44 protein-coding genes (1 of these 44 running past the window's edge) are annotated in these 41,611 nt (G+C 62.3%); 24 read left to right on the top strand and 20 right to left on the bottom strand.

What is annotated here, in order from left to right; translation table 11 throughout:
• Nucleotides 1-267: 267 nt before the first annotated feature.
• The gene (locus tag KHO49_RS15690) at nucleotides 268-1,941 is read left to right on the top strand and encodes a putative bifunctional diguanylate cyclase/phosphodiesterase (protein ID WP_213665239.1); all 1,674 of its coding nucleotides are present in this window, start codon (nucleotides 268-270) and stop codon (nucleotides 1,939-1,941) included.
• Nucleotides 1,942-1,995: 54 nt separating this feature from the next.
• Here KHO49_RS15690 and KHO49_RS15685 read toward each other — a convergent pair whose 3' ends face one another.
• Nucleotides 1,996-3,396, bottom strand: coding sequence for a NorM family multidrug efflux MATE transporter (locus KHO49_RS15685; protein WP_180988447.1), 1,401 nt, complete (start codon nucleotides 3,394-3,396; stop codon nucleotides 1,996-1,998).
• Between the two features lie 157 nt (nucleotides 3,397-3,553).
• Between KHO49_RS15685 and KHO49_RS15680 the strand changes: the two genes are divergently transcribed.
• Together KHO49_RS15680 and KHO49_RS15675 are read left to right on the top strand one after the other, a co-directional pair.
• Nucleotides 3,554-4,474 carry a LysR substrate-binding domain-containing protein gene (locus tag KHO49_RS15680; RefSeq protein WP_102862242.1) on the top strand — a complete coding sequence of 307 codons (921 nt, stop codon included), beginning with the start codon at nucleotides 3,554-3,556 and terminating at the stop codon, nucleotides 4,472-4,474.
• Between the two features lie 193 nt (nucleotides 4,475-4,667).
• A complete protein-coding gene (locus tag KHO49_RS15675) occupies nucleotides 4,668-6,644 on the top strand; it encodes a methyl-accepting chemotaxis protein (RefSeq protein WP_213665238.1) in 1,977 nt (658 codons plus the stop codon).
• Nucleotides 6,645-6,730: 86 nt separating this feature from the next.
• Here KHO49_RS15675 and KHO49_RS15670 read toward each other — a convergent pair whose 3' ends face one another.
• Nucleotides 6,731-7,657: an ABC transporter six-transmembrane domain-containing protein gene (locus KHO49_RS15670; RefSeq protein ID WP_185021125.1), complete on the bottom strand. Its 927-nt coding sequence runs from the start codon at nucleotides 7,655-7,657 to the stop codon at nucleotides 6,731-6,733.
• 113 nt (nucleotides 7,658-7,770) lie between these two features.
• Between KHO49_RS15670 and KHO49_RS15665 the strand changes: the two genes are divergently transcribed.
• Both KHO49_RS15665 and KHO49_RS15660 read left to right on the top strand, forming a co-directional pair.
• The gene (locus KHO49_RS15665) at nucleotides 7,771-8,349 is read left to right on the top strand and encodes a TetR/AcrR family transcriptional regulator (protein WP_102881272.1); all 579 of its coding nucleotides are present in this window, start codon (nucleotides 7,771-7,773) and stop codon (nucleotides 8,347-8,349) included.
• A 113-nt stretch (nucleotides 8,350-8,462) separates the two neighbouring features.
• Nucleotides 8,463-9,677 carry an aldose 1-epimerase family protein gene (locus KHO49_RS15660; RefSeq protein WP_123390039.1) on the top strand — a complete coding sequence of 405 codons (1,215 nt, stop codon included), beginning with the start codon at nucleotides 8,463-8,465 and terminating at the stop codon, nucleotides 9,675-9,677.
• Between the two features lie 4 nt (nucleotides 9,678-9,681).
• On the opposite strand, the gene KHO49_RS15655 is transcribed toward KHO49_RS15660, so the two are convergent.
• Nucleotides 9,682-11,175, bottom strand: coding sequence for a YifB family Mg chelatase-like AAA ATPase (locus tag KHO49_RS15655; protein WP_123390036.1), 1,494 nt, complete (start codon nucleotides 11,173-11,175; stop codon nucleotides 9,682-9,684).
• A 178-nt stretch (nucleotides 11,176-11,353) separates the two neighbouring features.
• The gene (locus KHO49_RS15650) at nucleotides 11,354-11,614 is read right to left on the bottom strand and encodes an accessory factor UbiK family protein (RefSeq protein WP_072451854.1); all 261 of its coding nucleotides are present in this window, start codon (nucleotides 11,612-11,614) and stop codon (nucleotides 11,354-11,356) included.
• A gap of 416 nt (nucleotides 11,615-12,030) precedes the next feature.
• Here KHO49_RS15650 and glnK point away from each other — a divergent pair, with 416 nt between their 5' ends.
• The 4 genes from glnK to sutA all read left to right on the top strand — a co-directional run bounded on the left by glnK (nucleotide 12,031) and on the right by sutA (nucleotide 14,801).
• A complete protein-coding gene (gene glnK / locus KHO49_RS15645) occupies nucleotides 12,031-12,369 on the top strand; it encodes a P-II family nitrogen regulator (protein WP_002555808.1) in 339 nt (112 codons plus the stop codon).
• A gap of 33 nt (nucleotides 12,370-12,402) precedes the next feature.
• Nucleotides 12,403-13,740: an ammonium transporter gene (locus KHO49_RS15640; protein WP_102881269.1), complete on the top strand. Its 1,338-nt coding sequence runs from the start codon at nucleotides 12,403-12,405 to the stop codon at nucleotides 13,738-13,740.
• A gap of 209 nt (nucleotides 13,741-13,949) precedes the next feature.
• Nucleotides 13,950-14,375, top strand: coding sequence for a secondary thiamine-phosphate synthase enzyme YjbQ (locus tag KHO49_RS15635; protein WP_102862235.1), 426 nt, complete (start codon nucleotides 13,950-13,952; stop codon nucleotides 14,373-14,375).
• 102 nt (nucleotides 14,376-14,477) lie between these two features.
• Nucleotides 14,478-14,801 (top strand): dormancy-specific transcriptional regulator SutA, encoded by a 324-nt coding sequence (sutA, locus tag KHO49_RS15630; protein WP_007926654.1) that lies wholly within the window; start codon nucleotides 14,478-14,480, stop codon nucleotides 14,799-14,801.
• A gap of 124 nt (nucleotides 14,802-14,925) precedes the next feature.
• Here the strand turns inward: sutA and KHO49_RS15625 are convergent, their stop codons facing one another.
• The 6 genes from KHO49_RS15625 to lptM are packed head-to-tail and all read right to left on the bottom strand — an operon-like array spanning nucleotide 14,926 to nucleotide 19,518.
• On the bottom strand, nucleotides 14,926-15,630 hold the full coding sequence (locus KHO49_RS15625; protein ID WP_110652915.1) for an HAD family hydrolase: 705 nt from the start codon (nucleotides 15,628-15,630) through the stop codon (nucleotides 14,926-14,928).
• Nucleotides 15,630-16,526 (bottom strand): tyrosine recombinase XerC, encoded by an 897-nt coding sequence (gene xerC, locus KHO49_RS15620; RefSeq protein WP_102881266.1) that lies wholly within the window; start codon nucleotides 16,524-16,526, stop codon nucleotides 15,630-15,632. Before xerC ends, KHO49_RS15625 begins: the two co-directional genes overlap by 1 nt.
• 2 nt (nucleotides 16,527-16,528) lie before the next feature.
• Nucleotides 16,529-17,254, bottom strand: a complete 726-nt coding sequence (locus KHO49_RS15615; RefSeq protein WP_102881265.1) for a DUF484 family protein — start codon at nucleotides 17,252-17,254, stop codon at nucleotides 16,529-16,531.
• A 13-nt stretch (nucleotides 17,255-17,267) separates the two neighbouring features.
• Nucleotides 17,268-18,098 carry a diaminopimelate epimerase gene (dapF, locus tag KHO49_RS15610; protein ID WP_102862231.1) on the bottom strand — a complete coding sequence of 277 codons (831 nt, stop codon included), beginning with the start codon at nucleotides 18,096-18,098 and terminating at the stop codon, nucleotides 17,268-17,270.
• A gap of 4 nt (nucleotides 18,099-18,102) precedes the next feature.
• Complete coding sequence (gene lysA / locus KHO49_RS15605) at nucleotides 18,103-19,350, bottom strand: diaminopimelate decarboxylase (protein ID WP_102862230.1); 1,248 nt, start codon at nucleotides 19,348-19,350, stop codon at nucleotides 18,103-18,105.
• Nucleotides 19,351-19,359: 9 nt separating this feature from the next.
• Nucleotides 19,360-19,518, bottom strand: a complete 159-nt coding sequence (gene lptM, locus KHO49_RS15600) for an LPS translocon maturation chaperone LptM (RefSeq protein WP_082729310.1) — start codon at nucleotides 19,516-19,518, stop codon at nucleotides 19,360-19,362.
• A 239-nt stretch (nucleotides 19,519-19,757) separates the two neighbouring features.
• Here lptM and cyaY point away from each other — a divergent pair, with 239 nt between their 5' ends.
• From cyaY to rnk, 3 genes are all read left to right on the top strand, one after another.
• Nucleotides 19,758-20,090: an iron donor protein CyaY gene (cyaY, locus tag KHO49_RS15595; RefSeq protein WP_102862229.1), complete on the top strand. Its 333-nt coding sequence runs from the start codon at nucleotides 19,758-19,760 to the stop codon at nucleotides 20,088-20,090.
• A 4-nt stretch (nucleotides 20,091-20,094) separates the two neighbouring features.
• Nucleotides 20,095-20,328 (top strand): DUF1289 domain-containing protein, encoded by a 234-nt coding sequence (locus tag KHO49_RS15590; protein ID WP_102862228.1) that lies wholly within the window; start codon nucleotides 20,095-20,097, stop codon nucleotides 20,326-20,328.
• Between the two features lie 142 nt (nucleotides 20,329-20,470).
• Entirely contained in the window at nucleotides 20,471-20,884 is a 414-nt protein-coding gene (rnk, locus tag KHO49_RS15585; protein WP_011064182.1) for a nucleoside diphosphate kinase regulator, read from the top strand.
• Between the two features lie 7 nt (nucleotides 20,885-20,891).
• Here the strand turns inward: rnk and KHO49_RS15580 are convergent, their stop codons facing one another.
• From KHO49_RS15580 to KHO49_RS15570, 3 genes are all read right to left on the bottom strand, one after another.
• Nucleotides 20,892-23,738 carry a class I adenylate cyclase gene (locus KHO49_RS15580; protein ID WP_213665237.1) on the bottom strand — a complete coding sequence of 949 codons (2,847 nt, stop codon included), beginning with the start codon at nucleotides 23,736-23,738 and terminating at the stop codon, nucleotides 20,892-20,894.
• A 167-nt stretch (nucleotides 23,739-23,905) separates the two neighbouring features.
• A complete protein-coding gene (locus KHO49_RS15575; protein WP_025130885.1) occupies nucleotides 23,906-24,151 on the bottom strand; it encodes a TIGR02647 family protein in 246 nt (81 codons plus the stop codon).
• 193 nt (nucleotides 24,152-24,344) lie between these two features.
• Nucleotides 24,345-24,629 carry a hypothetical protein gene (locus KHO49_RS15570; protein ID WP_102862226.1) on the bottom strand — a complete coding sequence of 95 codons (285 nt, stop codon included), beginning with the start codon at nucleotides 24,627-24,629 and terminating at the stop codon, nucleotides 24,345-24,347.
• A 125-nt stretch (nucleotides 24,630-24,754) separates the two neighbouring features.
• On the opposite strand from KHO49_RS15570, the gene KHO49_RS15565 reads away from it, so the two are divergent.
• The gene (locus KHO49_RS15565) at nucleotides 24,755-25,402 is read left to right on the top strand and encodes a glutathione S-transferase family protein (RefSeq protein ID WP_102862225.1); all 648 of its coding nucleotides are present in this window, start codon (nucleotides 24,755-24,757) and stop codon (nucleotides 25,400-25,402) included.
• A 60-nt stretch (nucleotides 25,403-25,462) separates the two neighbouring features.
• On the opposite strand, the gene argH is transcribed toward KHO49_RS15565, so the two are convergent.
• Nucleotides 25,463-26,857 (bottom strand): argininosuccinate lyase, encoded by a 1,395-nt coding sequence (argH, locus tag KHO49_RS15560; RefSeq protein WP_110652918.1) that lies wholly within the window; start codon nucleotides 26,855-26,857, stop codon nucleotides 25,463-25,465.
• Nucleotides 26,858-27,481: 624 nt separating this feature from the next.
• Here argH and KHO49_RS15555 point away from each other — a divergent pair.
• The 7 genes from KHO49_RS15555 (at nucleotide 27,482) to KHO49_RS15525 (ending at nucleotide 33,801) form a co-directional block, all read left to right on the top strand.
• A complete protein-coding gene (locus KHO49_RS15555) occupies nucleotides 27,482-28,228 on the top strand; it encodes a LytR/AlgR family response regulator transcription factor (RefSeq protein WP_102862223.1) in 747 nt (248 codons plus the stop codon).
• A 126-nt stretch (nucleotides 28,229-28,354) separates the two neighbouring features.
• Entirely contained in the window at nucleotides 28,355-29,296 is a 942-nt protein-coding gene (gene hemC / locus KHO49_RS15550) for a hydroxymethylbilane synthase (protein ID WP_102881262.1), read from the top strand.
• Nucleotides 29,293-30,060 (top strand): uroporphyrinogen-III synthase, encoded by a 768-nt coding sequence (locus KHO49_RS15545; protein WP_123390031.1) that lies wholly within the window; start codon nucleotides 29,293-29,295, stop codon nucleotides 30,058-30,060. Before hemC ends, KHO49_RS15545 begins: the two co-directional genes overlap by 4 nt.
• Nucleotides 30,061-30,077: 17 nt before the next feature.
• Complete coding sequence (locus KHO49_RS15540) at nucleotides 30,078-31,217, top strand: uroporphyrinogen-III C-methyltransferase (RefSeq protein ID WP_102881260.1); 1,140 nt, start codon at nucleotides 30,078-30,080, stop codon at nucleotides 31,215-31,217.
• Complete coding sequence (locus KHO49_RS15535; protein WP_110652920.1) at nucleotides 31,214-32,452, top strand: heme biosynthesis protein HemY; 1,239 nt, start codon at nucleotides 31,214-31,216, stop codon at nucleotides 32,450-32,452. Before KHO49_RS15540 ends, KHO49_RS15535 begins: the two co-directional genes overlap by 4 nt.
• A 159-nt stretch (nucleotides 32,453-32,611) precedes the next feature.
• On the top strand, nucleotides 32,612-33,133 hold the full coding sequence (locus tag KHO49_RS15530; protein WP_102881258.1) for a disulfide bond formation protein B: 522 nt from the start codon (nucleotides 32,612-32,614) through the stop codon (nucleotides 33,131-33,133).
• Between the two features lie 209 nt (nucleotides 33,134-33,342).
• Nucleotides 33,343-33,801 (top strand): Rsd/AlgQ family anti-sigma factor, encoded by a 459-nt coding sequence (locus KHO49_RS15525; RefSeq protein ID WP_060841672.1) that lies wholly within the window; start codon nucleotides 33,343-33,345, stop codon nucleotides 33,799-33,801.
• Between the two features lie 61 nt (nucleotides 33,802-33,862).
• Here the strand turns inward: KHO49_RS15525 and KHO49_RS15520 are convergent, their stop codons facing one another.
• A complete protein-coding gene (locus KHO49_RS15520) occupies nucleotides 33,863-34,528 on the bottom strand; it encodes an FKBP-type peptidyl-prolyl cis-trans isomerase (protein ID WP_213665236.1) in 666 nt (221 codons plus the stop codon).
• A 193-nt stretch (nucleotides 34,529-34,721) separates the two neighbouring features.
• Here KHO49_RS15520 and KHO49_RS15515 point away from each other — a divergent pair, with 193 nt between their 5' ends.
• Complete coding sequence (locus KHO49_RS15515; protein WP_213665235.1) at nucleotides 34,722-35,837, top strand: AlgP family protein; 1,116 nt, start codon at nucleotides 34,722-34,724, stop codon at nucleotides 35,835-35,837.
• Here KHO49_RS15515 and KHO49_RS15510 read toward each other — a convergent pair.
• A complete protein-coding gene (locus KHO49_RS15510) occupies nucleotides 35,834-36,298 on the bottom strand; it encodes a TIGR02444 family protein (protein ID WP_102881255.1) in 465 nt (154 codons plus the stop codon). The two genes, KHO49_RS15515 and KHO49_RS15510, sit on opposite strands and share 4 nt — an antisense overlap.
• Before the next feature lie 50 nt (nucleotides 36,299-36,348).
• On the opposite strand from KHO49_RS15510, the gene KHO49_RS15505 reads away from it, so the two are divergent.
• The 3 genes from KHO49_RS15505 (at nucleotide 36,349) to KHO49_RS15495 (ending at nucleotide 39,654) form a co-directional block, all read left to right on the top strand.
• A complete protein-coding gene (locus KHO49_RS15505) occupies nucleotides 36,349-38,259 on the top strand; it encodes an ATP-binding cassette domain-containing protein (RefSeq protein ID WP_110594248.1) in 1,911 nt (636 codons plus the stop codon).
• Complete coding sequence (locus KHO49_RS15500) at nucleotides 38,259-38,840, top strand: mechanosensitive ion channel family protein (protein ID WP_102881254.1); 582 nt, start codon at nucleotides 38,259-38,261, stop codon at nucleotides 38,838-38,840. The genes KHO49_RS15505 and KHO49_RS15500 overlap by 1 nt, the downstream gene beginning before the upstream one ends.
• A gap of 181 nt (nucleotides 38,841-39,021) precedes the next feature.
• On the top strand, nucleotides 39,022-39,654 hold the full coding sequence (locus KHO49_RS15495; RefSeq protein WP_102881253.1) for a LysE family transporter: 633 nt from the start codon (nucleotides 39,022-39,024) through the stop codon (nucleotides 39,652-39,654).
• A 58-nt stretch (nucleotides 39,655-39,712) separates the two neighbouring features.
• On the opposite strand, the gene KHO49_RS15490 is transcribed toward KHO49_RS15495, so the two are convergent.
• The 4 genes in view from KHO49_RS15490 to KHO49_RS15475 are tightly spaced (at most 33 nt apart) and all read right to left on the bottom strand, a layout consistent with a single transcriptional unit that may run on beyond the window.
• The gene (locus KHO49_RS15490) at nucleotides 39,713-40,456 is read right to left on the bottom strand and encodes a penicillin-binding protein activator LpoB (RefSeq protein WP_102881252.1); all 744 of its coding nucleotides are present in this window, start codon (nucleotides 40,454-40,456) and stop codon (nucleotides 39,713-39,715) included.
• A gap of 3 nt (nucleotides 40,457-40,459) precedes the next feature.
• Nucleotides 40,460-41,047 carry a penicillin-binding protein activator LpoB gene (gene lpoB / locus KHO49_RS15485; protein WP_060841666.1) on the bottom strand — a complete coding sequence of 196 codons (588 nt, stop codon included), beginning with the start codon at nucleotides 41,045-41,047 and terminating at the stop codon, nucleotides 40,460-40,462.
• Nucleotides 41,048-41,080: 33 nt separating this feature from the next.
• Complete coding sequence (locus KHO49_RS15480; protein ID WP_060841665.1) at nucleotides 41,081-41,452, bottom strand: YcfL family putative periplasmic lipoprotein; 372 nt, start codon at nucleotides 41,450-41,452, stop codon at nucleotides 41,081-41,083.
• Between the two features lie 12 nt (nucleotides 41,453-41,464).
• Nucleotides 41,465-41,611, bottom strand: the 3' end of a protein-coding gene (locus KHO49_RS15475; RefSeq protein ID WP_213665234.1) for a COG3014 family protein. 1,347 nt of this gene lie beyond the right edge of the window; the window shows 147 of its 1,494 coding nt (coding positions 1,348-1,494); the start codon falls outside the window, past its right edge; it ends in the stop codon at nucleotides 41,465-41,467.

The raw sequence follows: 41,611 nt of genomic DNA, 5'->3' as shown, positions 1-41,611 counted from the left end.
GACGGTAAAAAGGGATCGGTTACGAAAAGGGCGGGCATTTTAACAGGCTGGACAGATTCTGCTGCTCTCTCCGACTTGTGACGCACAACGCTATCTAAATTTGCCGGTTTTGATACTTTCCCTCAGGATGCGCGCTGAATATGCGTCTAATGTTCGAGTTAGAGCGGTACAAGAAATTGCGTATGATAATCAATATCAATTGTTATTGCTTATTTGCGCGCCATAATGCCCGCCGCCAACTCATTTTGCAGAGTCTAGGGAGCTAGCTTGTCTAAGCCTGTCGAACCCTTGCGTTTGCTGCTACTGGCCGAAGAGCCGGTGTGGACAGCGTTGTTGCGCGAGTGTGTCGCTCCATTGGGAGACTCGGTGGTATTGATCAGTGCTCCCACCTGGGAGTCGGTCAGTCGTTTGTTCGAAGACGATCGCAATGCGGTCCTGCTGACCATTCCAAGCCTGCAGCCCGGTCCCGGGCGTTGCAGTTTGCCCACCATTCTATTGCTGGACCATGAGCCCTCAGTAGCCCCGGTAGGTGTCAGCGACTGGCTGGTGGGTTCTTGCCTGAGTACCGACGCCCTGCGCCGCTGCCTGCGTCATGTACGCGAGCGCGGTGTGCTGGAAAACACCCTGCAACGCCTGGCCGAGCAGGACCCCCTGACCGGCATCGCCAACCGCCAGGGCTTCCAGACCCTGCTGGCCGCGCGGCTGGCGGAAAACGACGGTCGCGGCCTGGCCCTGGGGCACCTGGACCTGGATAACTTCCGCCACGCCAACGACGCCCTCGGCCACCAGGCCGGCGACCGCTTGATCCTGCAGGTGGTGTCGCGGCTCAAGAGCCAACTGGAGGCTGGTGACCAACTGGCCCGCCTGGGCAGCGACGAGTTTGCCTTGCTGATCGACACCCGCCGCGCGCCGCAGCGCGCCGAATGGATGGCCGAACGCATCACCGAAGCCATGGCCGAACCCTATTGGGTCGATGGCGAAAGCCTGTTGATCGGCTGCAGCCTGGGGATTGCCCATGCCCGGGCCAATGCCGGCGCCGACCCGTTGATGTGGCATGCACATATCGCCATGCAGCAGGCCAAGAGCACCCAAGGCTGCACCTTTCATATCTTCAATGAGCGGATCAACCGCAACGCCCGCAGCCTCGCCGATCTGGAAAGCGAACTGCGCCGAGCCTTGCGCCGTGATGAGCTGGAGCTGCATTACCAACCCCGGCTGAACCTGCATGACGGCAAGATTGTCGGCCTCGAAGCCCTGGTGCGTTGGCGCCACGGCGAGCGCGGCTTGCTGCCTCCCAGCGAGTTTGTGCCCCTGGCGGAACAGAGCGGGCTGATCGTGCCCTTGGGCTACTGGGTGATTTCCCGTGCTCTGCGAGACATGCAGGCCCTGCGCGAGCGCGGGCTGCCTTCGCTACATATGGCGGTCAACCTGTCGTTCCGCCAGTTTCAGGACAGCCAGTTGCTCTCGACCCTGAGCCGGCTGATCGCCGAGCGCGGGGTTGAGGCCCAGTGGCTGGAGTTCGAGCTGACGGAAACCGCAGTGATGCGCCGCAGCGATCTGGTGAAGCAGACCATGGATGCCCTGGGGCGCCTTGGAGTGCGTTTTTCCCTGGACGACTTCGGTACCGGTTTCTCTTCCTTCGTCCACCTCAACAGCCTGCCGATCACCCTGCTCAAGGTCGACAAGAGCTTTGTCGGGGGCATGGAGCAGCGTGAAGAGAACCGCAAACTGGTACACGCCATGATCAACCTGGCCCACAACCTCAATCTGGATGTGGTGGCCGAAGGAGTGGAAACCGCGGAGCAACTGGCGTTGCTACGAGGCTTTGGCTGCGATCAGGTCCAGGGCTACCTGATCAGCAAGCCGTTGCCCCTGGCGGACCTGATGGAGTACCTGACGTTCGGCAGCAGCCAGCAGTCGCTGCAGGAGGGGATGCTTTAAGCGACGGATACCGGTGCTGATCCACCGCTTTGGGCGGCGAGGACCCGCTCCCCGTCAATCCGCGCTGCTGGCTTGAACGTTCATCGCCGCAACCTCGGGCTCGCGCTTGATCATGCGGCGCATCCGCCACTCGAACGCCAGAGTCAGGCTGATGGCCGCGCAGGCCAGGCCCAGGGCCAGTCCCCACCAGACACCGGTCGGTCCCCAGCCCAGGGTAAAGGCCATCAGCCATGCCGAAGGTGCACCGATCAGCCAGTAGCAGCCCAGGCCCACCAGGAAGGTGGTCTTGGCATCCTTGAGACCGCGGATCGCGCCCATGGCGATGGTCTGGGTGCCATCGAACAGCTCGAACCAGGCCGCTACCGCCAACAGGCTCACCGCCAGTTGAATCACCTCGGCGAAGGCCGGGTCGTTGTGGTCGAGGAACAGCCCGATCAACTGGTTGGGCAGCAGCCAGAAAATCATCGCGAACCCCAGCATCGCCACCGCGCCGAAGGCGATCCCGACCCGTCCGGCCAACCGTGCATCCAGCAATTGTCCGGCGCCGTAGTGCTGGCCGATGCGCATGGTGATGGCGTAGGAGATGCCCGCCGGCACCATGAACGCCACCGACACGATCTGCAGGGCGATCTGGTGCGCCGCCAATTGAGTGCTGCCCATGGTGCCCATGCACAGCGCGGCGAAGGCGAACAACCCGACTTCCACCGCATAGGTGCCGCCAATGGGCAGGCCCAGGCGCCACAGTTCCCGCAGGTAATGGGTGTTCAGCCGGGCCAGGCCCTGGCGCAATGGGTACGCGGCGTAGGCCGGATGGCGCTTGATGTGCCAGGCCAGTGCCAGCGCCATGCAGTTGGCGACGATGGCGGTCACCAGGCCGATGCCCATCAGGCCGAGTTTCGGCAGGCCGAACATGCCGGTGATCAATGCATAGTTGAGCAGGAAGTTGGCCACAGTCCCTGCCAGGCTGATGACCATCACCGGCGTCGCCCGGCCGATGGCGCTGGTGAAGCCGCGCAAGGCCATGAAGCTCAAGTAGCCGGGCAGGGCGAACGGCAGGATCAGCAAGAACTGGCCGGCAGCCTGGACGTTGCTTTCAGTCTGGCCAAAAAGCAGCAACAGCGGTTTGAGGTTCCACAGCAGCAGGCCGGCGACCAGGGCCATGATCCAGGCCAGCCACAGGCCGGCCTGGGTCAGGCGGGCGGCGCCCTGGATGTCTCCGGCGCCCTGACGAATCGCCACCAGGGTGCCGACCGCGGCAATCACGCCGATGCAGAAAATCGAGACAAAGGAATAGCTGGCGGCGCCCAGGCCACCGCCGGCCAGGGCTTGCGGGCTGAGGCGGGCCATCATCAGGGTGTCGGTGAGAACCATCAGCATGTGCGCCAGCTGGGAGGCGATCAGCGGCCCCGCCAGCCGCAGGATGGCCCAGAGTTCGGTACGTGCTGGATGCTGCATGGTCATCAGGCTCGATCAGGGTAAAGTCGGGGAGAGCGCTGATTCTCGGCGCTTCCGGGCCATAGCACAAAGGGATAAAAATACTTGCTGGCATGATAAAAACTCATGCGAATAACTTTCTGGTAGCGTTGCGTCATTCCGCTGCTGGAGCGCGTCCATGTCCCGTCGTCTTCCTCCTCTTTATGCCCTGCGCGCCTTTGAAGCGGCGGCGCGGCACAGCTCGTTCACCCGCGCGGCCGAGGAGCTGTCCATTACCCAGAGCGCTGTCAGCCGGCATATCCGCACCCTGGAGGAGCACTTCGCCTGCCGGCTGTTCCAGCGCAGCGGGCGTAATCTGCAACTGACCGAAGCGGCGCGCTTGCTGCTGCCGGGTATCCGCGAGGGTTTCGGTGCCCTGGAGCGGGCCTGCAATACCCTGCGGGCCGAAGACGACATCCTGCGCATGAAGGCGCCGTCGACCCTGACCATGCGCTGGTTGCTGGCCCGCCTCAGCCGCTTCCGCCATCTGCAGCCGGGCAACGAAGTGCAGCTCACCAGTGCCTGGATGGACGTGGACTCCGTGGACTTCAACCAGGAGCCCTTCGACTGCGCGGTACTGCTGAGCAACGGACACTTTCCACCGGACTGGGAAGCCAGCTACCTGTTCCCGGAGTTGCTGATCCCGGTGGGTGCTCCGAACTTGCTCGAAGACCCGCCCTGGGATGTGGCGCGGCTGGCGGCCACGGAGTTGTTGCACCCGACTCCGGACCGGCGGGACTGGCGCAGTTGGCTGGAGCAGATGGGGCTTACGGATCAGGTTTCCCTCAAGGGCGGGCAGGTGTTCGACACCCTGGAACTGGGGATGATTGCGGCGGCTCGGGGTTACGGCGTGTCCATGGGGGATCTGCTGATGGTGGCCGAAGATGTGGCTCAGGGTCGCTTGAGCCTGCCCTGGCCGACCGCCGTCGCCAGTGGCTTGAACTATTACCTGGTGTGGCCCAAGACCCGGCCGGGAGGCGAACGTTTGCGTCGCCTCAGCGACTTTCTCCAGGGCGAGGTCCAGGCCATGCAACTGCCCGAGGTAGAGCGCCTCGGCTGAAACGATGCAGTGCCCGGCCGACGGGGGCGCGGAGATATCCTTGCTAGGCGCTCAAGTATTCGTGGGCGCCGCCGAATCCATGGGTTATGGAACCAGCGTTCAGGAAGGTCCTAAATTACTAAAAATCCTAGAATAATTACTGCCGAGTGTGCTGATCGATCAGGATGATCCGCCTTCTCGGTAAGGAGCCATCATGTCTCAACCCCGTGCCCGGATAGCCTCCCAGCTAGGGCTTGCCCTTGCCCTGATACTCGCCCTGGTGATCAGCGGCAGTACCCTGTTTGCCCTGCGTTCTCTGGATTCGGCGAATCTCGACACTAGAGAAGAGCACCTGGCCAGCGAAGCGCGCCTGCTGGCGGATCAGCTCAACACCTTTCACAGCAGCCTGCGCGAAAGCACCCAGCGCCTCAGTGGCTTGTTTGAAAACCGCTTCCGCAGCGGCCTGAGCCTGCATCCCGAACAACCGGTGAGTGTGGCCGGGGTTCAGACCCCGGGCCTGCACCTGGGGGACGTGGTGCTGAACAACAACTTCGAGGAAGTGGACGAGTTCAAGCAGATGACCGCCGGGGTGGCGACCCTGTTCGTGCGCAGCGGCGACGACTTCATCCGGGTCAGTACTTCCTTGAGCAAGCAGGACGGCAGCCGGGCCATTGGCACCTTGCTCGACCACGCCCACCCGGCCTATCAGAAACTCATGGCGGGGCAGGGTTATGTCGGCCGCGCGCTGTTGTTCGAGCGTTTCTACATGACCCAGTACACCCCGGTGCTGGATCGTGCCGGCAAGGTGATTGCCGTGTTGTTCGTTGGTTTTGACTACACCGATGCGCAGAACGCCCAGTTCGACAATCTCCAGCGCTTCCGCATCGGACACAGCGGCTCCCTGGCCTTGCTGGACGAACAGCACAAATGGCTGGTGCCACCGGCGGGCGTGCAAGGACTGGATCAGGCCGCGCAGGTCATGACCGATGCAGCGCAGCAGCCGGGCAAGGGCCGCTTCTGGAGCGACCAGGGCGAAGACTTCTACAGCCTGGCGGTGCCTTTTGCCGGTGGGCCCTGGTCGGTGGTGGCGAGCATGCCCAAAGCCGAGATTCGGGCGGTGACCTGGAGCGTCGGCATCCGTCTGGTGATCGGCAGCCTGTTGGCGATGTTGTTGGCGGTGGGCGCCACGGTCTGGCTGCTGCGCAGCAAGCTGGCGCCCTTGAGTGATCTGGTGCGTCAGGCCCAGGCCTTGGGCGGCGGCGACCTGAGTGCGCGGTTGAATGTGTCCAGCCACGATGAGATTGGCCAACTGGCTCGCAGTTTCAACCAGATGTGTGAAGCCTTGTCGACCATGGTCGAGCACATCCGCCGTTCTGCCGCTGAGGTCAATGGTCGGGCCCAGGCCTTGTCTGGTCTGTCCAGCGGTGCCTATGAAGGCATGGAGCAGCAGTCGGGCGAGATCACCAGCATGGCGGGGGCGGTTGAGGAGTTCAGCGCCACGTCGCTGAACATCGCCGACAACATGGGCAGCACCCAGCGCCTGGCCGAGGAAAACGCTCAGCAGACCCATATCGGCCGCGAGTCCATGGAGCAGGCGTCATCGTCTCTGGAGCAGATTGCCGGGGCGCTCAACAGCACGGCTACGGTAATCAATACCCTTGGCCAACGCTCCCAGGAGATCGGCGGAATTGTCGGGGTGATCACCGCGATTGCCGACCAGACCAACCTGCTTGCTCTCAACGCCGCCATCGAGGCGGCCCGTGCCGGCGAGCAGGGTCGCGGCTTCGCCGTGGTGGCCGATGAGGTGCGCAACCTGGCGTCGCGTACTCGCGAGGCCACCGACGAAATCTCGCAGATGATCAACAGCATCCAGCAGGAAACCGGCCATGCCATCGAGACCATGGAACAGGGCAACCGGCTGATGCAGGAAGGCTTGTCGCGCAACGCCGATGTGGCTTCGGCCCTGGCCCTGATCGACGAGCAGAGCCGCAGCGCCGGCGAGCAGTTCGCTGCCATCACCACGGCCACCCAGGAGCAGAGCAGCACCGCCACGGTGCTCAGCAGCAACCTGCAGAGCATTGCCCAGGCCAATAGCGAGCAACGGGAAGTGGTGTCCAACCTGGCGGTCACTGCCCGTGAGCTGGAAACACTGGCCGCCGACCTGCGTCAGGAAGTCGACCGCTTCCGCTGACAGTGGCCCTTTCGCCCCGCAACCCTGGGTTGCGGGGCAAGGTCCTGCTGCACGCCGGCGGCTATCGCATCCGGTGGTTCTGAGGTTTAGCGGGGTTCGGTCGGTTCACCCAGCCCCGGGTCAACGCGCTTGCCGATGTCCCGCAGGCGCGCCAGTTGATCGACCATGGTCGGGGCCTCGTCGACGCTGCTGACGAACGTCCACAGATAAGTCATTACCGCATACACATGCCCGGCCTTGACCTCGGGTGACAGCGCCAGCTGACTGATGGCAATGACGAACAGAATCGCCGCCACGGCGCCCAGAAACAGATAGGCCGCCGCCTCCCGGTCCGAGAGCCAGATGCGCAGCCGCGACAGCAGCCGATAGTGGCGTTGCAGCGAGGCCGCGCCGACCTTGGCCACCAGGCCGATCTCCTTTTCCAGCCGATCGTTCAGGCGTTCGTGCAACTGCTGATTGCGCCGTGCAAAGCGCGGTAGCAGGGTGACGCACAGCAGCAGGGCTCCCAGGCAGGCCAGGCCGATCCAGGGTTCGATCACCAGCAGCATGACCGCGGCACCGACAATCGATACCAGGGCGGTGGCGATGGTCGGCACATGCTTTTCGAAGAAGTCGACGAACTCCCTGGCCAGCACCACCCGCGCCGCTGCCGTGGAAGTGTTTTGCTGCTGCAGGCGCTGATTGAGGATCACCGGCACCGCCAGGTCGGCGTAGATGCGGGTGAAGGTGCGGGTGTCCACCGCTCGCCGCGCGGCCCCCACGACCCAGAAGCCCAGCACCACCAGGGCGTAGATCAGCGCGTGGGTGGTGTCACCCCGCAGGATCGAGTCTACGGCGAACCCGGCAAACAGCGGGTAGGCCAGCAGCAGGGCGTTCTCTAGCGCCACCAGGGACAACGTGACAAACAGCTTGCCCGGGTACGCCCGGGCAATGGCCTTGAGCGTCTGGCCGGCCGATTGCTGGCCGATCTTTTGTGTGGGGTCGACGACGGCGGATGGGGTGACGACAGACATGAGTGCACCACAGGTGTGATAACGGTTAATATTGAGCGACTGCTCAATTATCTTTGAGCGATCGCTCAAAATGCAAGCGCCGTCCATCTCGGCGTCAAGAGGTCCGATTGCCCATGTCCCGTAACGACCGTAAAGACCAGATCATCGGCGCGGCCCTGGAGTTGTTCCGCAGCAAGGGGTTCGCCGATGTCTCCACTCGCGACCTGGCCGAACATGCCGGGTTGTCCCGCAGTCATGTCTATCACTACTTCAGCGATTGGAAGGAGCTGCGCCGCGAGGCCTTCATACGTTTTGCCAATGAGCAACTGGAGGCGGTGGGCGAACCGCTGCAAGGCGTCGCGCCCTTGGAGGCGCTGCAGGGTTTTCTCCGCGATTGCCTGCCCGATTCCGCCGAGGACGGCTGGGCGCTATGGCTCGATGCCTGGGACGAGGCCATGTATGACCAGGAGCTGGCCGAGGCCTACCTGAAGATCAACGGTCAGTGGCAGCAGATGTTGGCGCAGATCGTCCACCGTGGGGTCCAGGCCGGAGTGTTCCGCTGCTCCAGCCCCGAACGCGTGGCACGACAGTTGTTCGCGCAAACCATGGGCTACGCCGATGACCTGTTGCTGCGGGCCTCGCCCGAGGCTGCCGCGGCTGCCTTGGCAGAAGTCCTGGAAGTGGCGGGCTTGCTGTTGGGGTTCGAGGACTGAGGGCCTCAGTGCAGATGATGGGATCTTGTGGTGGTTAGCGCGATTTATTGGCTTGCTGAAACGATTCTTCAGCGCTATAAAAATCGTACAACTCCAATAAAGGCAATCCCTCGATGAAGTCCCTCAAACTGCTTGTCTCCCTCGCTGCGCTGAGCGCCGCTTCCCATGCCATGGCCTGGGACTATGTATTGCTCGACAGCGACAAGGCCGCCGACAACCTGCACCTCACCAGCCAGCAACTGGGGGTAAAGACCGAGCGGCCTTTTTCCGTGACCTTGCGCACCTTGCATGGCGGTCGCCAGGAAGGGGTGAGCATCATCGACATCGACAATGGCGTGATGAAGCTCTCGGTGGTGCCGACCCGGGGCATGAATGTGTTGCAGGCCTCGGTGGGCGATGTGCGCCTGGGTTGGGATTCACCGGTCAAGGAAGTGGTCAATCCGGCGTTCATCGAACTCAATGGCCGTGGTGGCCTGGGCTGGCTGGAAGGCTTCAATGAGCTGGTGACGCGCTGCGGCTACGAGTGGGTCGGGCACCCTGGCCTGGACAATGGCGAGTTGCTGACACTGCATGGCCGCGCGGCGAACATTCCCGCCAGCAAGGTCACCCTGCATATCGACGAGAAACCGCCTTACGCCATTCACTTGCGGGGTGAGCTCAAGGAGCAGGCGTTCAAGAAGGTCGATTTCAGTGTCGCCACCGAACTGGTTACCGAGCCCGGCAGCACCAGTTTCACCCTCAATGACCGGTTGACCAACAACGGTGATTATCCGAAGGAATACCAGGCGCTGTACCACAGCAACTTCAGCACACCGTTCCTTGAGCAGGGGGCCAAGTTTGCGGCACCGGTGAAACAGGTCTCGCCCTTCAACGACAAAGCCAAGGCCGATCTGGCGGACTGGCAGACCTATCGCGGACCGACCCGCGACTATGACGAGACCGTCTACAACGTCGTGCCTTATGCCGACGCCAAGGGCGAGACCCTGGCGGTGCTGCATAACAAGGCGGGCAGTCTTGGCGTATCGCTGGGCTTCAATACCCAGCAGTTGCCGGTGTTCTCGCTATGGAAGAACACCGACACCCAGGGCCAGGGTTATGTGACGGGACTGGAGCCGGGCACCAGTTTCTCTTACAACCGCCGCTATCAGCGTCCGCTGAATCTGGTGCCGACCATCGGCGCCAAGGAGCAACGGCAATTCCAGATCCGCTACAACCTGCTGGCGGACAAGGCCGCGGTGGATGATGCGCTGAGTCTTGTCAGCAAGATTCAGGATGGACGCCAGACCGAAGTGCGCCCCACGCCGCTGGTGGATCTGTCCAAGGAGTGACCCTTCAACCTGTGCTCGGCCGGTAATGCAGGGCTTCTGCCAGATGCTCGCGGTTGATCCGTGCCGCCTGCTCCAGGTCGGCCAGGGTCCGGGCCACCTTCAGCAGGCGGTGGGCGGCTCGTAGCGACAGGTCCAGGCGTTCGCAGGCCGCTTCCAGCCAGCGTTCGTCTGCCGTGGATAGCCGGCAATGGCGCCTCAGACCGGGGAGGTCGAGATGGGCATTGGCGCAACCCTGGCGTTGCCGTTGCAGCTCGCGAGCTTGAGCCACCCGGGCGGCGGCGCAGGCACTGTCGTCCCCCGGTTGCGGCTCGGGGTTCAGGGCGGTGGCTTCGCGGGCTACGGTCAGGTGCAGGTCGATGCGATCGAGCAAGGGGCCGGACAGCTTGTTGCGATAGCGCTGGATCTGTTCCGGTGTGCAGCGGCACCGTCCGTTAGGGTCGCCAAGGTAGCCACAGGGGCAGGGGTTCATGGCGGCTACCAGTTGGAAGCGCGCCGGAAACTGTAGCCGGTCGCGGGCGCGCGCGATGACGATCTGGCCCGACTCCATGGGCTCGCGCAGAACCTCCAGGACCTTGCGGTCGAACTCCGGCAGTTCATCGAGAAACAACACACCGTGATGGGCCAGGGTGATTTCTCCCGGACGAGGTTTCGAACCGCCACCCACCAGTGCAGGGCCTGATGCCGAATGATGGGGCTGGCGGAAGGGGCGCTGCGGCCAGTGGTGCAGCGGCTTGTGGCTGCTCACCGATTGAATGGCTGCGACTTCCAGGGCTTCGTCTTCCTGCAAGGGTGGCAGCAGGCCGGGCAAGCGACTGGCCAGCAAGGTCTTGCCGGTGCCGGGCGGGCCGCTGAACAGCAGGTTATGGGCACCGGCGGCAGCGACCAGCAGGGCACGCTTGGCAGCCAGTTGGCCCTGGACTTCCCGCAGGTCGGGGTAGGGCGTGTGATTCTCCTGCAAGCCGTCGCTGACGTAAGGCGGAAGGGGGGCGTGACCATTGAAGTGGGCGACGGCCTCCAGCAGATGGTCTACGGCGATCACCTCCAGGCCCGAGGCCAGGCAGGCTTCCTCGGCATTGGCCCGGGGCACCAGCAGGGTGCGTCCCGCCTTGCGTGCCGCCAGAGCGGCCGGGAGCACACCGCGCACCGCTCGCACCTCGCCGGACAAGGCCAGCTCACCCAGGCATTCGATGTTGTCCAGCGCCAGGGCCGGCACCTGCACGCTGGCGGCGAGGATGCCCAGGGCGATGGCCAGGTCGAATCGTCCACCGTCCTTGGGCAAGTCCGCGGGTGCCAGGTTGAGGGTGATGCGTCGCGGCGGGAAGTTGAATCCGGCGTTGAGGATGGCGCTGCGCACCCGGTCCTTGCTTTCCTTGACTGCCGCTTCCGGCAGCCCGACCAGGGTCAGGCTCGGCAGGCCGTTGGCCAGGTGCACTTCAACGCTGACAGCCGGAGCCTGTACGCCCACTTGGGCACGGCTGTGGATGATTGCCAGGGACATGGGGAGATCTTCCTTGAGACAGCGGGAACCGCGTCCTGCGGTGCTGCAAGGATAGATGAGGGCTTTGGCGGGAGGAGCTTTGAATGCGCACAGGATATGTCGCCGGCGCTAGGGCTTTCGATGGCAAACCGGCTCCAGGTTTGTAGGAGCCGGCTTGTCGGCGAATCGCGGGTTCAGCTCATTGCGCTGCCGGATTGAGCCGGGCTTCCAGCTCCGCCACTTTGGCCTCCAGGCTTTCCAGGCGTGCCCGGGTGCGGGCCAGGACCACCATCTGGCTGTCGAATTCTTCCCGGCTGACCAGGTCCAGCTTGCTGAAGCCGCTTTGCAGCAGGGCCTTGAACTGGCTTTCGATTTCATTGCGAGGCAGAGGTGTTTCACCGCTGAGCAAACGCGAGGCGTGGCCGCTCAGGGCATCGAGAAGGTCTTTGGGCGCGAGCATGGGAGTGTCCTGAATAGCAGATGGGCCGCAGTGTATCACGCACGGCTCAAGGGCTTGGTGGTGCCCGCTCTGCACGTTTTTCGCGCATCCGGGCGGGCGCTCGCGCACCGTTATTGTGCGTATCCGCGGTGCCGATTTGTGGCAAGCCCGGACGGCCGTGGGCAAGGGACTGAAATCACTGATTTTTCCCGAGCTGGCAAGCTTTCTGCTTAGACCTTGGTGACCCATGCACTGATGCAGTCGCTGTGACGAATGCAGTGCGGCAGGCGGAGCGGGGAGTGTTTCGTCAGAAGCGGTTAGCTGGCGTCGGTCTGGCTGAGGAAGGTCGACGATGCGTTACAAAGCCAGGCACTGCGCTTAGACTTGAGTCGGGTTTGTTTTCCTGGGGCAAGTCCACCAATTCGGGAGAGAGTTTCATGAAGCTAGTCACTGCCATCATCAAGCCGTTCAAGTTGGACGACGTGCGCGAGTCGCTGTCCGAGATCGGCGTGCAGGGCATTACCGTCACTGAGGTCAAAGGCTTCGGCCGGCAGAAGGGTCACACCGAGCTGTATCGCGGTGCGGAGTATGTGGTGGATTTCCTGCCCAAGGTGAAGATCGATGTCGCCATTGACGACAAGGATCTTGACCGGGTTATCGAGGCGATAACCAAGGCCGCCAACACCGGCAAGATCGGTGACGGCAAGATCTTCGTGGTCAATCTGGAACAGGCTATTCGCATCCGTACCGGCGAAACCGATACCGACGCAATCTAAGCCGCCAAACCCAACGCCCCAGGAGAAAACAATATGACTCTGCGTAAATTCGCAGGGCTAGGAGCCCTTTTGTCCCTCGTAATGCCTGGCCTGGCCATGGCGGCAGACGAAGTGGCAGCTCCAGTCCTCAACTCCGGCGACACCGCCTGGATGCTGACTTCCACAGCCTTGGTGCTGTTCATGACCATTCCTGGCCTGGCGCTGTTCTACGGCGGCATGGTGCGGTCGAAAAACATTCTTTCAGTGCTGATGCAGTGCTTTGCCATTACCGGCCTGATCAGCATTCTGTGGGTCATCTATGGCTACAGCATTGCGTTCGACACGACGGGCATGGAACAGGGCGTCGTCAACTTCAACTCCTTCTTCGGTGGCCTGGGCAAGGCTTTCCTGGCGGGCGTGACCCCAGCCAGCGTAACCGGCCCGGCGGCGCTGTTCCCTGAAGCGGTGTTCATCACCTTCCAGATGACTTTCGCCATCATCACTCCGGCGTTGATTGTCGGTGCCTTCGCCGAGCGGATGAAGTTCTCCGCCATGCTGATCTTCATGGGCGTCTGGTTCACCCTGGTGTATGCACCGATCGCGCACATGGTCTGGTCCGGCAATGGCGGCCTGATGTGGGACTGGGGCGTGCTGGATTTCGCCGGCGGCACCGTGGTCCACATCAATGCCGGTATCGCAGGCCTGGTGGCGTGCCTGGTACTGGGCAAGCGCAAAGGCTTCCCTACCACGCCGATGGCTCCCCACAACCTGGGCTATACCCTGATGGGCGCGGCCATGCTGTGGGTCGGTTGGTTTGGCTTTAACGCTGGTTCCGCTGCTGCGGCCAACGGTACTGCCGGCATGGCCATGCTGGTGACTCAGATCGCTACTGCCGCCGCGGCCCTGGGCTGGATGTTTGCCGAGTGGATCACCCACGGCAAGCCAAGCGCGCTGGGTATCGCTTCGGGCGTGGTCGCCGGCCTGGTAGCCATCACTCCGGCCGCGGGCACCGTTGGCCCGATGGGCGCCCTGATCATCGGCCTGGCCGCTGGCGTGGTGTGCTTCTTCTGTGCCACCAGCCTCAAGCGCAAGCTGGGTTATGACGACTCCCTGGATGCCTTCGGCGTTCACGGCATCGGCGGTATTCTTGGCGCGATCCTCACCGGTGTGTTCGCCGCTCCATCTCTGGGCGGCTTCGGCACCGTGACCGACATCGCCGCGCAAGTCTGGATTCAGTGCAAAGGTGTGGGCTTTACCGTGATCTACACCGCGATCGTGACCTTCATCATTCTCAAGGTCCTGGATGCCATCATCGGGCTTCGGGTTACCGAGGAAGAAGAAGCGGTCGGCCTCGATCTGGCACAACACAACGAGCGGGGTTACAACCTGTAATCGCGCCTGAAAAAACGCCCGGCTCCGGCCGGGCATTTTTTTGCCTGGCGTTTGTCATTGCGAAAGGCTGAATGGATTTACTGACAAGCATTGGCGTGTATGCCGTGGCGATTTCCAGCAGGACAAATGCTTACACTAAAGCAGGATTATTCGGCGCTTTGTTTTTTCCCTGAGCGCGCTAGAATGCGCGCCGAAGCGTGGAGATCGGTATGTGGCAACAGACCCTGATTACCCTGCGGGCCAGGCCCCGGGGCTTTCATCTGGTGACGGACGAGTTGCTCGCCGGCCTGCCTGAGTTGAGGGCATGTCGGGTTGGTCTGCTGCATTTATGGCTGCAACATACCTCGGCCTCGTTGACCATCAACGAGAACGCCGATCCGGCGGTACGGCGTGACTTCGAGCGTTTCTTCAACACCCTGGTGCCTCAAGGCATGGCCGGGTACGAACATGACGACGAGGGCGCGGACGACCTTCCGGCGCACTTCAAAGCCAGTTTGCTAGGCTGTCAGCTGACTTTGCCGGTAGCGGCGGGGCGCTTGGCGCTAGGCACCTGGCAAGGTGTTTATCTGGGCGAGCATCGCGATCATGGCGGTGCTCGCAAAGTCCTTGCCACCCTGCAGGGTGATCGGGCATAAGCCGCTGAGTATCAGTGGACGTTGATTTTTTTCCGGCAGCCTTCGACAGTCGGCGCAGCTGGGCTATAACTAATCTGCTTTTCGCAAGTCATGAGGTAGAACATGAGCGACGATGATCTGGAAAACGACGACCTCGAAGTAGGTGACGAAGACGAAACCGAAGAAGGTCTTGAAGCGGCCGCCGACGATGTGGCGGAAGACGATGGCAGTGATGTTCCTGCTCCGACCGCCAAAGGCAAGGCCAAGGCCGCCGTCTCGGTAGACGAGCTGCCGAGTGTCGAAGCCAAGAACAAGGAGCGTGATGCACTGGCGCGTGCCATGGAAGAGTTCCTGGCCCGTGGCGGCAAAGTGCAGGAAGTCGAGGCCAATGTGGTCGCCGATCCGCCCAAGAAGCCTGATAACAAGTACGGCAGCCGGCCTATCTGAGCCTTGTTACTTGCTTGCTGAAAAAGCCCGCCGTCGCTGCGGGCTTTTTCATGGGCGCGTGCCGGGTAAATGGCGCCGCGTGGCGGCGATCGCGAGCAAGCTCGCTCCTACAGAACGAGCCGCATCAGGTGCCGCTGTGCCAGCGACCCAGCAGTGCTGGCAGTTCTTTGAGGCTGCGAATCTCGGCATCAGGGGCGCGCTCGGCTTCCCAGGCCTTGCCCGCAGGATTGAACCAGATGGCCCGCAGGCCCGCCTGCTGGGCGCCGGCAATGTCGTCGCCCGGGTGATCGCCGATATGCACGGCGGTTTCGGCCGTTGCGCCACCGCGCTGCAGGGCTTCATGGAACAGCCGGGCATCCGGCTTGGCGACCCCAATGTCTTCGGCGCACAGGGCGAACTTGAAGTAGTCCGCCAGACCCAGGCGACGCACGTCGGCATTGCCGTTGGTGACGACCCCTAGGGCGAAATGATTGGCCAGGGCCTCCAGGGTCGGCTGAACCTCGGGGAAGATGTCCAGCTGATGCCTGGCATGCAGGAACACTTCGAAGCTCTGGTCGGCTAGCTGGCTGGCTTGGCTGTGCTCATACCCGGCCTCTTGCAGGGCATGGAACAGCACCCGGCGGCGCAGGGCGCTGATCCGGTACTTGAGCGTCGGCTCGTCCTGCAGCACCCGTTCGCGAATGGCCCACAGATGCTCCACCGGCACGCCGCCGAGATTCGGTGCGTGCTCGGTCAACCACTGGCGCAGGGTGGCTTCGGCGCTGACGATCACCGGCGCGGTATCCCACAGGGTGTCGTCGAGGTCGAAGGTGATCAGCTTGATGGTCATTACTCACCGCCTTTGTTGCGTTTGGCCCGTGGATGGGCGCTGTCGTAGACCGCTGCCAGGTGCTGGAAGTCCAGGTGGGTATAGATCTGTGTGGTCTTGATGTCCGAATGCCCCAGCAACTCTTGCACGGCTCGCAGGTCCTGGGAGGACTCCAGCAAATGGCTGGCAAAGGAATGGCGCAGCATGTGCGGGTGCAGGTTCTGTCCCAGTTCCCGCTCGCCGGCGGCCTTGACCCGCAACTGAATGGCTCGTGGCCCCAGGCGGCGCCCCTTCTGGCTGACGAACAGGGCGCCGTCCGGCGGGTTGCTCAGGGCTCGCAGCGGCAGCCACAGCGTCAGGGCTTCCCGGGCCTTCTTGCCTACCGGCAGCACACGGGTCTTGCTGCCTTTGCCCAGCACCTGCACCAGGCCGTCGGCCAGATCCAGCTGTTCGAGGTTCAGGCTGGTCAGCTCGGAGAGACGCAAGCCGCAGGAGTAGAACAGTTCCAGGATCGCCTGGTCGCGATGGGCCAGGAAGTCGTCTTCTACCGCGCCGTCGAGCAGTTGTAGGGTGCGGTCGGTATCCAGGGTCTTGGGCAGGCGACGTTCGCCCTTTGGCGGTGCCAGGCCGTTGGCCGGGTCGTGATCGCACAGCCCTTCGCGGTTCAGGTAGTGATAGAGCCCGCGCACGGCGGACAGAAGGCGTGCCAGGCTGCGTGATGACTGACCTTGCTGGTGCAGGCGGGCAATCATGCTGCGCAAGCCCTGGATATCCAGGTCGGTCCAGCTGCGCACCTGCTGCTTTTCACAGAATCCCAACACCTTGTCGAGATCGCGCCGGTAGGCCAGCAGGGTATGGGGCGACACCTGGCGCTCACTGCGCAGGTGTGCGCAGTAGGCATCCAGTTGCTGCTGCATGGTCAGCGTACCGAGCGCAGCGAGTGGGTGAAGCGCGGCAGCACGCGGCCGGTGACTTCAGCAATGTAATTGAGGAACAGGGTGCCTACCGAGCTCTTGTAGTGCTGCGGGTCACGGCTGGCGATGGCCAGTACACCGTGCATGCCCTGGTGCGCCAGGGCGACTACCGCAGTGGAGCCGATCTGCTTGCGCTGTTCTTCGCCGAAGAGAAAGTCCAGTTCGTGCTCGCGCAGGCTGCCACTGACACTCTTGCCTTCTGAAAGCAGGCCGCCGATGGCGCCCTGGGCTTCGGCGGCGGAGACCCAGCGGCCTACCGGCATGGGGCTGTCGCTGAACAGAATCAGGCTGACGAAGGGCACCTGGAAATCCTGGCGCAGGCTGTCTTCGACACTCATCACCACCTCTTCCAGGCTGGTGGCGTCCATCAGGGCCAGGATCAGGCGTCGGGTCTTGTCGAACAGCCGGTCGTTGTCCCGGGCCACGTCCATCAATTGCGACAGGCGATGGCGCATCTCGATGTTGCGCTCGCGCAGGATCTTCATCTGCCGCTCCACCAGCGATACGGTGTCGCCGCGCTGGTGCGGAATGCGCAAGGCCGGGAGCAACTCGTCGTGCTCGACGAAGAAGTCCGGATGGGCCTCCAGGTACGCGGCGACGGCGGCTGCGTCCAGGTCGGCAGAAGGCGTTGGGTCGGGCTTTGCGGCGGGAGCCTGCGGCTGATCAGTCATGGATTTCGCTCACTTAAAGACGCACCTGTCCTTCGTATACGCGCACTGCCGGACCGGTCATCATCACCGGTTGGCCAGGGCCTGCCCATTCAATGGACAGGCGCCCGCCCGGCAGGTCGATCAATAGGGGCGAATCCATCCACCCCTGGCTGATCGCGGCCACTGCGGCTGCGCAGGCGCCGGTACCGCAGGCCTGGGTTTCCCCGGCGCCACGTTCCCAGACCCGCAATTGCGCGCGTTGACGGTCCAGCACCTGGAGAAAGCCGACATTGACCCGCGCCGGGAAGCGCGGGTGATGCTCGATCTTCGGCCCCAGTTCGTGTACCGGCGCGCTGTTGATGTCATCCACCCGCAACACGGCGTGAGGGTTGCCCATGGACACGGCGGCCAGCTCGACCTGCAGGCCGTCGACGTCCAGCGTGTAGCTGTCGGCCTGGGCCGGGGCCTGGAACGGAATGTCCGCCGGCACCAGGCGCGGAGCCCCCATGTTGACGCTGATCTGTCCGTCGTTGCGTACATCCAGTTCGATGACGCCGCTCTTGGTCTCGACGCGGATCTGACGCTTGGTGGTCAGGCGCTTGTCCAGTACGAAACGGGCGAAGCAGCGGGCGCCGTTGCCGCACTGTTCCACTTCGGAGCCGTCGGAGTTGAAGATCCGGTAGCGGAAGTCCACGTCCGGGTTGCTCGGTGCCTCGACGATCAGCAGTTGATCGAAGCCGATTCCGGTATGGCGATCACCCCATTGTTTGGCGTGCTTGGGCAAAATATGCGCGTGCTGGCTGACCAGGTCGAGAACCATGAAGTCATTGCCCAGGCCATGCATCTTGGTAAAACGCAGCAGCATGGTCTTACTCCGGCAGCAGGCTTTCGCCAGCGAATAACTCGGCTACCGTCTCGCGGCGACGCACTTCAACAGCCTGGTCACCATCGACCAGTACTTCAGCGGCACGGCCGCGGGTGTTGTAGTTCGAGCTCATGACGAAACCATAGGCACCAGCGGAATGCACCGCCAGCAGATCGCCCTCGGCCAGGGCCAGGTTGCGTTCCTTGGCGAGGAAGTCGCCGGTTTCGCAGATCGGTCCGACGATGTCGTAGGTGCGGGGTTCGGCATCCCGCGGCTGGACGGCACTGACATCCATCCAGGCCTGGTACAGCGCTGGGCGGATCAGGTCGTTCATGGCGCCGTCGACGATGGCGAAATCCTTGTGTTCGGTGTGCTTGAGGTACTCGACACGGGTCAGCAGTACACCGGCGTTGGCCACGATGAAGCGGCCCGGTTCGAACACCAGGGCCAGGTCGCGGCCATCCAGGCGTTCACGCACGGCCTTGATGTAGTCGGCGGCCAGTGGCGGCTCTTCGTCGCGATAACGCACGCCCAGACCGCCACCCAGATCGATGTGGCGCAGGTAGATGCCGCATTCTCCAAGACGATCCACCAGATCCAGCAGGCGGTCGAGGGCGTCGATGAAAGGCGCCAGGGTGGTCAGTTGCGAGCCGATGTGGCAGTCGACCCCGACGATATCCAGGTTCGGCAGCTGCGCGGCGCGGATGTACACGTCCTCGGCAGTCGCAATGTCGATGCCGAACTTGTTTTCCTTGAGCCCGGTGGAGATATACGGGTGAGTGCCGGCATCGACGTCGGGATTGACTCGCAGCGAGATTGGCGCGCGAACACCCAGTTCGGCGGCCACCAGCTGCAGGCGCTCAAGCTCTTCTGCGGACTCGACGTTGAAGCAATGGACGCCCACTTCCAGGGCTCGGCGCATGTCGTCACGGGTCTTGCCGACACCGGAAAAGACAATCTTGTCGGCTTGGCCGCCAGCCGCCAGGACGCGCTCCAGCTCGCCCCGGGAGACGATGTCGAAGCCTGCGCCCAAGCGCGCCAGGACATTCAGCACACCCAGGTTGGAGTTGGCTTTTACCGCGAAGCAGACCAGGTGCGGCATGCCGGCAAGCGCCTCGGCATAGGCCAGGTACTGGGCCTCGATGTGCGCTCGGGAGTAGACGTAGGTCGGCGTGCCGAAACGCTCGGCAATGGCGGACAGGGCTACGCCTTCCGCGAACAGCTCACCGTCGCGGTAGTTGAAAGCGTCCATGGTGAGCCCTTAGTAGGTGTCGTGCTTGTGCGACTTCGACTGCGATTTCGCCTGTTCTTCTGGGGATTTGCTGTCATCGGGCAGATACAGCGGGCCTTTCTGGCCGCAGGCGGTAACAAGGCAGGCAACCGCGACGAGCGCAGCAAGGGAAGAGATCAGGCGCTTCATGGCGAAATCCTTGAGAATGCGTAAATTGCGCCCGAGTATACCGGCCACCCGGCAGCTTGCCTATGCAGCGTAACTCCCGTCCAGCGGGCCTTTGCCAGGGGCTGCTCAGAGGCTTTGGTCGGCTTCCGACACAATGGGCGTCGCATTTATCCGCCTGTTCGGTATCCTTTGCATTCGCCGGGGAGCGTCCGTATCTTGCGGCGCTTGAGCGTGAGTAGACACTTTTTGAGGTTCCTGCAATGAGTTTGACCGAAGCCCGTTTTCACGACCTGGTGGACGCCACCCAGCAGACGCTGGAGGATATTTTCGATGAAAGCGACCTGGACATTGACCTGGAAAGCTCCGCCGGAGTGCTCACCGTCAAGTTCGACAACGGCAGCCAGGTGATCTTCAGCCGCCAGGAACCTTTGCGCCAGCTGTGGCTGGCCGCCCGCTCCGGTGGTTTCCACTTCGACTACGACGAGGAAAGCGAGCGCTGGATGTGCGACAAGAGTGAAGAGCAGCTGGGGGAGATGCTGGAACGCATCGTTCTCGAACAGGCGGATATCAAGCTCGATTTCGAAGGGCTCTGAGGTCGTGACTCAGCCTGCCGCAGCCCGACCGCCCAAGCCGCTCTACAGTAATGTCAGCCCGGCGGTCAGTTCGCCGTGCATCAGTCTGTGCCGTCTCGATGAGGAGAAGGTCTGCCGCGGCTGTTTCCGCCATGTGGAGGATATTCGCGAGTGGCGTTCGGCCGATGACGAGCGGCGGCGAGTGATCTGCGCACAAGCGCTGCAGCGCAAACAGAGCGGTACAGCCGGGGGACTTTAGGTTCGTACTGGTACGGTTTGTTTATTCAGTGTGCTGTGATAGTGTCCGACTTCGCCTCGCTACATCGAGGCCGGTGAGAACCCCGTCTTATTTGGCGGGGTTTTGCTTTTTTGTGCAGAAAAAATAGGAGTCAGCCAGGATCATGAGTACTGCACCATCCATCATCCTTACCCGCCTTGACGTGCAACGTCTGGAGCGCCTGATCGACAGCCTGGACGACTCGCTGCCAGGCGTCATTGCACTGCAAACCGAGTTGGATCGTGCCGAAACGCTGGTGGGTCACGATGAAGTACCGGCCGGTGTCGTAACCATGAACTCGCGTGTGCATTGCCGTGAGGAAAGCAGTGGCAAGGACTATCACCTGACCCTGGTTTATCCACAGGACGCCAACGCCGACGAAGGCAAGATTTCGATCCTTGCACCCGTGGGCAGCGCCTTGCTGGGCTTGCAGGTGGGTCAATACATCGACTGGCCGGCGCCGGGTGGCAAGACCCTGAAGCTGACTCTGCTGGAAGTGGAATACCAGCCGGAAGCCGCGGGCGACTACCACCTCTGATTTGCGGCTAGACCTGCTCGAGCGCGTCGTTCAGTGCGCGCTCCAGGCTGGCCTTGTAGCGCAGATACACAATGCTCGAACTTTGCATATCACCGAGCAGGCCGGACAGGTCCAGGTCGGTGATGTAGCAGCGATAGCGTTCCGGTTCACGGCGCTGTCCGACGATTTCCTGGGCCACCGCGCTGAATAGCTGGTTGCCATATTCCAGTTCGGAAAACTCCCGTTGATTGCAGTACAGCGAGACTTGCACCTGGCCAGGTGCAGCCTTGCCGATGATCGCCTGCACGTCATAAAAGGCCTTGTCCACAGGGGTCGCAGGTGCTGGTCGCGGCTCTACCCGGCGCGCCCGACCGGTGCCTGAGGGCAGTATCTGCAAGTAGAGTGTGTCCAAAGGTTTCTCGCCCTGGCTACTGTCCATCGACTGTAGCGCTTCACGGCGGTAGAGGATCGACTGCAGGAAGCGCTGCAGGGGCACCAGCAGGCTTTGTTCGTCGTGGTACGCCAGGGTCTGCTGCCACAGGGCGTTGTGCTCATCGAGGATATAGAGTTCGGCGTGCTGCTCGATGATCCGGTAGAACACCTGAATGCAGTCTGGCTGGCCCATGGGCAGGATCAGCGCCAGGTCGTGATCTTCCAGGGCCATGGGATCGAGGTGCAGGGGGCTATAGCGGGCTTGCTCCTGGCCCAGGTATTCAAGCAGTGCGGCGGGTGTCGCCATGGCCCGATGCCGAACCTGGCCGGGTACCAGTTCGAGGACGTGAAAGTGCTGCTGGACCTGGATCAGGTAGCGGTAGTTGAGCTGACTGAGCAGGAGGTGGTGCGCGGTTTCGAACAGCTCCTCCACCCGCCGAGCGATGAACTGTGCGCGGTTGTGGCAGAAGCAGCGGACCCGCAACCGTGGTTGTGAGTCGGACGGCAGGTTATTGAGGTAGTCCCGCAGGCATTCGAGCAAGGCATGTTCAGCGTCATAGCGCCCGACCATGACCTCGTTCCAGCTATTGAGGGTGACCTGATCCAGGGTCAGCACCAGGTTTTCCCGCACCCCGGCGTAGCTCAGGGAGTCGGTGCGCTCGGTGGTCATGAGAATATTCAGGTCGCGGTGATGCTTGAGCGGGTCGACTCCGACGTTCACCAGGATCAGCACTTCGCCGGGTACGCTGGCATGCAGCAGCTGGTCTTCGTCGACGGTGGCCAATGGCAGGGCCACCGTCTGTTGCAGGCTGCCGAGCAAGTTGAACAGCTCGAACTCGCTCAGGTCGCTGCTGCCAGGGTGCAGCGCCAGGCGCGTGCTGCTATCGATCACCCCATTGCGATGGCACCAGGTCAGCAGCTCAAGCAATTCACGGCTGCGCTTGATAGGCGCGAAGTGCTCCCACTCCAGGGCGGTCAGATTGCCGTTGTACAGGCCCCAATGAGTCTGCCCTGGTTCTTTCTTGTTCGGCGATTGCACCAGGGTCAGGGTGTCTTCCGCGAGGTCCGGGGCGATACCGGGATTGATGAACTCGATTTTTCCCGCCTTGCGTTCGAATGCTGCGTACAGGCGTCGGCCCAGCACGTTCAAGTCGCGCTTATTGATCAGGCTGGCGGCCTGTTCGGTGCGGGCGAACTGGGTCAGGAAGCGGTAGCTGTAGTTGAGCTCGTTGACCAGCGCCCGGCGCTCGCTGCTGACCTGGCGCACTTTCCATTGGCTGCGACTGTCCAGCAGGGCCAGCTGGCGCTGATCCCAGCCCCATTCGCTGGCCAGGCGCTCAAGCAGTGCCCGCTGCCAGCTCGGACTGCGAGCGCCATTGCCGCTGGAAAGCTTGCGGTTGACCTTGAGGTACAGGCTGCGCCGTACCAGTTCCAGACGCTCGGGCTCGCCACGGGCCTTGAGGTATTCCTCGATGCGTCGGTAAACCACGATATAGGGGTCGAGCTCGTCCAGGTCCAGGCGGTTGGCGAACACCGCCTGCTTGAAGCGCAGGCTCAGGCACTGGACCCTGGGATGCTCACTGGCGTAGACCTCGATCAGCAGCAGCTTGAGTACTGATTTGTAGGGGGAGTCGATGCCCTTGAACAGCTGCCAGAGTCCGGCTCCGATGAACTCGCCGGGCGGAATGCGTGCCATGTGGCCCAGGTCCAGGTTCTCTTCGGCGGGTACGAAGCGCTTGGAGAGCAGGGTGTGGATGTAGCGCTCGTAGCGGGACTCCTCGTACACCGGCACCAGCCACCACAACGGCGTGCGTCCGGCCAACCAGATGGCGGTGCGGTAGAACTCGTCGAGCAGCAGGTAGTGCTGGGTGGTGCCGCAATCATCCGAACTCAACTGTGTATCCCGCTCGCCGCGGACAAAACGGCTGGGATCGATCAGGAAAAAGTGCGCCTCGGCGCCCTGGCCCGCGGCCCAGGCTTCCAGCAACTGGCATTTCTTCTGCAGTTCGGCCAGCTCGGTTTCGCTCAGGCCCGGCGCATGGCACACCCAGACATCCATGTCGCTCTGGTCCGCCTGGGCCAGGGTGCCCAGGCTGCCCATGAGAAACAGGCCGTGGATAGGTCGAGGTGGATTGCCATGACGAGGCTTGTAGGAAAAGGAGCGGGTCAGGCGCTGGGCTTCAGCCAGGGCTTGCGGGTCGGGCTCGTAGTTGGACAACCCCGCCGGGGTAGCGCCGGAAACGTAGCCGGGCAGCAGTGGATGATTGACGTGAAAGAACAGTGGCAGCAGGTTGAGGACCAGCTGCTGGCGTGCCGACAACCCTTCCATTGCCCGAGCCATGCGTCCGGCATTGAGGGTGAGAAAACGCGCGCGCAGTTGACTGAGAACCTTGCGATCGATTCCTTCATCCAGATCGGGACGGATTTCATGGGTATGGGGCATTTCAAGCTGAGCTCGAACGTGGCGGTTTGAGGACGGCAGCAGTTTATCGTCAGACAAGACCGAGCCTTAAGCTGATTTTGTTTTTTGACGCCAGATTTCTAGCGTATTGGCGGGAGGGTGCCTACGGAATCCGACAGACGGGAACCCCGCAGGCCGAGGAACGGTGTTCAGGCGGTTTCTTTGACGCTCAGGATGGTCAGCAGGCCTTGGGCATGTTCAGCAGCATCCCGGCCAAGGCTGGTCAGGTAGCCCCCATCGGGCTGGGTAATCAGTTCTTTGTCAAACAGGCGTTGGGCGGCGGCGATGGCAGAAGGGGCGGCGGTCTGATGGATTTTCAGGCCTTCCTGGGAGTTGTCCAGGTTGAAGAGTGCAAGGATTTCCAGTTCGGCAACCAACTCAGGGGTATACGACATAAGGACTCCAGACTTTCTAGGAATGAGAGGTCAGCGTTCTTAAGGTGACCGCAGAACGGCGGCGTGTCCAGCATTCGCTGAGGACTTTTGTACCTGGGGGCAGCGGTCTTTGGCCGCAGGGTGCCTGCAGTGTAGTCAGGTCGGGAGTGGCGTGCCGGAGCGTTGCTGCGGGCAGCGCTCCGGTGGTAGCGGCTTACTGCTTCTCTGGAGGCAGTTCCGGCAGGGCGCGCAGCGCGGCTTCGTACCATTGGGTATCGAAGGCGCGGTCTTCCTCGAGGATCGCATCGATCTCGACAGCCAGGACGTGGGCCATCAGGTTGAGGATTTCTTCCCGCTCGTAACCCACCAGAGTCAGCTTATTGAAGGTGGCCTTGGCTGCTGGCGGATTGTCGCTTTCGATCTGGTTCTCGATCGCTTCGATCAGGGTGTTTTCGGCGAACTCTTCTTCGTCGTTGTCGATATCGGTTGGCTCGCTCATGGCAGGCTCCTCAAGGAAAGGTCGCCAGTTTACTCGTATTCAGAGGCTGGATGCTGCTGGTCAGAAGTGGATTAACCTTCTATAAAAAGTCCTGCCGACCCCCTGCACGGCCTGGAGGCTATGGGATGTTCAAGCTTTATGGCTTCGCCATCAGCAACTACTACAACATGGTCAAACTGGCCCTGCTGGAAAAGGGCCTGCCCTTCGAGGAGGTGTTGTTCTACGCCGGCCAGAGCCCCGAGGCGCTGGCCATCAGTCCCCGGGGCAAGGTTCCGGTGCTGGAAGTGGAGCAGGGCTTTATCAGTGAAACCAGCGTGATTCTCGATTACCTGGAGCAGGTCCATCCCGAGCCGGCGCTGCTCCCGGGAGATGCTTTCGAGAGGGCACAGGTGCTGGCGCTGGCCAAGGAGATCGAACTCTATATCGAGCTGCCGGCCCGAGCCTGTTTCCCCGAAGTGTTCTTCGGTGCAACGCTGCCCGAGGCCATCAAGGAAAAGGCTGGAGTCGAATTGCTGCAGGGGTTTGCCGCATTGCGCCGGCATGCTCGGTTCGCGCCGTATGTGGCGGGTACCAGCCTGAGCGTGGCGGACCTGTATTTCCAGTACAGCGTGAACCTGGCCCTGGTCGTTGGGGACAAGCTGTTCGGGATCGATTTTCTGGCCGATATGCCAGAGGCCAGGGCCCTGTTGGAGCGCCTGGAACAGACGCCCAACGCCAGGCGAATTGCCGCTGACAAGGCTGCGCTCATTACCGCCAGGCGATCGGGACGCTAGCGCCGGGCAGCCAGCTTGCAAGGACCGGCAGAGGGTTGCCGGCCCCTGCGGGCAGGGTGCTTAGCGGCTGGCCAGCAACGCCTGGCCGCGAGCCACAGCAGCCCGGACCTGAGCTGGAGCGGTGCCGCCGATGTGGTTACGGGCATTTACCGAACCTTCCAGGGTCAGCACGGCAAACACATCCTGCTCGATCTGGTCGCTGAATTTGCGCAGTTCTTCCAGGCTCATTTCTGCCAGGTCCTTGCCAGTCTCCACACCGTACTTCACGGCATGGCCGACGATTTCGTGGCAGTCACGGAACGGCAGGCCACGGCGCACCAGGTAGTCCGCCAGGTCGGTGGCGGTGGAGAAGCCGCGCAGGGCCGCTTCACGCATGATGGCGTGCTTGGGCTTGATGGCCGGGATCATGTCTGCGAAGGCCCGCAGTGAGTCGCGCAGAGTGTCGGCAGCGTCGAACAGCGGTTCCTTGTCTTCCTGGTTGTCTTTGTTGTACGCCAGGGGCTGGCCCTTCATCAGGGTCAGCAGGCCCATCAGTGCGCCGAACACTCGGCCGCTCTTGCCCCGTACCAGCTCCGGCACGTCGGGGTTTTTCTTTTGCGGCATGATCGAGCTGCCGGTGCAGAAGCGGTCCGGCAGATCGATGAACTGGAACTGCGCGCTGGTCCACAGCACCAGCTCTTCGGAGAAACGCGACAGGTGCATCATTGCCACGCTGGCGGCGGCGCAGAATTCGATGGCGAAGTCACGGTCGGAGACGCTGTCCAGGGAGTTGCCGCCCACGGCTTCGAAGCCCAGCAGCTGGCAGGTCAGCTCGCGGTCGATGGGGTAGGTGGTGCCGGCCAGCGCAGCGCTGCCCAGGGGCATGCGGTTGGTGCGCTTGCGGCAGTCCACCAGGCGCTCGTAGTCGCGGCTGAGCATTTCGAACCAGGCCAGCATGTGGTGCCCGAAGGTCACGGGCTGGGCGGTCTGCAGGTGAGTGAAGCCCGGCATGATGCTTTCGGCTTCGCGCTCGGCCAGTTCCAGCAGGCCTTTTTGCAGGCGGGCGATCTCGGCCAGGATCAGGTCGATTTCGTCCCGCAGCCACAGGCGGATGTCGGTGGCCACCTGATCATTGCGGCTGCGTCCGGTGTGCAGCTTCTTGCCGGTGATGCCGATGCGGTCGGTCAGGCGCGCTTCGATGTTCATGTGCACGTCTTCAAGGTCCACGCGCCAGTCGAAGCTGCCGGCCTCGATCTCGCCCTGGATGGTCTTCAGGCCGTCGATGATGCTGTCACGCTCGGCGTCAGTGAGCACGCCAACCTTGGCCAGCATGGTGGCATGAGCGATGGAGCCCATGATGTCGTGGCGATACAGGCGCTGGTCGAAAGTGACAGAGGCGGTGAAGCGGGCGACGAAGGCGTCGACGGGTTCACTGAAGCGGCCGCCCCAGGACTGATTGGTCTTGTCAGTGCTCATGAATTCGCTCGTGATCTGCTGAAGGAAGATGGCGTAAAAAACAGGCGCCGATAATAACAGGGTTGCCTGGGCTGTCGCTGGCACTGGTCGGCAGCTTTTTTCTCCGGGCCTGCGCTGCGTGGCTTGTCGCCGGTCCCGAGGGCGCAGAGACTGAGGTCGGCACAATCCGGAGTGGATCAGGACAGGGGGGGCTTGAGTGCGGAAGGTGATATCGATCAAACGATATTTATCGATTGAGCAATATCGTCTTGGCAACCGTCTACAGTTGGACAGGAGGACCGGCACAATTGCGTAACACCCCTCGCGTGTTCGCAGTGAGTCTGTCCATCGAGTTCACTCCGCGCAGGTCCATGCAACTCGCCCACGAAACGAGGCGGGTGCGGCCAGGGTGGACACCGACCACAGTAACGAGGGGGGCTTTGTGTTGAATACCAGCATTCCCTGCAACGCCGTCGCGCATCCACCGACCTTGGGCGGTATCGGGCAGGTCCGGGTAAATATTGGTGCCCGACTTGCGGCACTTTTTGGCCTTCGCACTAGTCTTATCGTGGATCGCCGTGACGGACGTCACTCCACCTGTCTACGCTATCCTTGTGCGAGACTCACGCAGGAATCCAGCGCAATATGAATGTCCTGATCGTTGATGACGAACCCCTAGCCCGCGAGCGCCTGAGCCGGATGGTCAGTGAGCTTGAGGGATACAGTGTCCTGGAGCCCAGCGCCACCAATGGCGAAGAGGCACTGAGCCTGATCGACAGCCTTAAGCCGGATATCGTCTTGCTCGATGTCCGCATGCCGGGTCTGGATGGTCTGCAGGTCGCCGGAAAATTGTGCGAACGCGAGACGCCTCCGGCGCTGGTGTTTTGCGCGGCCCCGGACGAATTCGCCTTAGAGGCCTTCGATGCCAGCGGGGTCGGGCACCTGGTCAAGCCCGTGCGCCCAGAACTGCTGCTGGAGGCGCTGAAAAAGGCCGAGAAGCCCAATCGTGTGCAGTTGGCGGCCCTGACCCGGCCGGCGGCGGAAAGCGGCAATGGCCCGCGTAGTCACATCAGCGCCCGCACCCGTAAGGGTATCGAGCTGATTCCTCTGGCTCAGGTGGTGTATTTCATTGCTGACCACAAGTATGTGACCTTGCGCCACGAAAGCGGCGAGGTGCTTCTGGATGAGCCATTGAAAGCATTGGAAGACGAATTTGGTGAGCGCTTTGTGCGTATTCACCGCAATGCGCTGGTGGCCCGAGAGCGGATCGAACGACTGCAGCGTACGCCCTTGGGGCATTTCCAGCTGTACCTCAAGGGGCTCAATGGTGATGCCCTGATCGTTAGCCGACGCCATGTGGCGGGTGTGCGCAAGATGATGCAGCAGCTCTAGACCGCGACTCAAGGCCCACAAAAAGGCAAGCCTGGCGTCGGGAGGGCGCTGCGTTTCTGATACAAGTCAAAGCTGCTTTGGCTGAGCTGTTATTATCTGCCGTATCTATTCAGTACGGATTGATCCATGTCCTCTCGCGAAATCCGCATCGCTACCCGCAAAAGTGCACTGGCCTTGTGGCAGGCCGAATACGTCAAAGCCCGTCTGCAAGAGGCCCATCCGGGCCTCGTCGTGACCCTGGTGCCCATGGTCAGTCGCGGTGACAAACTGCTGGACTCGCCCCTGTCGAAAATCGGCGGCAAGGGTCTGTTCGTCAAAGAGCTGGAAACCGCACTGCTGGAAAACCAGGCCGACATCGCCGTGCATTCTATGAAAGACGTGCCCATGGACTTTCCCGAAGGCCTGGGGTTGTTCTGCATCTGCGAGCGTGAAGATCCACGTGACGCCTTTGTTTCCAATACCTACGCCAGCCTTGAGCAATTGCCGGAAGGCAGCGTGGTGGGTACCTCCAGCCTGCGCCGCCAGGCTCAACTGCTGACCCGTCGGCCTGATCTGCAGATTCGTTTTCTGCGGGGCAACGTCAATACTCGGCTGGCCAAGTTGGATGCCGGTGAGTACGACGCCATTATCCTGGCCGCCGCCGGCCTGATCCGTCTGGGCTTCGAAGACCGCATCAGTTCGTCCATCAGTGTCGATGAGAGTCTGCCCGCCGGTGGCCAAGGCGCAGTCGGCATCGAGTGCCGTAGTGCCGATACTGAAATTCACGCGTTGCTGGCGCCTCTGCATCATGCCGACACAGCCAGCCGGGTGACTGCCGAGCGAGCGCTGAACAAGCATTTGAACGGTGGCTGCCAGGTTCCGATTGCCTGCTACGCGGTGCTCGAAGGCGATCAGATCTGGCTGCGAGGCCTGGTCGGCGAGCCTAGCGGTGGCCTGTTGTTGAGCGCGCAAGCGCGTGGCCCGCGAGCGTCGGCTGCTGAACTGGGGGTGAAGGTGGCAGACGACCTGCTGGCCCAGGGCGCCGATGACATCCTGCGCGCGGTCTACGGCGAGGCGGGCGAAGAGTGATCGGGTGGCGCCTGCTGCTGACTCGGCCGAGGGAAGATAGCGCTGCGTTGGCAGCGACCCTGGTCGAGGTCGGTGTCTTCAGCAGCAGCCTGCCGCTACTGGAGATTCAAGCCTTGCCTGTCAGCGATTCGCAGCGGGCGATCCTGCTGGAACTGGATCGTTACTGTGCGCTGATCGTGGTCAGCAAGCCTGCCGCGCACCTTGGCCTTGGCTTGCTGCGAGCCTATTGGCCTCAGCCTCCCGCTCAAAGCTGGTTCAGTGTCGGTGCCGGTACCGGGCAGATCCTTGCGGATGCCGGTCTGCAAGTTTTCTACCCTCAAACAGGTGATGACAGCGAAGCCTTGCTTGAACTTCCCCAATTGCGCGAGGCTATCCGGCGGCCTGAGCCACGGGTGCTGATCGTCCGTGGAGAGGGCGGTCGCGAGCTGCTCTCTGAGCGCTTGCGTGACCTAGGTGCTAGTGTCGATTATCTGGAACTCTACCGCCGGTGCCTGCCGCATTACGCCAAGGATGCGCTGCTTGAGCGGATTCAGGGGGAACGCTTGAACGGCCTGGTGGTCAGCAGTGGACAGGGTTTCAGCCACTTGCAGCAGTTGGCCGGCCCAGCCTGGTCGCAGTTGGCGAAGATGCCGTTGTTTGTTCCAAGCCCCCGGGTCGCCGAAATGGCACGTGCCGCCGGGGCGGAAAAAGTTGTGGATTGTCGCGGCGCCAGTGCCGCGGCTTTGCTAACGGCGTTACGGGAGCAACCCGTGCCCGTTCTCTAAACGCAAAGGATGGATACGTGAGCGAAACAGCCTTGCCTAAAGATGAAGTGCGGCCGGTGCCTGAAGCACCTGCCGAGCCCACGACCCCAACCGTTGAGCGTCGTGGCAACGGGTTGGCGATACTGGCCCTGCTGCTGGGGGCGGCGGGTGTCGCTGCTGGCGGCTGGGGGATCTGGCAGGTGCGCAGCCTGCAAGCCAACAACCAGCAGCAACTGAGCCAGCTGCAGGCCTTGGGGGATCAGGCGCAGAGTTTCAAACTCAGTGAACAGCGCCTGAGTGCACGCCTGGAACAACTGCCGGCAGCCGATGAGCTGGAGGACCGGCGGCGGCTGGTGGCCCAGTTGCAAGGTGATCAGCAGCGCTTGAGTCAGCGCTTGGAAACCGTGCTCGGCGCCAGCCGCAAGGACTGGCGCCTGGCCGAGGCCGAGCATCTGCTGCGTCTGGCCAGTCTGCGTCTGTCTGCACTGCAAGACATCAGCAGTGCTCAGGCACTGGTCCAGGGCGCAGACGATATCCTGCGGGAGCAGAACGACCCGGGCTCTTTCGCTGCACGCGAGCAATTGGCCAAGAGCCTGGCGGCTCTGCGCAGTACCGAGCAACCAGATCGCACCGGCCTGTTCCTGCAACTGGGAGCCCTGCGTGATCAGGTCCTTGAGCTCAGCGCCGTGGCTCCGGAGTACAAGGACCGCGGCGAGTCACTGCTGGGGCTGACCGCCGACGGTGACGGCGCGAGCCGCTGGGCGCAGTGGTGGGATCAGATCTCCCGCTATTTCCGCATCGATTTCAATGCCGACAAGAACATCCGTCCGTTGCTGGCCGGCCAGGGGCTGACTCAGGTACGCCTGGCCCTGAGCCTGACGTTGGAGCAGGCACAGTGGGCTGCCTTGAATGGTCAGGCGGCGGTCTATACCCAGGCACTGACCGAGGCACGTGATGTACTGACCAGCAACTTCAATCAGGACAATCCGCAAAGCAAGATCATGCTTGAGCGCTTGTCCGAACTGAGCAAGCAGCCCGTGACCGTTGTCACCCCGGATCTGGCCAAGACCCTGAGCACGGTCCAGGCCTATCTCGAGCGGCGCAATCTGAACGCTGAAGATTCAGTCAAGCCTCTGGCCAAACCTGCGGCGAACACCGTCCAGGAGGCGAGCCCATGAAGCGCGTCTATGTGATCGTTCTACTGCTCATCGCAGCCATTGGCCTGTTGGGGTTGGCCATTGCCGAGCATCCCGGGTACGTGCTGATCGCCTACAGCAACTTCCGCTACGAATCGAGTCTGTGGGCAACCCTGGCCCTGGTGGCGCTGATCTGGTTGGTGATCTGGGGCATCAAGCTGCTGATCGAATTGGTGATGGTCTCTGGTGGTGTGGTCAATCCCTGGTCGCGGCGTAATCGGAGTCGCCGGGTACAAATCGCCATCGAGCAGGGCCAGATGGACCTTGCCGAAGGTCGTTGGGCCAGCGCGCAAAAACATCTGCACCGTGCTGCAGAGGCCGAACGTCAACCACTGTTGTATTACCTCGGTGCGGCCCGCGCCGCCAACGAGCAAGGCCACTATGAGGAGTGCGACCAGTTGTTGGAGCGGGCACTGACTCGCCAGCCCCAGGCCGAGCTGGCGGTCGCCTTGAGTCATGCCCAGTTGCAGACCGACCGCGGTGATACCGAAGGTGCCCTGAGCACCCTGCAAGCGATGCATGAGCGCCATCCCCATAGCGTTCAGGTCCTGCGCCAGTTGCAGCGCCTGCATCAACAGCGTGGTGACTGGTCGGCGCTGATCCGTTTGCTGCCCGAGTTGCGCAAGGACAAGGCCCTGCCGGCCAGCGAGTTGCAGGAGCTGGAGCGTCGCGCCTGGGGTGAGAACCTGACCTTGGCGGCACGGCGCGAAGAGGATCAGGTGGCAGCCCTGCAGTCTCTCAATCGAGCCTGGCAGCAACTGACTTCGGCCCAACGCCAGGAGCCACAGCTGGTGCTGGCCTACGCCGAGCAACTGCGTCAGCTGGGGGCGGGAGCCGAGGCTGAAGAGGCCCTGCGCACAGCCCTCAAACGCAAATATGAAAGCCACCTGGCACGGCTTTACGGATTGGTGCGCGGCAGCGATCCATCGCGCCAGTTGCAGACTGCCGAGCACTGGTTGAAGGAGCATGCGGACGACCCGAGTTTGCTGCTGACCCTGGGCCGTCTGTGTCTGCAGAACAGTCTGTGGGGCAAGGCCCGGGACTACTTGGAAAGCAGCCTGCGACTGCAGCGCAATCCTGAAGCCTGTGCCGAGCTGGCTCGTTTGCTGGCGCAGCTGGGTGATACCGAGCGCAGCAACCAGCTGTTCCAGGAAGGCCTGGGAATGCTCGACGAGCGCCTGCTGGCGTCACCGTTGCCGGTTCCGGTACGGATCTGAAGCGTCTTCAGGGCCGGTTGCAGGCAACCGGCCTGTTTTTATTTGGGGTTGATGGCTCATTCACGGTTGATTGTCGATCCGCTGCGGCATAGCGCTTCTTGAAAGGAGCGAGCGCTTTCTCTACCGTGGCTGCCTGTTTCTCTCCGTTACGGATATCTCATGTCGCTGGCCGGCTCTCGCTTGCTGTTCTCCCTGGTGTTCCTGGTGGGGGCTTTTGCCTCGTGGGCGGCGTTCAACCTGCAATCCGGTGGTGGCCTGGAATCCTGCACCTTGTGGGGCGTGCAACGCTTGCTGCTGATGATGTTCGCTGGCGTCAATCTACTGGCTGTGGTGCAGGGGCCGGGGCGCATGGGACGAGCTGTCTACTGGGCGCTCAACCTGATACTGGGCCTGTTCGGGGTGATCACTGCCGGGCGTCATGTGTTGCTGCAGAACATTCCTTCCGAGCAACTCCTGGCCTGCCTGCCGGACATGCCGTTCATGTTGCGCAACCTGTCCTGGTGGCAGGCACTGCAATTGACCTTCGTGGGGACATCGGACTGCGCGGAGGTCACCTGGACCCTGCTCGACATGAGTCTGCCCGAGTGGAGCCTGCTGTTTTTCGTGATCATGCTGATCTTCAGCGGCTACCGTCTGCTGCGCCTGTTTCGAGCCACTCGCAAGGCTGCAGCGTTGCCCTGAGTCATGGTTTGGTGGGAGGGCGCGGATTAAACGCTTGTATGAACTTTATCTCCTGCGTACCTTGATGCTGTTGTCGAGCGGGCATAATCTGGCCCGCACGCGTCACTGGAATTATGTTGCTCGATGCTGTTGCGCCTGACCGGATCCAGAGTCTCCAGAAGGGGGGGCGGCGGGCAAGCGGCATGACCCATAAGGGAAGAGAGATCACCATGCTCGAAAGTTGTCAGAATGCTCAGGAACGCTGGGGTGGAGTGCATCTGCTGATCGATCGCTGGTTGCAGGAGCGTCACGAACTGGTTCGAGCCTATGATGCGTTGGGTGCCGAGCCCGAAGCCCTGAGCGAGAGCAAGAAACCACTGCAGGAATTCTGCGGGATTCTGGTGGACTACGTTTCCGCCGGTCATTTTGAAATCTACGAGCAGCTCACTAGCGAGGCCAAGGCCTTTGGCGACAAGCGCGGGCTTGAGCTGGCCGATACCCTCTATCCGCGTATTGATGTGATCACTGAAAAGCTCCTGGCGTTCAACGACCTGTGTGATGCGGGTCAGTGTGTGGCGCAGAAGTTCAAGGAGCTGGGCGGCCTGTTGCACGAACGCTTCGAACTGGAAGATTGCCTGATCGAAGTGCTGCATAACGCCCACAAGCAGGACGCGGTGGCTCAGGCCTGAAAACAGGGCGGAGCAATACAGGAACGGCACGCCTTGGCGTGCCGTTTTTCGTTCCTGTGCCTTAGTCAGCAACGCCCAGCAATTCGATCTCGAATACCAGGGGGGTGTAAGGCGCGATCAGGTCGCCTGCGCCTTCGGTGCCGTAGGCCTGATTCGATGGAATCACCAGTCGCCATTTGGCGCCGGTGGGCATCTGCGACAAGGCGCTGTGCCAGCCTTCGATCACGCTGTCCAGGCGAAACCACTGCGGTTGCTGGGTCTGGTCGAACACGGTGCCATCGGGCAGGCGTCCGGTGTAGCGCACCTGGACTGAACCGTTGGGGCTGGCCTTGTTGCCACTGCCAGGTGCCAGCTCGGTCAGGAGAATGCCATCGGCCAGTTGGCGCACGCCGGGCTTGGCCTTTTCCTGGTCGAGAAAACGTCGTTCGTTTTCCAGGGCCGCTTCAGTTTTCGACTTGCTCGACTGCTCGCTGATCCGTGCATCGTGCTGAGCCAGGATCTGTTCGATGCGTTCGGTTTTTAGGGCCAGTGGCTTGCCTTGATAAGCGGCTTTCAAACCCTCGACCAATGCCTGGATCTGCAGATCGGGCACTTCGTCACGCAGTCGTTCACCGAGGCTTGCGCCCAGGCTGTAGGCAAGGTCGTGAGCGTCATTGGGCGGCGCTTCGGCAGCAGCCTGAGCCAGTGGCAAGAACAGGCTCAGGGATAAAAACAGGTAACGCGACATGGGCACTCTCCGGCCTGAGTAGCGGTGGATTATGCCAGCGACAAAGCGCGGGTTGGTGAGCAACTTCGATGACGGCGAAGAACATTTTCAATCCGCTGCAACGCCGGGCTTTCGATACTGTCAACATGCCCTAGCGGCGGTAGCAGCAGAGGTCTAGTATGAGCCGCAACTCACGTCAGCCAGGAGGTAAACCATGTCGGCCAATAAGAAGCCTGTAAATACTCCGTTGCATTTGCTCCAACAGCTGTCGGGCAGCCTGCTCGAACATTTGGAAAACGCTTGTTCCCAAGCCTTGGCTGATGCTGAAAAACTGCTCGCCAAGCTGGAAAAACAACGGGGTAAAGCGCAGGAAAAACTGCACAAATCGCGTACCAAATTGCAGGACGCTGCGGCGGCCGGCAAGGCCAAGGCACAAGCCAAGGCCAAGACCGCGGTGAAAGAACTCGAAGACTTGCTGGACGCATTGAAAGAGCGCCAGGCACAAACCCGCAGCTACATTCTGCAACTCAAGCGCGATGCCCAGGAAAGCCTGAAACTGGCTCAAGGCGTTGGTCGTGTGAAGGAAGCAGTAGCCAAGGCATTGAGCACTCGTGATGCCAAGCCGGTAGCTGTCGCGGCGAAGAAACCAGCGGCCAAGCCTGCAGCTAAAGCACCAGCCAAATCTGCCGCCAAACCAGTGGCGAAAAAAGCGGCTGCCAGCGCAGCTAAACCCGCGGCGAGCAAACCCGCAGCGGCTAAACCTGCCGCCAAGCCTGCGCCTGCCAAACCTGTTGCCGCCAAGACCGCTGCCGCCAAGCCAGCAGCCAAAGCCGCCGCAGCCAAGCCTGCCGCCGCCAAGCCAGTGGCCAAACCTGCCGCCAAATCTGTAGCAGCCAAACCTGCCGCTAAACCAGCAGCCAAGCCTGCGGCCAAACCCGCAGCGGCTAAAACAGCTGCCGCTAAACCTGTCGCAGCCAAACCCGCAGCCAAACCTGCCGCCGCAAAAGCGCCGGCCAAACCTGCTGCCAAACCCGCCAGCAAACCTGCAGTAGCTGCCAAGCCAGCAGCATCGTCGGCTGCTAAACCAGCAGCCAAGCCGGCCGCCAAGCCTGCGGCCAAACCGGCTGCGAAAAAGCCGGCGGCCAAGCCTGCAGCAGCCAAACCTGCTGTGGCCAAACCCGCCACCCCGGCAGCCAAGCCAGCGGCTCCAGCACCGGCTGCGGCCAAGCCAGCTGCACCCGCGCCAGCAGCCTCGCCAGCAGCGGCTGCGAGCACAGCTCCTGCCGCTCCCGCTCCGGTAACTGCCGGTACTCCTTCCAGCGCTTCTTAAGCGCCGGTCGCCGCGACGCGCAGCACCTGCAGCGCGTCGCGGTTGCGTTCGGCGGCTCCGGCCGCCAATCCTTCAAGCCAGTCTTCCAGGCTCTTCGCTTGAACCTCCGGCCATTCCCGTACCCGCTCCTGCAAACGCAACAGCAATTGCCGTTCGGCTTCCAGTTCCAGGGTCTTGACCTGTTCGCGCAAGGCACTCAACTCAAGGTCTTCGCGGGCCGCATCGCGCCAGCCAATGCGCAAGTCGCGCAAAGGTTGAACCACGTCCCGGTGCCAAGGCGCCGCGAGCTCTTTCAACTGCTCCAGGCGCTGGCTATCGCAGCGGACGCCACGCTGGCCAAGCCAGGCTCCACAGAGCAGCAGGCAGACATTGGCACCTTCGTCCTGTAGTTGCAGGCAGGCTTCCTGCACGCCGGGAAGGGCATAAATGGTCAGGGAAAAATTCCACAGGTCAGAGGACATAGTGCTACTCGCGCCAGTTGCGAGCGAAGCTGGTAGACTCCGCCGCCATTATGATTCGACTTCAGAACCTGACTTTACAGCGTGGCCCGCAACGTCTGCTAGAAGACGCCGAGCTGACCCTGCACGCCGGCCAGAAAGCCGGCCTGATCGGTGCCAACGGCGCCGGCAAATCCAGCCTGTTCGCCTTGCTGCGCGGCGAGCTGCATCCGGATTCGGGTGACTGCTTCCTGCCCGCCGATTGGCGCATTGCCCACATGCGTCAGGAGGTCGACACCCTCGAGCGCCTGGCCGTGGACTATGTGCTCGACGGCGACCTGCGTCTGCGCCAGGTGCAGCGTGAACTGGCCGCCGCCGAAGCGGCCCATGACGGTGGCGCGCAAGCGCGCCTGCACGCCGAGCTGGACAGCGCCGACGGCTACACCGCTGACGCGAGGGCGCGCAAGCTGCTGGCCGGACTGGGCTTCACCAACGAACAGATGGACCGCCAGGTCGGCGACTTCTCCGGGGGCTGGCGGATGCGCCTGAACCTGGCCCAGGCGCTGATGTGCCCGTCGGACCTCTTGTTGCTCGACGAACCCACCAACCACTTGGACCTCGATGCCATCATCTGGCTCGAAGACTGGCTCAAGGGTTATCCCGGCACCTTGCTGTTGATCTCCCACGATCGGGATTTCCTCGATGCCGTGGTGGATCACGTGGCTCACGTCGACCAGCGCAAGATCACCCTCTATCGCGGTGGCTACAGCGCCTTCGAGCGGGCCCGTGCCGAGCGGCTGGCCCAGCAACAGCAGGCCTACGAGAAGCAGCAGGCGCAACGGGCGCACATGGAAAGCTACATTGCCCGCTTCAAGGCCCAGGCCACCAAGGCTCGCCAGGCCCAGAGCCGGATCAAGGCCCTGGAGCGCATGGAGGAGCTGTCGGCGGCCCATGTGGACTCGCCCTTCGACTTCACCTTCCGCGAGTCGACGAAGATTTCCAGCCCGCTGATCGATCTCTCCGATGCGCGCCTAGGGTATGGCGAGCGCACGATCCTGGAGAAGGTCAAGCTGCAACTGACGCCGGGCGCACGGATCGGTCTGCTGGGCCCTAACGGCGCCGGCAAGTCGACCCTGATCAAGAACCTCTCCGGTGAGCTGCAGCCGTTGTCCGGCCGCCTGACCCGGGGCGAGAACACAGTGGTGGGCTACTTTGCCCAGCATCAATTGGACTCCCTGGATTCCAAGGCCAGCCCCTTGCTGCACCTGCAGCGGCTGGCGCCCACCGAGCGCGAGCAGACCCTGCGCGACTTCCTCGGTGGCTTCGACTTCCGTGGCGCGCGGATCGACGAGCCGGTGCTGAATTTCTCCGGCGGTGAAAAAGCTCGCCTGGCCCTGGCCCTGATCGCCTGGGAACGGCCGAACCTGTTGCTGCTCGACGAACCCACCAACCACCTGGACCTGGAGATGCGCCTGGCCCTTACCATGGCCCTGCAAGAGTTCAGCGGCGCGGTATTGGTGGTCTCCCACGATCGCCATCTGCTCAAGAGCACCACGGACAACTTCTTCCTGGTGGCCGACGGCAAGGTCGAGGAGTTCGACGGCGACCTGGATGACTACACCCGTTGGCTGGTGGACTACCGCCAGCGCAATGCCCCGGTCAGCAACACGCCGGTCAACCCGGACAAGACCGACAAGAAAGCCCAGCGCCAGGCCGCGGCTGCTTTGCGTCAGCAGTTGGCACCGCACAAGCGCGAGGCCGACAAGTTGGAAGCCGAACTGGGCAAGGTCCATGAGCGCCTGGCCAAGATCGAGACCAGCCTGGGCGACAGCGGTCTTTACGAAGCGGCGCGCAAGGACGAGCTGCGGGACCTGTTGGCTGAGCAAGCCAAGCTCAAGACCCGCGAGTCCGAACTGGAAGAGGCCTGGATGGAAGCCCTGGAGTTGCTGGAAAGCATGCAGGCAGAACTCGAGGCACTGTCCTGATGGAAGCGTTGCAACTGCCATTGCCGGCGCAGTGGGTCGCTCCGTTGTGGGTGGGCGTGCAGATCCTGCTGATTCTCCTGGCGGGCTATCTGGCCCAGCGTTTTGTCGCCCGTTGCCTGACCCGTCTGGGCGAGCGTTACCCGTTCCCGCCGCAGTTGCTGATGCCCCTGCGGGGCGGTCTGCGCTGGCTGATCATGGGCAGCGCGGTGATCTTCGTCCTGGAGCGCCTGGGGGTTTCCGCCACGGTGTTGTGGACCGCCCTGTCCGGCTTTGTCGCCGTGGCGGCGGTGGCCTTCTTCGCCATGTGGAGTGTGCTCTCCAACCTGCTGTGCGCGATCCTGATCTTCACCGTTGGCCCCTTCCGCCTGGGTGACGTGGTGGAGTTGGTGGACACCGTCGACAAGCCTGGCGTCAAGGGCCGGGTCGTGGCGATCAACCTGCTGTACACCACCCTGATCGAGTCCGAAGAAGCCGGCACCGGCAGCGCCATGGTCCAGGTGCCCAACAGCCTGTTCTTCCAGCGCTCGGTGCGTCGCTGGCGCGGCAGCGATGTGCTGCCGGTAGGAACTGGCGAAAAGTAATCCCTTCCTCTGTAGCCGCTGCCGCAGGCTGCACAGCTATTGCCCCTGGTCCTGTTGACCTATCGCAGCCTGCGGCAGCGGCTACAGGGCCGTGCATCACCTTTGGGCGAAAAAAATATAGTCAGCCGCGGGTCGGAGGATTAGCTTAGGCAGTCACGACCAATCCGATCCGAGGTGTGCGATGGTGCTTGAAACATGGCTGGCGTTCTTTGCCGCCAGTTGGGTAATCAGTCTTTCTCCGGGAGCCGGCGCCATTGCGTCGATGTCCTGTGGCTTGCAATACGGTTTCTGGCGCGGTTACTGGAACGCCCTGGGCCTGCAACTGGGCCTGGCCTTGCAGATTGCCATTGTCGCCGCCGGTGTTGGCGCCATCCTTGCCGCATCTGCCACCGCCTTCTATGCGATCAAGTGGTTCGGTGTGGCCTACCTGGTGTACCTGGCGGTCAAGCAATGGCGCGCGCTGCCCAGCGATCTCAGCGATGACGCGGCCATCCGTCCCCTTGGCAAGCCTCTGGCCCTGGTGTTTCGCGGCTTCCTGGTGAACATCAGCAACCCCAAGGCCCTGGTGTTCATGCTGGCAGTACTGCCGCAGTTCATCGACCCCCATGCGCCGCTGGTCCAGCAGTACCTGATTCTCGGCGCCACCATGATCGTGGTCGACCTGATCGTCATGGCCGGCTACACCGGGCTGGCGTCCAGGGTCCTGCGCTTGTTGCGTACCCCGGTCCAGCAGCGGCGGATGAACCGTACCTTCGCCGGTTTGTTCCTCGGCGCGGCGGGCTTCCTGGCGACCATTCGCAAAGCTGCGGCCTAAGTTATCCAGAGACAAAAAAAGGCGACCCCACGGGTCGCCTTTTTCGTTTGCGTACGGCTTAGCGCAGGATTACCGGCGCTGTGTCCGGCGGCAGGTTGTTGCGCATCGGCGCTTGCCCCGGTTGCTCGTAGCCACCGCGACCCAACTGCTCGGCCATCTGCCGGGTAACGTCTTCGCCCAGGGCCTTGGAGACTTCGCGTACCACCCGTGGCCGGTTCAGCGAGACACGGATGTCGCGGCTGTTCACCAGCTTGGTGTCCTGGCCTTCGCCCATGGCGGTGAACGCCGAGGTGATCTCGAAGGTGCGGGTGTTGATCAGGCTGAAGTCCGCCACCAGGGTCAGGCCCAGTACCGCCGAGTAGCTGTTGGTATTGGCCAGCTCGTTGATGTCCTGGGTGAAGTCGATGTCCGACACCGTGCCGAACAGCACGTAGTCGGCACCCTTGAAGTTGCCCGCCTTGATGCGCTTGATGATGTCGTAGACGTTGGTCTTGGACGCGTCGGTGTGGGGCGAACCCTGCACCAGCTGGAACATCCCGGACTTGAGAATCCCGCCCTTGATATCACCGGTGAACTTGCGCAGTTCGCCTTCTTCGATGTAGCTGGTGCTGGCTTCCAGTTCGTTGTAGCTGGCCGAACCGCTGGAGCTGTAGTAGCCCTCGCGGTAGTTCTGCTGGGCCGAAACCACGTGAATGTATTCCTGCACACGTTCCTGGTAGGCCAGGTCCATGACTGCAACTTTCGGGGCCGCCTGGGCGCTGAACGCACAGGCCAGGGCCAGGATGCCAATCCATGCACGCATTGTTTAGCGCTCCGTGGTCTTGCGGATCTCTTTCTCGTCCATCCACTCGGCCAGACCGCTCTCGACGTCGATCAGTTGCAGGCTGAATTTGTAGAAGACGTCCTTGTAGTCGCTGCTGCGCTTGACGATGGAGCTGATGGAGCCTTCAAGACGGTATTTGGCGGCGACCATGTTGCCAGTCTTGGCCACGGTGGATTTCTTGTACAGGCCGCTCTGGTTCTGCAGCTTGAGCTGGTCGACCTGGCTCTGCATGGCGGTGTTGTCGCTGGCGAAGCGGGCGGTGCCGGACTTCATCAGCTGGGTCTTGATCGAGGTGGTGATCTCGCGGGTGTCGATGTACTCGCTGGTCTTGTTCTTCACATCGTAGACCTGCACCACCGGGCGACCCTGGAGGATGCCGGACTGGGCCAGGGAGCGGGTCATGGATTCGGCGATCATCTGCAGGTCGGTGGAACCGAACTCGTTGGTCACCAGTTCCACGGCCTTGCTGTCGCCGTAGCTGATGTTCTTGCCGCCCAGGACCGGGGAGTTATTGGCGCAGCCGCTGGCCAGCAGGGCGACCACGGCGAGGAAGGAAAAGCGTGCAAACATGGAAGTGCTCTCTTGATCGGGTTCAGGAACGGCTTATTGGGTTTTGACTTCCAGGCGGAAGTCAGTGGCCTTGGGCACCGGCGCGATGGCCGGCAAGAAGGTGGCCTGGGCCGCGTACAGGTTGAAGACTTTCCAGCTTTCTTCATCGGCAACCGGGAAACCGTCGTCACCCAGCCAGACAAAGCGGTAGTACATGGTCATGTTGGTGTGGCTGGTGTTGTTCAGTGCCACCTTGACCGTCAGGAAGCCGTTTTCACGGGCGACCCGCATCGCGCCGATGGCGATGTTGTTGAACTTGTTCATCACCACCACCTTGCTCGCGGCGCTGCCGGGAGCAGGAGGTGGCGGGGTGGCGCAACCGGCCAGAAGGGCCAGTGCGGCAACAGCGAGGAGTTTCAGGCGCATGGAGGGCTCCGCTTAAGGACGTTGGTTGCTGGCCATGTTCTGGCCGGCGTTGTTCGGGATGACATGGGCGGCCAGGCCGCTGCTGAACACCTGGTTGCCCACCACGCGCAGGGCGATCACCTGATAGCGCTGATCAACCTTGACCTGCACTTGAGTGCC

Origin of the sequence: Pseudomonas sp. RC4D1, assembly GCF_018390395.1 — a bacterium.
GTDB classification, from domain to species: domain Bacteria; phylum Pseudomonadota; class Gammaproteobacteria; order Pseudomonadales; family Pseudomonadaceae; genus Aquipseudomonas; species Aquipseudomonas danubii.
This window is presented reverse-complemented; position numbering and strand designations above follow the sequence as displayed.

Bases quoted from the DNA above. Each gene is read 5' to 3' on its own strand.
- glnK (WP_002555808.1), top strand. From the start codon at position 12,031: ATGAAGCTAGTCACTGCCATCATCAAGCCGTTCAAGTTGGACGACGTG.
- hemC (WP_102881262.1), top strand. From the start codon at position 28,355: ATGTCCTCTCGCGAAATCCGCATCGCTACCCGCAAAAGTGCACTGGCC.
- sutA (WP_007926654.1), top strand. From the start codon at position 14,478: ATGAGCGACGATGATCTGGAAAACGACGACCTCGAAGTAGGTGACGAA.
- KHO49_RS15505 (WP_110594248.1), top strand. From the start codon at position 36,349: ATGATTCGACTTCAGAACCTGACTTTACAGCGTGGCCCGCAACGTCTG.
- KHO49_RS15570 (WP_102862226.1), bottom strand. From the start codon at position 24,629: ATGAGCGAGCCAACCGATATCGACAACGACGAAGAAGAGTTCGCCGAA.
- KHO49_RS15660 (WP_123390039.1), top strand. From the start codon at position 8,463: ATGAAGTCCCTCAAACTGCTTGTCTCCCTCGCTGCGCTGAGCGCCGCT.
- cyaY (WP_102862229.1), top strand. From the start codon at position 19,758: ATGAGTTTGACCGAAGCCCGTTTTCACGACCTGGTGGACGCCACCCAG.
- KHO49_RS15655 (WP_123390036.1), bottom strand. From the start codon at position 11,175: ATGTCCCTGGCAATCATCCACAGCCGTGCCCAAGTGGGCGTACAGGCT.
- lysA (WP_102862230.1), bottom strand. From the start codon at position 19,350: ATGGACGCTTTCAACTACCGCGACGGTGAGCTGTTCGCGGAAGGCGTA.
- KHO49_RS15685 (WP_180988447.1), bottom strand. From the start codon at position 3,396: ATGCAGCATCCAGCACGTACCGAACTCTGGGCCATCCTGCGGCTGGCG.
- rnk (WP_011064182.1), top strand. From the start codon at position 20,471: ATGAGTACTGCACCATCCATCATCCTTACCCGCCTTGACGTGCAACGT.
- KHO49_RS15500 (WP_102881254.1), top strand. From the start codon at position 38,259: ATGGAAGCGTTGCAACTGCCATTGCCGGCGCAGTGGGTCGCTCCGTTG.
- KHO49_RS15530 (WP_102881258.1), top strand. From the start codon at position 32,612: ATGTCGCTGGCCGGCTCTCGCTTGCTGTTCTCCCTGGTGTTCCTGGTG.
- xerC (WP_102881266.1), bottom strand. From the start codon at position 16,526: ATGCAGCAGCAACTGGATGCCTACTGCGCACACCTGCGCAGTGAGCGC.
- KHO49_RS15495 (WP_102881253.1), top strand. From the start codon at position 39,022: ATGGTGCTTGAAACATGGCTGGCGTTCTTTGCCGCCAGTTGGGTAATC.
- KHO49_RS15640 (WP_102881269.1), top strand. From the start codon at position 12,403: ATGACTCTGCGTAAATTCGCAGGGCTAGGAGCCCTTTTGTCCCTCGTA.
- KHO49_RS15515 (WP_213665235.1), top strand. From the start codon at position 34,722: ATGTCGGCCAATAAGAAGCCTGTAAATACTCCGTTGCATTTGCTCCAA.
- argH (WP_110652918.1), bottom strand. From the start codon at position 26,857: ATGAGCACTGACAAGACCAATCAGTCCTGGGGCGGCCGCTTCAGTGAA.
- KHO49_RS15490 (WP_102881252.1), bottom strand. From the start codon at position 40,456: ATGCGTGCATGGATTGGCATCCTGGCCCTGGCCTGTGCGTTCAGCGCC.
- KHO49_RS15565 (WP_102862225.1), top strand. From the start codon at position 24,755: ATGTTCAAGCTTTATGGCTTCGCCATCAGCAACTACTACAACATGGTC.
- lptM (WP_082729310.1), bottom strand. From the start codon at position 19,518: ATGAAGCGCCTGATCTCTTCCCTTGCTGCGCTCGTCGCGGTTGCCTGC.
- KHO49_RS15575 (WP_025130885.1), bottom strand. From the start codon at position 24,151: ATGTCGTATACCCCTGAGTTGGTTGCCGAACTGGAAATCCTTGCACTC.
- KHO49_RS15680 (WP_102862242.1), top strand. From the start codon at position 3,554: ATGTCCCGTCGTCTTCCTCCTCTTTATGCCCTGCGCGCCTTTGAAGCG.
- dapF (WP_102862231.1), bottom strand. From the start codon at position 18,098: ATGCTGCTGCGTTTTACCAAGATGCATGGCCTGGGCAATGACTTCATG.
- lpoB (WP_060841666.1), bottom strand. From the start codon at position 41,047: ATGTTTGCACGCTTTTCCTTCCTCGCCGTGGTCGCCCTGCTGGCCAGC.
- KHO49_RS15650 (WP_072451854.1), bottom strand. From the start codon at position 11,614: ATGCTCGCGCCCAAAGACCTTCTCGATGCCCTGAGCGGCCACGCCTCG.
- KHO49_RS15520 (WP_213665236.1), bottom strand. From the start codon at position 34,528: ATGTCGCGTTACCTGTTTTTATCCCTGAGCCTGTTCTTGCCACTGGCT.
- KHO49_RS15535 (WP_110652920.1), top strand. From the start codon at position 31,214: ATGAAGCGCGTCTATGTGATCGTTCTACTGCTCATCGCAGCCATTGGC.
- KHO49_RS15555 (WP_102862223.1), top strand. From the start codon at position 27,482: ATGAATGTCCTGATCGTTGATGACGAACCCCTAGCCCGCGAGCGCCTG.
- KHO49_RS15635 (WP_102862235.1), top strand. From the start codon at position 13,950: ATGTGGCAACAGACCCTGATTACCCTGCGGGCCAGGCCCCGGGGCTTT.
- KHO49_RS15525 (WP_060841672.1), top strand. From the start codon at position 33,343: ATGCTCGAAAGTTGTCAGAATGCTCAGGAACGCTGGGGTGGAGTGCAT.
- KHO49_RS15615 (WP_102881265.1), bottom strand. From the start codon at position 17,254: ATGACTGATCAGCCGCAGGCTCCCGCCGCAAAGCCCGACCCAACGCCT.
- KHO49_RS15665 (WP_102881272.1), top strand. From the start codon at position 7,771: ATGTCCCGTAACGACCGTAAAGACCAGATCATCGGCGCGGCCCTGGAG.
- KHO49_RS15480 (WP_060841665.1), bottom strand. From the start codon at position 41,452: ATGCGCCTGAAACTCCTCGCTGTTGCCGCACTGGCCCTTCTGGCCGGT.
- KHO49_RS15510 (WP_102881255.1), bottom strand. From the start codon at position 36,298: ATGTCCTCTGACCTGTGGAATTTTTCCCTGACCATTTATGCCCTTCCC.
- KHO49_RS15670 (WP_185021125.1), bottom strand. From the start codon at position 7,657: ATGTCTGTCGTCACCCCATCCGCCGTCGTCGACCCCACACAAAAGATC.
- KHO49_RS15675 (WP_213665238.1), top strand. From the start codon at position 4,668: ATGTCTCAACCCCGTGCCCGGATAGCCTCCCAGCTAGGGCTTGCCCTT.
- KHO49_RS15580 (WP_213665237.1), bottom strand. From the start codon at position 23,738: ATGCCCCATACCCATGAAATCCGTCCCGATCTGGATGAAGGAATCGAT.
- KHO49_RS15625 (WP_110652915.1), bottom strand. From the start codon at position 15,630: ATGACCATCAAGCTGATCACCTTCGACCTCGACGACACCCTGTGGGAT.